The 55731-nt window shown below is 67.1% G+C and carries 56 protein-coding genes and 1 pseudogene (1 of these 57 only partly in view); 27 read left to right on the top strand and 30 right to left on the bottom strand.

Annotation, left to right across the window (positions count from 1 at the left end):
- From WS46_RS00480 to WS46_RS00470, 3 genes are all read right to left on the bottom strand, one after another.
- Positions 1–1109: the 5' portion of a hypothetical protein gene (locus tag WS46_RS00480; RefSeq protein ID WP_059688997.1), read on the bottom strand. Its footprint begins 40 nt before the window's first position; only the first 1109 of its 1149 coding nucleotides appear in the window; the start codon lies at positions 1107–1109; its stop codon lies beyond the left edge, outside the window.
- A 56-nt stretch (positions 1110–1165) separates the two neighbouring features.
- Positions 1166–1435: a MoaD/ThiS family protein gene (locus tag WS46_RS00475; protein WP_006749905.1), complete on the bottom strand. Its 270-nt coding sequence runs from the start codon at positions 1433–1435 to the stop codon at positions 1166–1168.
- A gap of 124 nt (positions 1436–1559) precedes the next feature.
- Positions 1560–1958, bottom strand: a complete 399-nt coding sequence (locus WS46_RS00470) for a nuclear transport factor 2 family protein (RefSeq protein ID WP_059688996.1) — start codon at positions 1956–1958, stop codon at positions 1560–1562.
- 78 nt (positions 1959–2036) lie between these two features.
- Here WS46_RS00470 and WS46_RS00465 point away from each other — a divergent pair, with 78 nt between their 5' ends.
- Positions 2037–2978 (top strand): LysR substrate-binding domain-containing protein, encoded by a 942-nt coding sequence (locus WS46_RS00465; protein ID WP_059688995.1) that lies wholly within the window; start codon positions 2037–2039, stop codon positions 2976–2978.
- 28 nt (positions 2979–3006) lie between these two features.
- Here WS46_RS00465 and WS46_RS00460 read toward each other — a convergent pair whose 3' ends face one another.
- Complete coding sequence (locus WS46_RS00460) at positions 3007–3696, bottom strand: aspartyl/asparaginyl beta-hydroxylase domain-containing protein (protein WP_059688994.1); 690 nt, start codon at positions 3694–3696, stop codon at positions 3007–3009.
- 203 nt (positions 3697–3899) lie between these two features.
- Here WS46_RS00460 and WS46_RS00455 point away from each other — a divergent pair, with 203 nt between their 5' ends.
- Together WS46_RS00455 and WS46_RS00450 are read left to right on the top strand one after the other, a co-directional pair.
- Entirely contained in the window at positions 3900–4244 is a 345-nt protein-coding gene (locus WS46_RS00455; protein ID WP_059688993.1) for a DUF4148 domain-containing protein, read from the top strand.
- 71 nt (positions 4245–4315) lie between these two features.
- The gene (locus tag WS46_RS00450; RefSeq protein ID WP_059689009.1) at positions 4316–4591 is read left to right on the top strand and encodes a DUF4148 domain-containing protein; all 276 of its coding nucleotides are present in this window, start codon (positions 4316–4318) and stop codon (positions 4589–4591) included.
- A gap of 271 nt (positions 4592–4862) precedes the next feature.
- On the opposite strand, the gene WS46_RS00445 is transcribed toward WS46_RS00450, so the two are convergent.
- The 3 genes from WS46_RS00445 to WS46_RS00435 all read right to left on the bottom strand — a co-directional run bounded on the left by WS46_RS00445 (position 4863) and on the right by WS46_RS00435 (position 7568).
- A complete protein-coding gene (locus tag WS46_RS00445) occupies positions 4863–5390 on the bottom strand; it encodes a cytochrome b (protein WP_059534072.1) in 528 nt (175 codons plus the stop codon).
- Between the two features lie 70 nt (positions 5391–5460).
- A complete protein-coding gene (locus tag WS46_RS00440; RefSeq protein ID WP_059688992.1) occupies positions 5461–6912 on the bottom strand; it encodes an ATP-binding protein in 1452 nt (483 codons plus the stop codon).
- A complete protein-coding gene (locus tag WS46_RS00435) occupies positions 6909–7568 on the bottom strand; it encodes a response regulator (RefSeq protein ID WP_059688991.1) in 660 nt (219 codons plus the stop codon). The genes WS46_RS00440 and WS46_RS00435 overlap by 4 nt, the downstream gene beginning before the upstream one ends.
- A 286-nt stretch (positions 7569–7854) precedes the next feature.
- On the opposite strand from WS46_RS00435, the gene WS46_RS00430 reads away from it, so the two are divergent.
- The 3 genes from WS46_RS00430 to WS46_RS00420 all read left to right on the top strand — a co-directional run bounded on the left by WS46_RS00430 (position 7855) and on the right by WS46_RS00420 (position 10522).
- Positions 7855–8205: a hypothetical protein gene (locus tag WS46_RS00430; RefSeq protein WP_059688990.1), complete on the top strand. Its 351-nt coding sequence runs from the start codon at positions 7855–7857 to the stop codon at positions 8203–8205.
- A gap of 62 nt (positions 8206–8267) precedes the next feature.
- A complete protein-coding gene (gene hpnI / locus WS46_RS00425; RefSeq protein ID WP_059688989.1) occupies positions 8268–9437 on the top strand; it encodes a bacteriohopanetetrol glucosamine biosynthesis glycosyltransferase HpnI in 1170 nt (389 codons plus the stop codon).
- Positions 9434–10522, top strand: coding sequence for a lysylphosphatidylglycerol synthase domain-containing protein (locus WS46_RS00420; RefSeq protein ID WP_059688988.1), 1089 nt, complete (start codon positions 9434–9436; stop codon positions 10520–10522). The genes hpnI and WS46_RS00420 overlap by 4 nt, the downstream gene beginning before the upstream one ends.
- Before the next feature lie 79 nt (positions 10523–10601).
- Here the strand turns inward: WS46_RS00420 and denD are convergent, their stop codons facing one another.
- The 8 genes from denD to WS46_RS00380 form a co-directional block, all read right to left on the bottom strand.
- Positions 10602–11573, bottom strand: a complete 972-nt coding sequence (gene denD, locus WS46_RS00415; RefSeq protein WP_059688987.1) for a D-erythronate dehydrogenase — start codon at positions 11571–11573, stop codon at positions 10602–10604.
- Between the two features lie 28 nt (positions 11574–11601).
- Entirely contained in the window at positions 11602–12378 is a 777-nt protein-coding gene (otnI, locus tag WS46_RS00410; protein ID WP_059688986.1) for a 2-oxo-tetronate isomerase, read from the bottom strand.
- Positions 12379–12438: 60 nt separating this feature from the next.
- Positions 12439–13764 carry an MFS transporter gene (locus WS46_RS00405; protein ID WP_059689008.1) on the bottom strand — a complete coding sequence of 442 codons (1326 nt, stop codon included), beginning with the start codon at positions 13762–13764 and terminating at the stop codon, positions 12439–12441.
- Positions 13765–13903: 139 nt separating this feature from the next.
- On the bottom strand, positions 13904–14542 hold the full coding sequence (locus WS46_RS00400) for an aldolase (protein ID WP_059689007.1): 639 nt from the start codon (positions 14540–14542) through the stop codon (positions 13904–13906).
- Entirely contained in the window at positions 14542–15828 is a 1287-nt protein-coding gene (gene otnK / locus WS46_RS00395; RefSeq protein ID WP_059688985.1) for a 3-oxo-tetronate kinase, read from the bottom strand. Before otnK ends, WS46_RS00400 begins: the two co-directional genes overlap by 1 nt.
- A 19-nt stretch (positions 15829–15847) precedes the next feature.
- The gene (ltnD, locus tag WS46_RS00390) at positions 15848–16738 is read right to left on the bottom strand and encodes an L-threonate dehydrogenase (protein WP_059688984.1); all 891 of its coding nucleotides are present in this window, start codon (positions 16736–16738) and stop codon (positions 15848–15850) included.
- An 83-nt stretch (positions 16739–16821) separates the two neighbouring features.
- Positions 16822–17526: a FadR/GntR family transcriptional regulator gene (locus WS46_RS00385; protein ID WP_059534092.1), complete on the bottom strand. Its 705-nt coding sequence runs from the start codon at positions 17524–17526 to the stop codon at positions 16822–16824.
- Positions 17527–17738: 212 nt separating this feature from the next.
- Positions 17739–18812, bottom strand: a complete 1074-nt coding sequence (locus WS46_RS00380) for a GlxA family transcriptional regulator (RefSeq protein WP_059534345.1) — start codon at positions 18810–18812, stop codon at positions 17739–17741.
- Between the two features lie 261 nt (positions 18813–19073).
- On the opposite strand from WS46_RS00380, the gene WS46_RS00375 reads away from it, so the two are divergent.
- From WS46_RS00375 to WS46_RS36265, 7 genes and pseudogenes are all read left to right on the top strand, one after another.
- Entirely contained in the window at positions 19074–20459 is a 1386-nt protein-coding gene (locus WS46_RS00375) for an L-serine ammonia-lyase (RefSeq protein WP_059688983.1), read from the top strand.
- A gap of 15 nt (positions 20460–20474) precedes the next feature.
- Positions 20475–21719, top strand: coding sequence for a sarcosine oxidase subunit beta family protein (locus tag WS46_RS00370; protein ID WP_034180813.1), 1245 nt, complete (start codon positions 20475–20477; stop codon positions 21717–21719).
- A 28-nt stretch (positions 21720–21747) separates the two neighbouring features.
- Positions 21748–22047: a sarcosine oxidase subunit delta gene (locus tag WS46_RS00365; RefSeq protein WP_059534095.1), complete on the top strand. Its 300-nt coding sequence runs from the start codon at positions 21748–21750 to the stop codon at positions 22045–22047.
- The gene (locus WS46_RS00360) at positions 22044–25055 is read left to right on the top strand and encodes a sarcosine oxidase subunit alpha family protein (RefSeq protein WP_059688982.1); all 3012 of its coding nucleotides are present in this window, start codon (positions 22044–22046) and stop codon (positions 25053–25055) included. Before WS46_RS00365 ends, WS46_RS00360 begins: the two co-directional genes overlap by 4 nt.
- On the top strand, positions 25045–25674 hold the full coding sequence (locus WS46_RS00355) for a sarcosine oxidase subunit gamma (protein WP_059534099.1): 630 nt from the start codon (positions 25045–25047) through the stop codon (positions 25672–25674). Before WS46_RS00360 ends, WS46_RS00355 begins: the two co-directional genes overlap by 11 nt.
- Positions 25671–26111 (top strand): dihydroneopterin aldolase, encoded by a 441-nt coding sequence (locus WS46_RS00350; RefSeq protein WP_059452158.1) that lies wholly within the window; start codon positions 25671–25673, stop codon positions 26109–26111. Before WS46_RS00355 ends, WS46_RS00350 begins: the two co-directional genes overlap by 4 nt.
- A 48-nt stretch (positions 26112–26159) precedes the next feature.
- A pseudogene (locus tag WS46_RS36265) lies at positions 26160–26264 on the top strand (LysR family transcriptional regulator); the annotation flags it as partial.
- A 67-nt stretch (positions 26265–26331) separates the two neighbouring features.
- Here WS46_RS36265 and WS46_RS00345 read toward each other — a convergent pair.
- The 5 genes from WS46_RS00345 to WS46_RS00325 form a co-directional block, all read right to left on the bottom strand.
- A complete protein-coding gene (locus WS46_RS00345) occupies positions 26332–27000 on the bottom strand; it encodes a lytic transglycosylase domain-containing protein (protein WP_059688981.1) in 669 nt (222 codons plus the stop codon).
- Positions 27001–27219: 219 nt separating this feature from the next.
- The gene (locus WS46_RS00340; RefSeq protein WP_059688980.1) at positions 27220–27987 is read right to left on the bottom strand and encodes an ABC transporter permease; all 768 of its coding nucleotides are present in this window, start codon (positions 27985–27987) and stop codon (positions 27220–27222) included.
- Positions 27984–28925: an ABC transporter ATP-binding protein gene (locus WS46_RS00335; RefSeq protein WP_059688979.1), complete on the bottom strand. Its 942-nt coding sequence runs from the start codon at positions 28923–28925 to the stop codon at positions 27984–27986. The genes WS46_RS00340 and WS46_RS00335 overlap by 4 nt, the downstream gene beginning before the upstream one ends.
- A complete protein-coding gene (locus tag WS46_RS00330) occupies positions 28922–30100 on the bottom strand; it encodes an ABC transporter permease (RefSeq protein WP_059688978.1) in 1179 nt (392 codons plus the stop codon). The genes WS46_RS00335 and WS46_RS00330 overlap by 4 nt, the downstream gene beginning before the upstream one ends.
- Positions 30097–31020 carry an ABC transporter substrate-binding protein gene (locus WS46_RS00325; protein WP_059534109.1) on the bottom strand — a complete coding sequence of 308 codons (924 nt, stop codon included), beginning with the start codon at positions 31018–31020 and terminating at the stop codon, positions 30097–30099. Before WS46_RS00325 ends, WS46_RS00330 begins: the two co-directional genes overlap by 4 nt.
- A gap of 167 nt (positions 31021–31187) precedes the next feature.
- Between WS46_RS00325 and WS46_RS00320 the strand changes: the two genes are divergently transcribed.
- Positions 31188–32117, top strand: a complete 930-nt coding sequence (locus WS46_RS00320; RefSeq protein ID WP_059688977.1) for a 2-hydroxyacid dehydrogenase — start codon at positions 31188–31190, stop codon at positions 32115–32117.
- A 289-nt stretch (positions 32118–32406) separates the two neighbouring features.
- On the opposite strand, the gene WS46_RS00315 is transcribed toward WS46_RS00320, so the two are convergent.
- On the bottom strand, positions 32407–34353 hold the full coding sequence (locus WS46_RS00315) for a Xaa-Pro dipeptidyl-peptidase (RefSeq protein ID WP_059688976.1): 1947 nt from the start codon (positions 34351–34353) through the stop codon (positions 32407–32409).
- Positions 34354–34654: 301 nt separating this feature from the next.
- Here WS46_RS00315 and WS46_RS34935 point away from each other — a divergent pair, with 301 nt between their 5' ends.
- Positions 34655–34957: a hypothetical protein gene (locus tag WS46_RS34935; RefSeq protein ID WP_156443051.1), complete on the top strand. Its 303-nt coding sequence runs from the start codon at positions 34655–34657 to the stop codon at positions 34955–34957.
- A gap of 12 nt (positions 34958–34969) precedes the next feature.
- On the opposite strand, the gene WS46_RS00310 is transcribed toward WS46_RS34935, so the two are convergent.
- The gene (locus tag WS46_RS00310; protein WP_044844401.1) at positions 34970–35308 is read right to left on the bottom strand and encodes a helix-turn-helix transcriptional regulator; all 339 of its coding nucleotides are present in this window, start codon (positions 35306–35308) and stop codon (positions 34970–34972) included.
- Positions 35309–35386: 78 nt separating this feature from the next.
- Here WS46_RS00310 and WS46_RS00305 point away from each other — a divergent pair, with 78 nt between their 5' ends.
- Both WS46_RS00305 and WS46_RS00300 read left to right on the top strand, forming a co-directional pair.
- The gene (locus tag WS46_RS00305) at positions 35387–36292 is read left to right on the top strand and encodes a hypothetical protein (protein ID WP_059688975.1); all 906 of its coding nucleotides are present in this window, start codon (positions 35387–35389) and stop codon (positions 36290–36292) included.
- Between the two features lie 281 nt (positions 36293–36573).
- The gene (locus tag WS46_RS00300; RefSeq protein WP_059688974.1) at positions 36574–36804 is read left to right on the top strand and encodes a hypothetical protein; all 231 of its coding nucleotides are present in this window, start codon (positions 36574–36576) and stop codon (positions 36802–36804) included.
- Between the two features lie 58 nt (positions 36805–36862).
- Here WS46_RS00300 and WS46_RS00295 read toward each other — a convergent pair whose 3' ends face one another.
- From WS46_RS00295 to WS46_RS00280, 4 genes are all read right to left on the bottom strand, one after another.
- Complete coding sequence (locus tag WS46_RS00295) at positions 36863–37711, bottom strand: alpha/beta hydrolase family protein (protein ID WP_179949106.1); 849 nt, start codon at positions 37709–37711, stop codon at positions 36863–36865.
- Between the two features lie 146 nt (positions 37712–37857).
- Positions 37858–38589: an alpha/beta fold hydrolase gene (locus WS46_RS00290; protein WP_059688973.1), complete on the bottom strand. Its 732-nt coding sequence runs from the start codon at positions 38587–38589 to the stop codon at positions 37858–37860.
- Positions 38586–39392 (bottom strand): DinB family protein, encoded by an 807-nt coding sequence (locus WS46_RS00285; protein ID WP_059688972.1) that lies wholly within the window; start codon positions 39390–39392, stop codon positions 38586–38588. Before WS46_RS00285 ends, WS46_RS00290 begins: the two co-directional genes overlap by 4 nt.
- 92 nt (positions 39393–39484) lie before the next feature.
- Positions 39485–40255 (bottom strand): alpha/beta hydrolase, encoded by a 771-nt coding sequence (locus WS46_RS00280; protein ID WP_059689006.1) that lies wholly within the window; start codon positions 40253–40255, stop codon positions 39485–39487.
- A gap of 182 nt (positions 40256–40437) precedes the next feature.
- Between WS46_RS00280 and WS46_RS00275 the strand changes: the two genes are divergently transcribed.
- Positions 40438–41034, top strand: coding sequence for a TetR/AcrR family transcriptional regulator (locus tag WS46_RS00275; protein WP_059688971.1), 597 nt, complete (start codon positions 40438–40440; stop codon positions 41032–41034).
- 67 nt (positions 41035–41101) lie between these two features.
- Here the strand turns inward: WS46_RS00275 and WS46_RS00270 are convergent, their stop codons facing one another.
- Positions 41102–41533, bottom strand: coding sequence for a YciI family protein (locus WS46_RS00270; RefSeq protein ID WP_059534128.1), 432 nt, complete (start codon positions 41531–41533; stop codon positions 41102–41104).
- Positions 41534–41739: 206 nt separating this feature from the next.
- On the opposite strand from WS46_RS00270, the gene WS46_RS00265 reads away from it, so the two are divergent.
- Positions 41740–41970, top strand: coding sequence for a hypothetical protein (locus WS46_RS00265; protein WP_059534130.1), 231 nt, complete (start codon positions 41740–41742; stop codon positions 41968–41970).
- A gap of 43 nt (positions 41971–42013) precedes the next feature.
- On the opposite strand, the gene WS46_RS00260 is transcribed toward WS46_RS00265, so the two are convergent.
- The 3 genes from WS46_RS00260 to WS46_RS00250 form a co-directional block, all read right to left on the bottom strand.
- Positions 42014–42715: an MBL fold metallo-hydrolase gene (locus WS46_RS00260; protein WP_059688970.1), complete on the bottom strand. Its 702-nt coding sequence runs from the start codon at positions 42713–42715 to the stop codon at positions 42014–42016.
- Positions 42716–42865: 150 nt separating this feature from the next.
- Positions 42866–43636 carry an ABC transporter permease gene (locus WS46_RS00255; RefSeq protein ID WP_059534134.1) on the bottom strand — a complete coding sequence of 257 codons (771 nt, stop codon included), beginning with the start codon at positions 43634–43636 and terminating at the stop codon, positions 42866–42868.
- Between the two features lie 5 nt (positions 43637–43641).
- Complete coding sequence (locus WS46_RS00250) at positions 43642–44586, bottom strand: ABC transporter ATP-binding protein (RefSeq protein ID WP_059688969.1); 945 nt, start codon at positions 44584–44586, stop codon at positions 43642–43644.
- A 429-nt stretch (positions 44587–45015) separates the two neighbouring features.
- Here WS46_RS00250 and WS46_RS00245 point away from each other — a divergent pair, with 429 nt between their 5' ends.
- From WS46_RS00245 to WS46_RS00210, 8 genes are all read left to right on the top strand, one after another.
- Positions 45016–45312, top strand: coding sequence for a cupin domain-containing protein (locus WS46_RS00245; protein ID WP_059688968.1), 297 nt, complete (start codon positions 45016–45018; stop codon positions 45310–45312).
- 627 nt (positions 45313–45939) lie between these two features.
- Positions 45940–47553, top strand: coding sequence for a DUF2957 domain-containing protein (locus tag WS46_RS00240; protein ID WP_059534139.1), 1614 nt, complete (start codon positions 45940–45942; stop codon positions 47551–47553).
- 74 nt (positions 47554–47627) lie between these two features.
- Complete coding sequence (locus WS46_RS00235) at positions 47628–48881, top strand: DUF2957 domain-containing protein (protein WP_059688967.1); 1254 nt, start codon at positions 47628–47630, stop codon at positions 48879–48881.
- Positions 48882–48954: 73 nt separating this feature from the next.
- Complete coding sequence (locus tag WS46_RS00230; protein WP_059534144.1) at positions 48955–49779, top strand: OmpW family protein; 825 nt, start codon at positions 48955–48957, stop codon at positions 49777–49779.
- Positions 49780–49902: 123 nt separating this feature from the next.
- Positions 49903–50406: a hypothetical protein gene (locus WS46_RS00225; RefSeq protein ID WP_059534146.1), complete on the top strand. Its 504-nt coding sequence runs from the start codon at positions 49903–49905 to the stop codon at positions 50404–50406.
- A 222-nt stretch (positions 50407–50628) separates the two neighbouring features.
- Entirely contained in the window at positions 50629–51708 is a 1080-nt protein-coding gene (locus tag WS46_RS00220; RefSeq protein ID WP_059688966.1) for a hypothetical protein, read from the top strand.
- A gap of 165 nt (positions 51709–51873) precedes the next feature.
- Positions 51874–52125 carry a PAAR domain-containing protein gene (locus tag WS46_RS00215; RefSeq protein WP_059688965.1) on the top strand — a complete coding sequence of 84 codons (252 nt, stop codon included), beginning with the start codon at positions 51874–51876 and terminating at the stop codon, positions 52123–52125.
- Between the two features lie 188 nt (positions 52126–52313).
- A partial coding sequence (locus WS46_RS00210) for a DUF6531 domain-containing protein (RefSeq protein ID WP_059688964.1) occupies positions 52314–55731 on the top strand: 3418 nt, incomplete at its 3' end.

Genomic DNA, 55731 nt, shown 5'->3' with positions numbered 1-55731 from the left:
GAGACCTGCCGCCAGTTGTCACCGCCGTCGCCGGACGTCCATAACCCGCCCGTCGTCGACGCCATCGCGAGATGCGTGCCGGAGTCGTCCACCGCGAGCCCGTGCCGATACACGAGGTCGTAGGCCGGCGCGGGCGGCAGCCCGTTCGACAGCGTCTCGAAGCTGCGGCCGCCGTCGCGCGTGCGCGTGACGACGAACCGGCCGTTCACCGGAATCCGGCACGCATCCTTCACGGCCGGCACGAACCACGCGGTGTCGGGATCTGCCGGATGCACGGCGACCGCGAAGCCGAAGCTCGACGGCTGCGCCTCGATCCGCCGCCAGTGCGCGGCGCCGTCGGTCGAGCGGAAGATCGCGCAGTGATGCTGGGTCCACAGCACATCGGGCGCGGCTGCGCACTGGACGACGCGGTGCGGATCCTGCACGTTGGGTTCGCCGCGCCGCTCGGGCGGCATGTAGTCGGCTTCCATGCCGTCGGCGCTGACGCGCCAGGTCGCGCCGCCGTCGAAGGTCTGCCAGACGCCGCCGCACGAAATCCCGATCGTCACGTGCCGGCTGTCGCGCGGATCGATCATCACCGAATGGATGCCGGCGGCATCGTAGCCGCCGCCGAACCACTCGGCGCGCTCCGGGCGGTCCCATAGCGCGCGGTTGAGCACCCACGAATCGCCGCCGTCGTCGGAGCGGAACAGTCCGCCCGGTATCGTGCCGGCCCACAGCACGCCCGGCTCGTCGGCGCCGCCGGCTTCGAGCGACCAGATCTGCTGAAGCGTCCACGGCGGGCGCGGCGGGGCAGGCGCTTCGTCGTCCGAAGCGCCGGCGCCCGCGTGGGCGCCGGCATCGGCGCGAGGCGTGTCGGCGGGCTGCGGCGGATAGACGGGCACCGCACATTCCTCCCATGCGGAGGCACCGGCACGCCGCCGATGCAGCTTGACGCCGAAGTGGCCGAGATTGAGCGCCGCATACAGCGTGCCGTCGCGCGGGTCGGCCAGCGCCATGCTGACGGGTTCGCCGATGAAGTGCGGCTCGCCGAGCGACCAGCCGCCGTTGCCGTCGGCGTGCAGCACGAACAGGCCCTTGCGGGTCGCGACGAGCAGTCGATCATTCATGTCGGGTGTCTCCAGTTGGTCCGACCGGGCACTTGCTTCGATGGAGATGCGTCCCTTTATCCGCCGGACAGCGCCTGCACGACATAGACGCGGCTGGCATCGCCGAGCGCATCGGACAGGTGTTGCCGGTCGCGTACCGGCTGGCCGTCGATGAACACCGACAGGTGCTTTCGCAGCGCACCCTGGTCGTCGACGATATAGCCGCGCAGCCGCGGCTGCTCGCCGAAGACGGTTTCAAGCGCTTCGCCGAGCGTCCGTGCGTCGATGTCGCGCTCGGGCGTGTCGATATGGCGCTGGATCGACGCCGCGAAGAAGAGGTGGGCCATGGTAGTGGCTGGCAGGAGCCGCGCAGGGGGACGGTCTGTAGTGTAGGCGATCGATCGGGCCAGCAGCGGCATTTGCGGTACGGCCGGCGGCGCGGCGACCTTGCTGCGCCGCGCAACGATCCGGCTATGCGTACTTGTCGCCGACGGTACTTCGCACCGGATGCGTGTCGTAGATGATGACCATGCGCTCGATGCGCGCGTCGTCGTCGAATTCGAAGACGTCGACGCATTCGAACCGCACCTCGGCGCCGTCCTTCAGTCCCCAGTCGTAGACGAAATAGCCGGTGGCCCGACGTGCGCCCGTCGTGCTGACGCAGATGTCGATCGGCGTGATCCGGCTTTGTCCGGATGCCGCCGCGACTTTTTCGAAAAAGGGCTGCGGCGCCATCCAGCCGAGAAACGGCGAGAATATCCGCGCATCCGGCGCGAACAGCGCGCAGATCTCGGCGACGTCGCCGCGTTCGAGCGCTTTCAGGTAGGTATCGACCTGCCGCGTATATAGTGCGTCGGACGACGAGACCATGGTATTTCTCCGTTGATTGATGACGAGCCGTCCGCGACAGCCGTCGCGAGCCGGTTCAACCACGATAGCGATGCAGCGATGACCGAACAAACGAATAATCCGCAACCCGGGTATGCCGCCCGCGCATATCCGCTGGCGGATCTCACGCGTGCGCTGCCGCCGTTGACGGCGTTCCAGGCGTTCGTCGCCGCCGCCGAACTAGGCAGTTTCAACCGGGCGGCCGAGCATCTGTGCCGGACCCAGGGTGCGGTAAGCCGTCAGGTGCAGCAACTGGAAGCGCACTACCGGTGTGCGTTGTTCGTTCGTCATCCGTCGGGATTGACGTTGACCGCGGAAGGCGGCGCGTTGCTGACGGTGGCCATCGACGTGCTCGCGCAACTGGCGCGACACGCGCATGCCCATGCGCATGCCGCGTCGACCCTGACGTTGCGCCTGCCATCCACGTTCGCGATCCGGTGGCTGCTGCCGCGGCTGTCGGCGCTCAATCACGCGTTGCCGCGAACCGAATTGCGCATTCACACGTCGGCGGACGACACGCCGGATTTCACCGACGCCGATTTCGATGCCATCGTCGTGCGCGGTACCGGAAACTGGGCGGGAATGGTGGCGGTGCCGCTGTTCGACGAGTGCCTCACGCCGATGTGTACGCGCGGGATCGGTGCGTCGTTGAAGTCGATCGCCGATCTCGCGCATGCGACGCTGCTGCATCCCGCACGCAATCGCGACGAATGGCGATGCTGGCTCGACGCCGCCGGCGCAACGCGGATCGACCCGGACACCGGGCTCGTATTCGATACGCTCGAACTGACGTTGACGGCCGCGGCTGACGCGCACGGCGTCGCGATCGGCGATCCGCGCATGGCGGCGGATCGGCTGGCAGCCGGCGCGCTGGTCACGCCGTTCCCGGAGGTGGTGCGCAACGGCCTCGGTTACTACCTCGTCTATCCGACGCAGCGCGCCACGCAACCCGCGATTCAAGCGCTCGCGGAGGTCCTGACGCGTCTCGCGCGCGAGGATTGACCGCGACGGGCGGGCGCGGTGCGGATGGCTAGACCGGGATCGATCGCCCCCGCATCCGGATTCCGAGCCGCACGACGCCGATCACCGCATTCGACAGCCACGTCAGCAAGCGCGGCATGCCGCGCCGTCGGATATCGAGCAGCAGCACGATTCGCACTGCGTCGCTGTCGTTCCACACCTCGTGCTCGAACGTGTCGTCCCACAGCAGGAAGCGGCCTTCTTCGAGCCGGTATTCATGGCCGTCGATCTTCAGCACCGCCGCCGGCGTGCCGTCGGCGCGCTTCGGCATCGACAGCACGAGATAGCCGCGCAGGATGCCGCGGAACGGTCCGCGATGCGGCGGGATGTGTTTGCCGGGCGCGAGGAACGACAGCGACGCGGACAACACGTCCGGCGACGCCGCGACGATCGATTCGACGGTCGGGCAACGCGACAGGTTGCGCGGAAACGGCTGGCCGTACGCCTGCATGATGAACATCCGCCAGTCGCGTGCATCGTTGGCGGAGATGTCGTGCTGCTCGCGCATGATCTCGTGGAAGCGCGGGATGCGCGGCAGGTCGCGCGCGACGGCCAGCGCTTCCGCGCGAATGGCCGGCCACGCGCGGACGAATCGCTCGGCGTCGGGGAACATGGCCGGGTCGAGCACGGCACCGCTGTCGATATGACGGTCGAACAGCGTGCGAAGCAGGCCGGCTGCATAGTCGTAAGCGACGGACATGATCGAGGCGCGATCCACAAGGTGTCGTCAGTCTGCCCCACGCGCGGTGGGGCCTGCGTTACGTCAGGTTACGCCGGCTGACGAAAGAATGACAGTTCGATGAATGTCCTGCGCAAGCGGTTCGCCATTCCGGGAATAAACGGGCACCCCGCGTCGTCATACGGGTGTAGCACGTCGTTTCGTTGACTTCCGAAGGAGTGAGCATGAATACGCATTGGCTGGTGGCCGCCACGGTGGCGGCGATGTCCGTCGCGAGTGTCGCGACGCCTGCGTCGGCACAGGCGCTGACGCGCGCGCAGGTCAGGCAGCAATTGATCGACGCCGAAAACAACGGGCTGCGCTTCGTGACCGACACGTCGTATCCGGACGTGAGTCCGCTATTCCGGCAGCAGGCCGAACAGATGCCTCGGCATCAGGCCGAAACCGCGGTCGGCAGCGATCCGGCCGCGACTTCCGATGCGGGAAGGCCGACGATACTGCCGTCGCGTCCGCGCTCGGCCACGTGCGTGGGCCCCGAGAGCTTCTGCACGCCGTATTTCGGAAGCTGAAGAAGCAGGCCACCGCGGCCGGCCCGGCATCCACGAAGGTTGATCGGCACGCAACATTGAAGGAGTTCATGATGAAAACTTGTATCGCACTACTGATGATGATCGGCGTGGTATCCGGTCAGTCTGCATTCGCGCAATCGAATGCGCCGCTCACGCGTGCACAGGTTCGCGAGGAACTGATTCGTCTGGAAGCGGCGGGCTACGATCCGTCGAAGGGGGACGACGGAGAATATCCGGCAGACATTCAGGCCGCGCTGGCGAAGGTCGCCGAGCAGGATCGGGCGAGGATGGCGGCTTTGCCCGCCGCGCCCGCGCCGGCCGCCGTCATGCCGGCGCAGACCGACTGACTAGGTGCCGACATGTACGTATGTGTCTTCGGGCCGACGTGCTCGCGGTACGGCAATACGCACGCCGTTCGCGGCGCGCGGCCTGGCCGAACCGCACGGACGGCGAGGCCGTCGATCGCGCGCCGCTTCGCGCGGCGCCGCGATCAGCGCGTTGCCCGATTCCGATGGGCGCGCAGGTGGATTGCTGGGTGAGCCGCGATGCAGGCGAGCGCGCGATCCGTCATTGCCGGATCGCTGCCTGCGATGGTGCGCCACGGCGCAGGTGGCGAGATTACCAAGGCATCATCCGTTGCATGACACCGTCGCGCAGGACGAAACGATGCGCGACCGCGGCCGCAACGTGAAGGCAGATGCCGCCGAACAGCACCCACGCAAGGATGCCGTGCACGTCGCCCATCGCGTGCCCGAATCCCGAGCCGGCCGCCGACAGCGCCGGCAGCGGGACGACGCCGAACAGCGTCACGGCCCATGCGCGCGACGACGCATTGATCCAGCCGAGCAACGGCACCGCGATCAGCAGTGCATAGAGCCCGAAGTGCGTTGCGCCGGACACCGCGCGCATCGCGGGCGACAGTTCGTCGGCGGGCGGGCGATGCGTCACGCGCCAGAGCACGCGGCAAGCCATTGCGGCAAGCAGCGCGGTGCCCACGATCAGGTGCGCGGCGATCAGGCCGACCGGTTGCGTGTCGCGATGCACGTCGGGCATCGTCCAGCCGATCGCATATTGCGCGACGACCAGCGCCACGATCAGCCAGTGAAGAAGGCGTGCGACTGCGTCGTATCGTGCGGTTGTAGACATGAAAGCTCCTGGCAAGCGGATGAGGACCGTATCTTCCGGCGGATTTTACGGCCGAATCCTTAACGAAACGTTAAGCGTGCGGTCGCGCACCGGCTTCGTCCGATAACGCCTGCGTGCGATCGATCCGGGCGGATTCGGCCGACGGCATCGAGATCGTGACGCCGAGGCCGTGGCCGCCGATGCCGGGCCCGAATTGCACGGTGCCGCCGAAGTATTGCGCGATGCGCTGGACGATCGACAGCCCGAGCCCGCTGCCGGGCAACTGCGTGCCCACGCCGCGATAGAAACGATCGCCGAGTCGCTCGTGCTCGCCGGGGGCGACGCCGGGCCCGTCGTCGCGCACGACGATGCGCTGCGCGGCGCCGTCGTCGTGTACGTCGATCTCGATGCGGCCCCCCTGCCGGCCGTACTTGACCGCGTTGTCGAGCAGATTGTCGAGCAGGATGCCGAGCAGGATCGGATCGGCCTGAATCGCTCGCCCCGGCGTGCCGCTGGCGACGATGGCGATGCAGTGATCCGACGCCTTCGCGAGATGCCGTTCGATGGCCGCGTCGACCAGTTCGCGGACGACGACGGCGCGTACCGGAATGCGTTCGTATTCGTCGAGCCGCGCGAGCAGCAGCAACTGTTCGGCGAGACGCGCGCTGCGATCGACGCCTTGCACCACGCGCTGCATGGCGAGCTGCTTGCGCGTCGGATCGTCGGTCGCGAGCGCTACCTGTGCCTGAACCTTGATCGCGGCCAGCGGCGTCTTGAGTTCGTGCGCCGCGTCGGACGTGAATGCCCGCTCGCGCACGATGGACTGCCGCAGTCTGGCGAGCAGGCGGTCGATTGCGTCGACCAGCGTGCGGACTTCTTCCGGAACGGTCGTGACGCCGAGCGGTTCGAGCGAGCGCGCATCGCGCGCGCCGATCAGCGTCGACAGCGTTTTCAGCGGCGCGAGACTGCGCGCGATCAGGAACCAGAGCAGCAACGCCAGCACCGGGAGCGCGACGATCAGCGGCCAGACGATGCCGCGCGCGATGCCCGTCGCGAGATCGCTGCGTGTGTTGGCCGGCTCCATCACCCGTATCCATCGGCCCGACGCGTCGTCGCGCAGCGTGTGCGTGCGCCATTGCACGCCGCGCACGACGATCGTTTCGGGGGTGTCGCTTCGGCCGGCTTCAACGGGCCGGCCGGGGGCGTCGACCGGCAGGCTCGACGCGACGACGTTGCCCCGCGCGTCGCGGACTTCGAACAGTACGTCGCGCGGCAGACGATCGCCGTCGTTGTCTCGGGCGGCGGCCGACGTTCCGTGAGCCAGTTCGATGCGCGCGTCGGGCGGGAAGCGGGCGAGGCGGTCGAGGTCGGCCGGCGCGAGATCGACGAGCAGCGACGCATATTCGACGAGACGGGCGTCTTCCCATTCGCCGATCTCGCGTGTCGCGTGCCGGAAGCTGCCGAACACGGCGACGATCCAGACGACGGTCACGCAGCCGAGCGCCATCGCCGAAACGCGGCGCCGTATCGAGCGCGAGATCATGGTTTGTCGACGACGTAACCGATGCCTCGCACCGTCCGGATCAGTTCCGCGCCGAGCTTCTTGCGCAGGTTCGAGATGTGGACCTCGATCGCATTGCTTTCGATGCCTTCCTGCCATCCGTACAGGCCGTCCTCGAGACGCGCCCGCGACTGGGGCATGCCCGCATGACTGACGAGCTGAACGAGGATGGTCCATTCGCGTGACGTCAGCGCGATGCGCGCCGCATCGCGTGTCACCGTTTGGGTGGTCAGGTCGATCGTGATGTCGCGCCACACGATCTCGTCGCCGGTGCGACCCTGGGAGCGGCGCACGAGCGCGCGACAGCGGGCGAGCACCTCGGACAGCTCGAACGGTTTCGCGAGATAGTCGTCGGCGCCGTCGTCGAGGCCGCGGACCCGATCGGCCACGGTGCCGCGCGCGGTCAGGACGAGCACCGGCGTGGTATCGCCCGCGTCCCGCATCGCACGCAGCAGTTCCGTTCCCGATTTGCCGGGCAAGCCGAGATCGAGGGCGACGAGGGCGAAGCGCGTCGTTGCGAGCGCAGCGGCGGCGGCATGACCGTCGCGCAGCCAGTCGACCTGATAACCGGCCTGACTCAGGCTGATTTCGAGGCCGCTGCCGATGAGGTCGTCGTCTTCGACAAGGAGGAGTCGCATGGTCGATTCGTGTGCAGATACATGCAATTGTACGGGCCGGACTGTGCGCGTCGTGCAACGGATTGTAATTGCGCTCCCTCAAATATCGCCCGATTCTGAAGATCGCTTAAGGTTCGGCGCCGGCATTCCGGCTACGATCGGCCACAACATTTCTCGGGTCGAACTCCGCTTCCCCTGATCCCCGAACCGGGTTCCGCGCGTCCCGCACGCGCTTGCCCGTCCACCCGCGACCGTGTCGATCGAAGCAGGATCGATGCGGGTCGTCCGCACGGGAGGTTCTTTCCTGATGGCACCCTCGACGATCGAGCGATGGCGCGCCTACCTGTTGATCGCCGCGTTCGCCGGCATGTTCGTTCAGTGTTTCGTGCTGGTTTCGTTGTTTGCGCTGCGCGTACCCGAAGCGTTTTTCACGACGATGACATTCCGCATCTGGGCCGTCGTCGCGGTCGCGACCGCGATCCTGTCGGCCCGTAAGGTGGCCGACGCGGCGTTCAGGGCCGCGGATGTGTGCGGCTATGTGCGCGTGTCCGGAATCGATCGCCGCACGGTAGCCGTGTCATCTGATTGCGCGTACCGTCGGCTGGTCGTCCTGCATATCCGGCTCAACGGGAATCGATACGGCGGCGTGTACGGGTGAGCACGCGTTCGCGCGTGCCGGCCCTGGGCGTCGCCGTCATTGGGCCACCACTGGGGAGAAGCATGGTCTTGCTGCATGTGCTGTACGCGCTGGCCGGCGCGATGTCGATCGCCTGCGGGCTGGGCGTGTTGCTCGGCATTGCCTACACTGTCACGGCCAGCGTGCTGGTCGGCCGGTTCTTTTCGCGCGCGCGGGCGGTGCCGCGCGACTATCCGGGCGTCACCGTCGCGAAACCGCTGCACGGCGACGAATGGAACCTCGTACAGCATCTCGAAAGCTTCTTCGTCCAGGATTATCCGGGGCCGGTACAACATCTGTTCGGCGTGCACGATGCGGGCGACGCGGCGCTCGCGGCCGTCGAGACGCTGCGCGCGCGCCATCCGGACGCGAACATCAAGGTCGTCGCCGATGCGCGGTTATACGGGCCGAATCGCAAGATCGCGAATCTCGTCAACATGCTCGAACACGCGGAACATTCGGTGCTGTGTCTCGCCGACAGCGATGTGCTGGTCGAGCGCGATTATCTGCGTGCCGTCGTCGGCGCGCTACAGCAGCCGGAAGTCGGCATCGTGACGAGCGTGTATCGCGGCGTCGCGTCGCCGGGCTTCTGGCCCGGTGTCGCCGTCGCGATGACGAACTACCATTTCCTGCCGGGCGTCATTACCGGGCTTTTCATCGGGCGTGCCCGTCCGTGCTTTGGCCAGACGATTGCGATCACGCGCGCGACGCTCGAACGCATCGGCGGGCTCACGCGTTTCGCGCACCATCTGGCCGAGGATCACGCGCTCGGCGAAGCGGTGCGGCAGGTCGGCGCGCAGGTCGTCGTCCCGCCGTTCGTCGTCGGACATGCCTGTGTCGAAGAGACCTTCGCCAGGCTATATGCGCACGAATTGCGCTGGAGCTGCACGATCCGCGCGGCGGACCGGCTCGGTCACGCCGGGTCGGTGCTGATGCATCCGCTGCCGCTTGCATTGCTGGCCGTGCTGTTTTCCGGCGGCACGCTCGCCGCCTGGTGGCTGATGGTCGCGGCACTCGTCGCGCGGGCGCTGCTGATGTTCCGGACGAGCCGCGCCACCGGCGCGGGTCTGCGCGGCGCGCTCTGGCTGCCGTTCGTCGATTTGCTGCAGTTCGCGGTGTTCGTGTCGAGCTTCTTCTCGTCGCACGTCGTGTGGCGCGGCACGCGCTTTCGCGTCGACCGCGAGGGCTTGTTGTCGCCGGCGGGGAAATCATGATGCACGACGCGCATTCCGATGTCGAAGGCGCGGACCGGCCGCGCGTGCGTCGCGACGCACGGCTGCGGCATGCGGGGCGCGCGGCGGCGCTGGCCGGGCTGGTGCTCGCGGTGTGGCTGATCTGGCGCGAGCATCCGCTGGAGATCCTGCATCGGTTGCGGATTGCCGGCGCCGGGTTGCTGGTCGCCGCGCTGGCCCACATCCTGCCGATGCTCGCGAATGCGTGGGACTGGCGGATGCTGATTCGTGGCCCGCGCCGGCCGTCGTTCGCGACGATGCTCAAGCTCGTGTGGATCCGCGAATCGATCAACGGGCTGTTGCCGGTCGCGCGGATCGGCGGCGAGATCGTGTCGTTCAGCCTGCTGCGGCAGGCGGGCGTGCGCCCGGCGACTGCCGTGGCGAGCCTCGTCGCGGACATGCAACTGACGCTGATCAGCCAGCTCGTGTTCGCGCTGGTCGCGATCGGCTACGTGCTCGAACACGTGTCGTCCGATGCCGCGCAGGTGGCCGCGCGCCTCGCCATCGGCATGGCGGCGCTCGTGCCGGTGCTGCTGCTGTTCGCGCTGGTTCAGCACGCGCGGCCGTTCGAGCGCGCGATGCGCGTGGTCAACCGCGTCACGAGCGGCAAGGTGGTGGCGCTGGTCGGCGAATCGGCACGCACCGATCAGTCGATCCGGATGATCTGGAGAAAGACGGGTGTCGTCGTCCGCTATCTGGCGATTTGGCAGACGCTGCAATTTGTCGGCTATTCGCTGGAAATCTGGCTCGCGCTGCATTTCCTCGGCGCCGATCCGACGTTCGCGCAGGCGCTCGCGATCGAAGCGCTGATCCAGCTCCTGAGCAGCATCGCGTTCCTGATGCCGGGCGGGCTGGGCGTGCAGGAGGGCGGGTTCGTGCTGATCGGCGGGCTGCTCGGGTTCGACGCGCCGACCTGTCTGGCACTCGCCGGCGCGCGGCGCGTGCGCGACTTGCTGTTCTATCTGCCGGGCTTGCTCGCATGGCAGCATGCGGCCGGCGCGGCGCGCTCGCCGTACGAGGCGAAGCGCGCATCGATGCCCGTCGGGGAGTCCGCCGGGCCGCGTTGATGCGGCCCGACGGTGCCGGCCACCCGGGCGCGCAGCGGTTCGCCGACGCGGCCGCATGCCTCGCCGGCCGGCGCGGCGATCAACCTCGTTCGTCGGCAATGTAGCTGCGGATCACGTCCGCGAACGACGTGTCGCCCTTCAGGCCGAGCGCTTCGGCGCGCGTCGTGTCCCAGCGGCCCGGCCAGCTGCCGACGATCTTCTCGACGCGTTCGTCCGGCGCATGGCGGATCAGCTTCACGACGTCGTCGCCCGCGACTTCGCGCAGCGCCGCGATCATTTCGTCGACCGACACCGACAGGCCGGGCAGGTTGATCACGCGCTTGTTGCCGAGCTTCTCGCTGTCGATCTCGCAACCCGCGACGAGCGCGTCGATCGCGCCGCGCGGCGACAGCAGCCACAGCCGCGTCGAACCGGGCACCGGGCACACGCTTTCCTCGCCGTTCAGCGGTTCGCGGATGATGCCGCTCGCGAACGACGACGCCGCCGCGTTCGGGCGACCCGGCCGCACGCTGATGGTCGGCAGCCGCAACACGCGTCCGTCGACGAAGCCGCGCCGTGCGTAGTCGCACAGCAGCAGTTCGGCGATCGCCTTCTCCGCGCCGTACGACGATTGCGGATTCAGCGCGGTGTCGTCCTGCACGACTTCGGGCAACACGCCGCCGTAGACGGCCACCGAACTCGTGAACACGACGCGCGGACGATGGCCGCGCGCGCGGCACACTTCGAGCAGCATGCGCGACGCGTCGAGGTTGATCCGCATGCCGAGATCGAAATCGGCTTCGGCCTGCCCGCTGACGATCGCCGCGAGATGGAAGATCGCGCACGTCTGCGCGTCGATCGCGCTTTCGAGCACCGTGCGATCGGCGATGTCGCCGACGATCGACGTCACGCGCGCGTCGCCGAAATCGCAGCCCTTCACGACGTCGAGCAGCACCAGCTCGTCGATCTTGCCGGTCCGGCCGTCGGGCCCGGTCAGTTCGCCGCGCTCGAGCAGCTTGCGCGCGAGACGCTGGCCGAGAAAGCCGGCGCCGCCGGTGATCAGTACTTTCATGTTGTGAGCCCTCTTCGGAATGCGTGGATTACAGATAAGGCTTGAGCCAGCCGAGCCCTTCGGACGTGCCGGCCTTCGGGCGATACTCGCAGCCGATCCAGCCGTCGTAGCCGAGCGCGTCGATCAGCTCGAACAGATACGGGTAGTTGAGTTCGCCGATGTCAGGCTCGTGACGCTCGGGCACGCCGGCGATCTGGATGTGGCCGATGCCCGCGAAATCGCGCTTGAGCTTCATCGCGAGGTCGCCTTCGACGATCTGGCAGTGATAGCAGTCGAATTGCACCTTCAGATTCGGCGCGCCGACTTCCGCGCGGATGTCGTGCGCATCGTCCTGGCGGCTCAGGAAATAGCCGGGCATGTCACGCTGGTTGATCGGCTCGATCAGGATCGTGATGCCATGTGAGGCCGCCGCCTGCGCCGCATGCCGCAGATTCGCCACGTAGGTATCGCGATGGCGCGCGCGGTCGGCGCCCGGCGCGACCATCCCGGCCATCACGTGCAGCTTCTTGTTGCCGAGCACGCGCGCATAGTCGAGCGCCTGGTCGATGCCGCGCCGGAACTCGTCCTCGCGGCCCGGCAGCGACGCGATCCCGCGCTCGCCGGCGGCCCAGTCGCCCGGCGGCGCGTTGAAGAGCGCCTGCTCGAGATTGTGCGCGTCGAGGCGCGCGCGAATGTCCTCGGCGGCGAAGTCGTACGGGAACAGGTACTCGACGGCCTTGAAGCCGTCGTACGAGGCAGCGGCGAAGCGTTCGAGGAACGCGTGCTCGGTGTACATCATCGAGAGGTTGGCGGCGAAGCGGGGCATGGCAGCGGGTCCTGTGAATGAATGGGGCAGGGCGCACGGCGCCCCGCGTCGAATGACGGATCAGCGGTTCACGAGTTTCGCGGGCGTCAGCCACACGGCGATCGCGCCGATCACGAGCATGGCGGCCAGCACGTACATGCCGGACGCCGTGCTGTGCGTGACGTCCTTCAGGTAGCCGATCACGTACGGGCTCGCGAATCCGGCGAGGTTGCCGACCGAGTTGATGATCGCGATCCCGGCGGCCGCGGCGGAGCCGGCGAGGAACGCGGTCGGCAGCGACCAGAACAGCGGTGCGCAGGTCAGCACGCCGCCCGCCGCGAGCGACAGGAACACGATCGACACCGCCGTATTGTGCGAGTACGACGCGGCGACCGCAAACCCGACCGCGCCCATCAGCGCCGGCACGATCAGGTGCCAGCGGCGTTCGCGACGCTTGTCCGCGCTGTGGCCGAACAGGTTCATCACGACGATCGCGACGACGAACGGAATCGCCGACAGCAGGCCGATCTGCAACGTATCGGTGATGCCGGTCGACTTGACGAGCGTCGGCATCCAGAACGTGAGACCGTACTGGCCGGTGACGAACGCGAAGTAGATCAGCGACATCCACCACATGCGCGGATCGGAGAACACGGCCTTCAGCGAATGGCCGTGCTGTTGCTGTTCCTGCGGCTGCGCGGCGATTTCATCCTCGAGGATCTGCTTCTCGCGCTCGTCGAGCCACTTCGCGCTGCGAATGCTGTTGTCGAGATACAGGATCGTCGCGATGCCCACGAGCACGGCCGGCACGGCCTCGATCATGAACATCCATTGCCAGCCGTGGAAGCCCGAGCCGCCGTGGAAGCGCTCCATGATCCAGCCCGACAGCGGGTTGCCGAAGATGCCCGACACCGGAATCGCCGACATGAACACCGCGATGATCTTCGCGCGGCGATGCGACGGGAACCAGTACGTGAGGTACAGGATCACGCCCGGATAGAAGCCGGCTTCCGCGAGACCGAGCAGGAAGCGCAGCACGTAGAACTGCGTCGGCGTCTTCACGAACGCGAACAGCGCGGACAACAGGCCCCACGTGATCATGATCCGCGCGATCCAGATGCGCGCGCCGATGCGGTGCATCAGCATGTTGCTCGGCAGTTCGAACAGGAAGTAGCCGAGGAAGAAGATGCCGGCGCCGAGGCCGAACACGGTTTCGCTGAACGCGAGGTCCTGCGACATCTGCAGCTTCGCGAAGCCGACGTTGACGCGATCGAGATACGCGACCACGTAGCAGAGCATCAGGAACGGCACGATGCGCCAGAACACTTTCTTGTAGGTGCGGTCGAGTTCGGCCGATTGGGCGGGCGCGGCGGGCGAGCGGCCTGCGGCCGCGTCGAGAGCAGTCATCGTCGTCTCCTGGGATGTCATGTGCCGGCGGCGCGCACGCCGTCGGATTGTGTCGTGTGTGCTGATGGAAGGGCCCGCGCACACGGCGGGCATGGGAATCGGTACGTAGTCCTGCGAGATCCGGGCGAGATGCGTTGCGTTACCAGCGTGCGCCGAACGTCTGGCGCAGCTCGTCGAGCGCGGCGTCGGACAGCGGCTCGGGCTTCGGGTTCGTCATCAGCCAAAGCCGCGCGGTTTCCTCGAGTTCCTCCAGCGCGTACGACGCGTGCGACACCGACTGCCCCCACATCACCGGGCCGAGGCGGTCGAGCAGCACGCCGCGAACCTGATCGGCGAGTGCCGCGACTTCGGCCGCGACGGCCGGGTCGCCGGGGCGGCGATAGCGGATCAGCGGAATGTGGCCGACCTTCATCACGTAGTACGGCGTGATCGGCGGCAGCACGTCGGTGTCGCGCCATACGCCCGCGAGCGTCAGCGCGACGAGGTGCGTCGAATGCGTATGGACGATGCCGTGCGCCTGCGCATTGCGCGCGTAGATTCCGCGATGCAGCGCGAGCGTCTTCGACGGCTTGCCGCCCGAGCGCGGCTGGCCGTCCAGGCCGACCTTCGCGATGTCGTTCGGGTCGAGGCGGCCGAGGCAGGCATCGGTCGGCGTGATCAGCCAGCCGTCGTCCAGACGCGCGCTGATGTTGCCGGCGCTGCCGACTGCATGGCCGCGCGCATACAGGCTCGCGCCGACGACGCAGATCTCCTCGCGCAGTTTCGCTTCGTGGCTCATCATGCGGCTCCGTCGAGCGCGCGCAGCGCCTTGTCGAAAAAGTCCACCGTGCCGAAGTTGCCGGATTTCAGCGCGAGGCCGAGCGGCTGCGCGTCGATGGTGGCCGTTGCCGGCACGCCCGGATCGATCTGCGCACCGATCTGCAGCGACTTCACGTCGAGCGCCTGCACGACCGCGCCGGACGTCTCGCCACCGGCGACGACGAACTTGCGCACGCCGAGCTCGCGCAAGCCCCTGGCGATCGCCGCGAGCGTGCTCTCGACGAGATGGCCGGCCGCCGCTACGCCAAGCGCCTGCTGGACGGCCTTCACTTCGTCGGGTGTCGCGGTCGCGTAGATCAGCACGGGTTGCGGCAGGTGCGAGCGTGCGAACGCGAGTGCGGCGTCGACGACGGGCTCGCCGCGCGAGGCCGCGAGCGGATCGATCCGGAAGCTCGGCCGGCTTTCGCGCCACGCGGCGACCTGGGCGTTGGTTGCCTTCGACGCGCTGCCGGCGAGCACCGCCGACAACCCGTCGATGCGCGGCAGCGAGGCCGCGTTGTCGCGCTCGGGCAGCTGATCCGCGCGACGGAAATTCGCGGGCAGGCCGAGGGCGACGCCCGAACCGCCGGTGACGAGCGGCAGGCCCGCGCACGCTTCGCCGAGCACGTAGAGGTCGCGATCCGACAGCGCGTCGGCGATCGCGAAGCGCGCGCCTTCCGCGCGCAGCTGCTCGATCCGCGTGCGCACGGCGGCCGCGCCCAGCGCGATCGTGTCGTAGCGGATCAGGCCGACCTGCGACTTCGTTTGCCGCTGCAGCACGCGCACGAGGTTCGCGTCCTTCATCGGCGTGAGCGGGTGGTTCTCCATGCCCGATTCGTTCAGCAGCACGTCGCCGACGAACAGGTGGCCGCGGAAGATCGTGCGGCCGTTTTCCGGGAACGCCGGGCACGCGATCGCGAAGCCGCCGCCGGCCGCATCGAGCAGCGCATCGGCGACGGGCCCGATGTTGCCCGCGTCGGTCGAGTCGAACGTCGAGCAGTACTTGAAGAAGAATTGCCGGCAGCCCTGCGCGCGCAGCCATTCGTGGACGGCGAGCGATTGCGCGACGGCGTCGGCGGCGGGAATCGTGCGCGACTTCAGCGCGACGACGATCGCGTCGGCGTCGACTGCGGCGTCGCCGGCGGGCACGCCGATCGTCTGCACGGTACGCATGCCGCTCTTGACGAGCATGTTCGCGAGATCGGTCGCGCCGGTGAAATCGTCGGCGATGCAGCCGAGCAGGGGACGGGAAGCGGAAGCGGTCATGGCAGGAACGTCGTTCGAATCAGCGGGCGGGCGGCAGCGTGATGCCGGGGAAAGTCTTGATCACGGCGGAATCGTCCTCGCCGCCGTGGCCGGCGCTCGACGCGCTCATGAACATCTGGTGCGCGGTGGCCGACAGCGGCAGCGGGAACTTGCTGCGTCGCGCGGTATCGAGCACGAGGCCGAGATCCTTCACGAAGATGTCGACGGCCGACAGCGGCGTGTAGTCGCCGTTCAGGATGTGCGGCACGCGGTTCTCGAACATCCACGAGTTGCCGGCGCTGTGCGTGATCACGTCGTAGAGCGCGTCGGCATCGACGCCTTCGCGCAGGCCCAGGGCCATCGCCTCGGCGGCCGCCGCGATATGCACGCCGGCCAGCAGCTGGTTGATGATCTTCACCTTCGAGCCGATGCCGTGCGCGTCGCCGAGGCGGTACACCTTGCCGGCGATCGCGTCGAGCACGTCGTCGCAGCCGGCATACGCGGCGGCGGGGCCCGACGTCATCATCGTCATCTCGCCGGAGGCCGCGCGCGCGGCGCCGCCGGATACCGGCGCGTCGAGCATCTGCAGGCCCGCGGCCTCGATGCGCGCGCCGAGCGCGGCCGCGAAGTCGGGCGCGACGGTCGCGCTCGCGATCACGACGCCGCCCGGCTTCATCGCCGCGACCGCGCCGTGCTCGCCGAACAGCACCGTTTCGGTCTGCGCGGCATTGACGACGAGCGTGACGACGACATCGCATCGCGCGCCGAGTTCGGCCGGGCTCGCGCAGGCCACGCCGCCTTCGGCCGCGAACGCCTGCAGCACGGTGTCGCGCACGTCGCATGCGTGCACGCGGAACCCCGCGCGCAGCAGCGAGCGGGCGACGCCGAGGCCCATCGCGCCCAGGCCGATGACTCCAACATTTCGTGACATGGTCAACCTTGATCGATTCGGGAAAGGTTCGGGACAACGACGGCACCGGTTCGGCCCGGGCCGCCGCATTCAGCAATCGTTCATCAGCAGATGCCGGCTTCCGCGAGACGGCGGGCGGCGTTGTACATGTGCGTGCGCGCCGCGTTGCGCGCCGCCATCGGGTCGCGCGCGCGGATCGCGTCGGCGATCGCCGCGTGTTCCTCGCGCACCTGCCGCGAGAAATCCTCGCGCGTCGCTTCGTTGCGCCGCGTGACCTTCACGCCGGCCTCGAGGTACTGGTTCAGAAACTGCAGCGTCTTCAGGAAATACGGGTTGCCGGTGACGGCCGCGATCGTGCGGTGGAACGCGACGTCTTCCGCGACGCCGTCGCGCCCTTCGGCCGCCGCGTCGTCGATCTTGCGCAATGCGTCGTCGATGTCGGCCATGTCGTCGGCCGTGTGGTGCAGCGCGGCTTCGGCCGCGACTTCAGCCTCGATCGCGCGGCGCACCGCGAGCAGGTGCGGCAGCGAGCTCGCCTCGACGGCTTCCGCGTAGTCGATCCGCAGCGGCCGGATCGCGCCGTGCTGGTTCACGTATACGCCGCTGCCCTGGCGCGGCTCGACCACACCTTCGTTCTTCAGCCGCGAGATCGCCTCGCGGATCACGGTGCGGCTCACGCCGAATTCCTGCGCGAGCACGGCTTCCGTCGGCAGCTTGCCGGTGGCCGAGAAACTGCCGACTTCAATCTGCTTCAGCAGCTGCTGCGCGACGTGGTCGCTCATCGCACGGGCGGGAATCTTCTCGAACATGACGCTCTGGTTTGTAAGGTGATGTGGTCATCATACAAATTTGAAGGTGCGTCAGCATCCGGGATAACCCTCGGTCAACGGCCTGCAACGTCGGTCAAGTTGATTGGAACCGGTTCCAAGTGGCGGGAAAATGCCGCGATCGTGCGACGTCCAGGCGCGGGCAGGAGAAGGAAAGGGCGGGAAAGGGCGCGCGCGGGCGGCGCGCGCGATCGTCAGTCGGCGATGTCTTCGACGGGATCGGAATCGGCGGTCACCGGCACGCCGGCTTCTGCGCCGTCCCCGCCGCGCTCGCGATAGGTCGCCGGCGGCACGCCGAACTGCTTGCGGAACTCGCGGCCGAGGTGCGACGCATCGGCGAACCCGCAACTCGACGCGATATCGGCGACGGTGCGGTCGGAGCTGGTCAGCAGCCACGCGGCCGTGCGCAGCCGCACCTGCTTCGCGAACGCCTGCGGGCTCTTGCCCGTCTCGGCCTTGAACAGCCGCTCGAGCTGGCGCGTCGACATGTCGAGCTTGCACGCGAGTTCCTCGAGCGGCAGCGCGCGGCCGACATGTTGTTCCATCAGGAGAATCGCGCGCTTGACCTTCGGGTGCGTGGCCGGCTCGAGGCCCGGCGGATGCGGCTGCGGCGCATTGCCCTTCTGCATCTCGCCGACGAGCAGGATGCGCAGCGCCTTCTGCACGGTCGCATGATCGAAATGGCGCAGCAGGATCGCGGCGGCGACGTCGATCGACGCGCGGCCGCCCGAGCAGGTGATCCGGCGCCGGTCGATCACGAACAGGCGATCGGCGATCAGCATGTCGGGATCGGCGTTCGGGAAGCGCTCGATGAAATCCCAGTAGTGGAACCAGCTCACGCACGTGCGGTAGCCGTCGAGCACGTTCGCGCGCATCAGCGTGAACACGCCCGTGCAGATCCCGACGACCGTCGCGCCGCCCGTCGCCGCGCGGCGGATGAAGTCGAGCGTTTCGGGGCCGGCTTGCGGCCCCGAATGCAGCAGCCCGCCGACCACGACCACGTAGTCGAACGGTTCGGCGCTCTCGAAGGTTTCCCACGGCGTGATCTGGATCCCGCAACTCGCGCGCACCGGCGCCAGCGTTTCGCCGATCACGCTCCACGCGCAGCGCACCGGCTTGCTGTAGTCGCCGTCGTCGGCCGACAGCCGCAGCATGTCGACGAAACCCGAAAAGGCCGTGAGCGTGAAGTTCGGCAGCAGCACGATGCCGAAACGGATGCGCTGCGGCGCGGGTTCGGCGAGGGGGGAAGCGGGTACGTCGGGTGTCATCGCGGTCAATCTCGTCACGCCGGGAAGGCGGGTCTCACTCGTTGCAGTCTGTTCGCGGGCACGGTTGCCGGCTGGCGCGCGCGCCGGCCGACTTGTGGTTTTTCGTCGTCAATCATCGTCAAAACGCACTTTCCGACCGTCCTGCGCGGGGCTTGGCGGCGGTATCCCACGCCGATGCCGTTTTTGTTCTATCGGCCAATTTTACGCTTTGATGTACTGATGCCAACGACATTTCACGTACGCCCACCCAGAGGAAGTCAGATGAACGTCAGCGCGTTCGACCTGTTCAAGATCGGTATCGGCCCGTCCAGCTCGCATACGGTCGGCCCGATGATCGCCGCGTGCCGCTTCGCGTCGCACATCGAGGACGCGAACCTGCTCGGCTTCGTGCGCCGCGTGCGGGTCGAACTATACGGCTCGCTCGGTGCAACGGGCAAGGGCCACGGCACCGACAAGGCGGTGCTGCTCGGCCTCGAGGGTCATTTGCCCGACACGATCGATCCGGACCTGATCGAGCCCCGGCTCGCGGCGATCCGCGCGGAGAAGTCGCTGGCGCTGCTCGGCAAGCAGACGATTCGCTTCGACGAGAAGGAGAACATCGGTTTCTATCGCAAGCTGATGAGCGGCACCAGCATCGTCCATCCGAACGGGATGCGCTTCCAGGCGTTCGATGAGCACGGTCAATTGCTCGTCGAGAAGGAGTATTACTCGATCGGCGGCGGCTTCGTCGTGAACCGCGACGGCGATCGCGTAAACGGCGTGCGTGCTGCGGCCGACGTGCCGTATCCGTTCCGCACCGGCGACGACCTGATGCGCCAGTGCCGCGAACACGGGCTGTCGATCGCCGAGCTGATGCTGCGCAACGAATGCACGCTGCGTCCGGAAGGCGAGGTGCGCGGCGGGCTGCTCGCGATCTGGCGCACGATGGCCGCGTGCGTCGAGCGCGGCTGCAAGGTCGAGGGCGAACTGCCGGGCCCGATGCGCGTGAAGCGCCGCGCGGCCGAACTGAACGGGCGCCTGCGGGCGCGTTCGGAGGAGTCGCTGCGCGATCCGCTGTCGATGCTCGACTGGGTCAACCTGTATGCAATGGCCGTCAACGAGGAGAACGCGGCGGGCGGCCGGGTCGTCACCGCGCCCACCAACGGCGCGGCCGGCGTGATCCCCGCGGTGCTGCACTACTACGTGAAGTTCGTGCCGGGCTCGAACGAAGCCGGCATCGTCGAATTCCTGCTGACGGCCGCGGCGATCGGGATCATCTACAAGGAAACGGCGTCGATCTCGGGCGCGGAAGTCGGCTGCCAGGGCGAAGTGGGCGTCGCGTGCTCGATGGCCGCGGCCGCGCTCGCCGCGGTGATGGGCGGCACGCCCGACCAGGTCGAGAACGCGGCCGAGATCGGAATGGAGCACAACCTCGGCATGACCTGCGATCCGGTTGGCGGGCTCGTGCAGATTCCGTGCATCGAACGCAACGCGATGGGCGCGATCAAGGCGCTGAATGCATCGCGGATGGCGCTCAAGGGTAACGGCCAGCACTACGTATCGCTCGATTCGGTGATCAAGACGATGCGCGAGACGGGTGCCGACATGAAGACGAAATACAAGGAAACGTCGCGCGGCGGTCTTGCCGTGAACGTCATCGAATGCTAACGAAGGATCACTAACATGAGCCGCTACTCGATATTCAGCCTGTTCCGCAACGGCCTCTCGTATCACGAGAACTGGGAAAAGCAGTGGAAGAGCCCGGAACCGAAGAAGGAATACGACGTCGTGATCGTCGGCGGCGGCGGCCACGGCCTCGCGACCGCGTATTACCTCGCGAAGGAACACGGCATCACGAACGTCGCGATCCTCGAGAAGGGCTGGATCGGCGGCGGCAACACCGCGCGCAACACGACGATCGTGCGCTCGAACTACCTGTGGGACGAATCGGCCGCGCTGTACGAGAAGGCGATGAAGCTGTGGGAAGGGCTGTCGCAGGACCTCAACTACAACGTGATGTTCAGCCAGCGCGGCGTGATGAACCTCGCGCATACGCTGCAGGACGTGCGTGACACCGAGCGTCGCGTGAACGCGAACCGCCTGAACGGCGTCGACGCCGAGTTCCTGACGCCCGCGCAGATCAAGGAAATCGAGCCGACGATCAACCTGAACAGCCGCTATCCGGTGCTCGGCGCATCGATCCAGCGCCGTGCGGGCGTCGCGCGTCACGACGCGGTGGCCTGGGGCTTCGCCCGCGGCGCCGACCGCGCCGGCGTCGACATCATCCAGAACTGCCAGGTGACGGGCATTCGTCGCGAAGGCGGCGCGGTGGTCGGCGTCGATACGGTGAAGGGCTTCATCAAGGCGAAGAAGGTCGCGGTGGTCGCAGCCGGCAACACGACGACGCTCGCCGACATGGCCGGCGTGCGCCTGCCGATCGAGAGCCACCCGCTGCAGGCGCTGGTGTCGGAGCCGATCAAGCCGGTGGTCAACTCGGTGATCATGTCGAACGCGGTGCACGCGTACATCAGCCAGTCCGACAAGGGCGACCTCGTGATCGGCGCGGGTATCGACCAATACACCGGCTTCGGCCAGCGCGGCAGCTTCCACATCATCGAAAGCACGCTGCAGGCGATCATCGAGATGTTCCCGGTGTTCTCGCGCGTGCGGATGAACCGCCAGTGGGGCGGCATCGTCGACGTGTCGCCGGACGCCTGCCCGATCATCACCAAGACCGACGTGAAGGGCCTCTACTTCAACTGCGGCTGGGGCACCGGCGGCTTCAAGGCGACGCCGGGCTCGGGCTGGGTGTTCGCGCACACGATCGCCCGCGACGAACCGCATCCGCTGAACGCGCCGTTCGCGCTCGACCGCTTCTACACGGGCCACCTGATCGACGAGCACGGCGCCGCCGCCGTCGCGCACTGACCCCCGCACTGAACGAGGAGAAAGAAACATGTTGCTGATCGAATGTCCGTGGTGCGGGCCGCGCGCCGAATCCGAGTTCACGTGCGGCGGTGAAGCCGACATCGTGCGCCCGGTTGCGAACGAGAACATGACCGACCGCGAATGGGGCGAATACGTGTTCATGCGCGAGAACAAGCGCGGTATCCACCGCGAGCAGTGGCTGCACACGCAGGGCTGCCGCCGCTGGTTCAAGGTCACGCGCGACACGGTGACCTACGATATCAAGGGCTACGAAAAGTTCGGTGGCGCAGCCGCCGGCAACGCACACGAAGAGGGCACGAGCAAATGAGCCAGAAAGACCGCCTCGGCACCGGTGGCCGCATCAATCGCGCGATTCCGCTGACGTTCACGTTCAACGGCCGCACGTATCAGGGCTTCCAGGGCGACACGCTCGCGTCCGCGCTGCTCGCGAACGGCGTGCACTTCGTCGCGCGCAGCTTCAAGTACCACCGTCCGCGCGGGATCGTGACGGCGGACGTCGCGGAACCGAATGCCGTCGTGCAGCTCGAGACCGGCCCGTACACGGTGCCGAACGCGCGCGCGACCGAGATCGAGCTGTACCAGGGCCTCGTCGCGACGAGCGTGAACGCGGAGCCGTCGCTCGAGAACGACAAGTACGCGATCAACCAGAAGTTCTCGCGCTTCATGCCGGCCGGCTTCTACTACAAGACCTTCATGTGGCCGCGCAACATGTGGCCGAAGTACGAGGAGAAGATCCGCGAGGCCGCCGGCCTCGGCAAGGCGCCCGAGGTGCTCGACGCCGATCGCTACGACAAATGCTACGCGCACTGCGACGTGCTCGTGGTCGGCGGTGGCCCGTCGGGCCTCGCCGCCGCGCATGCGGCCGCGACGGCCGGCGCACGCGTGATCCTCGTCGACGACCAGCGCGAACTCGGCGGCAGCCTGCTGTCGTGCCGCGCGGAAATCGACGCGAAGCCGGCATTGCAGTGGGTCGAGAAGATCGAGGCCGAACTGCGCAAGCTGCCCGACGTGACGATCCTGTCGCGCAGCACCGCGTTCGGTTATCAGGACCACAACCTCGTGACGGTCACGCAGCGCCTGACCGATCACCAGCCGGTGTCGATGCGCAAGGGCACGCGCGAGCTGCTGTGGAAGGTCCGCGCGAAGCGCGTGATCCTCGCGACCGGCGCGCACGAGCGTCCGATCGTGTTCGGCAACAACGACCTGCCGGGCGTGATGCTCGCCGGCGCGGTGTCCACCTACGTGCATCGCTACGGCGTGCTGCCGGGCCGCAACGTGGTCGTGTTCACGAACAACGATCGTGCATACCAGGCCGCGCTCGACCTGAAGGCGTGCGGCGCCAAGGTGACGGTCGTCGATTCGCGTGCGTCGTCGAGCGGCGCGCTGCCCGCGGCCGCGAAGCGGCAGGGCGTGACGGTGATGAGCGGTGCGGTCGTGACGGCTGCTTCGGGTAAGTGGCGCGTATCGTCGGTCGACGTCGCGTCCTACACGAACGGCCAGACCGGCGGCAAGCTGCAGTCGCTGCCGTGCGACCTCGTCGCGATGTCGGGCGGCTTCAGCCCGGTGCTGCACCTATTCGCGCAGTCGGGCGGCAAGGCGTGCTGGAACGACGAGAAGGCCTGCTTCCTGCCGGGCAAGCCCGTGCAGGCGGAAGCGAGCATCGGCGCGGCCGCTGGCGAGTTCGGTCTCGCCCGTGCGCTGCGGCTCGCGGTCGACGCGGGCGCCGAAGCGGCGAAGGCAGCGGGCTTCACGGCCGCGCAGCGCCCCATCGCGCCGCAGGTCGCGGAAACCGTCGAAGGCGCGCTGCAGCCGTTGTGGCTCGTCGGCAGCCGCGAGGCCGCCGCACGCGGGCCGAAGCAGTTCGTCGACTTCCAGAACGACGTGGCGGCCGCCGACATCCTGCTGGCCGCGCGCGAAGGCTTCGAGTCGGTCGAGCACGTGAAGCGCTACACCGCGATGGGCTTCGGCACCGACCAGGGCAAGCTCGGCAACATCAACGGGATGGCGATCCTCGCGCAGGCGCTCGGCAAGACGATTCCGGAAACGGGCACGACGACGTTCCGCCCGAACTACACGCCCGTGTCGTTCGGTACGTTCGCGGGCCGCGAGACGGGCGACTTCCTCGACCCGATCCGCAAGACGGCCGTGCATGAATGGCACGTCGAGCACGGCGCGATGTTCGAAGACGTCGGCAACTGGAAGCGGCCGTGGTATTTCCCGAAGAACGGCGAAGACCTGCATGCGGCCGTGAAGCGCGAATGCCTGGCGGTGCGCAACAGCGTCGGCATCCTCGACGCGTCGACGCTCGGCAAGATCGACATCCAGGGTCCGGACGCGGTGAAGCTGCTGAACTGGATGTACACGAACCCGTGGAACAAGCTCGAGATCGGCAAATGCCGCTACGGGCTGATGCTCGACGAAAACGGGATGGTGTTCGACGACGGCGTGACGGTGCGCCTCGCCGACCAGCATTTCATGATGACGACGACCACCGGCGGCGCGGCGCGCGTGCTCACGTGGCTCGAGCGCTGGCTGCAGACCGAATGGCCCGACATGAAGGTGCGGCTCGCGTCCGTCACCGATCACTGGGCGACGTTCGCGGTGGTCGGCCCGAAGAGCCGCAAGGTCGTGCAGAAGGTGTGCCAGGACATCGACTTCGGCAACGACGCGTTCCCGTTCATGAGCTACCGGAACGGCACCGTCGCGGGCGCGAAGGCGCGCGTGATGCGGATCAGCTTCTCCGGCGAACTCGCCTATGAAGTGAACGTGCCGGCCAATGCGGGCCGCGCGGTGTGGGAAGCGCTGATGGCGGCCGGTGCCGAGTTCGACATCACGCCGTACGGCACCGAGACGATGCACGTGCTGCGCGCGGAGAAGGGCTACATCATCGTCGGCCAGGATACCGACGGCTCGATCACGCCGTACGACCTCGGGATGGGCGGGCTCGTCGCGAAGTCGAAGGACTTCCTCGGCAAGCGTTCGCTGTCGCGCTCCGATACGCAGAAGGAAGGCCGCAAGCAGTTCGTCGGCCTGCTGACCGAGGACGAACAGTTCGTGCTGCCGGAAGGCGCGCAGATCATCGCGAAGGACACGCAGGTGTCGGCGGTCGATCCGACGCCGATGATCGGCCACGTGACGTCGAGTTATTACAGCCCGATCCTGAAGCGCTCGATCGCGCTGGCGGTGGTGAAGGGCGGCCTGAACAAGATGGGCGAGAGCGTCGTGATTCCGCTGGCCAACGGCAAGCGCGTCACCGCGAAGATCTCGAGCCCGGTTTTCTACGATACCGAAGGGGTGCGCCAGCATGTGGAATGAAACCAGAAACCAGTCGCAAGTGGCGGGCGCGGGCGTGACGCTTGAATCGCCGTTCGTCGGCGCGGCCGATGTGCTGAAGCCGCACCAGGCGCGCGCGTCGAAGAAGTTCATGCTGCGCGAGCGGGCGTTCCTCGATCTCGTGAACGTGCGCGGCGAACTGAGCGACCCGGCATTCGTCAGCGCGTTCGAGCGCGTGGTCGGCTGCCGGCCGCCGTCGGCACCGAACACGGTGGCGCGCGGTGCCGAGTACGACGTGCTGTGGCTCGGTCCCGACGAGTGGCTCGTGCGTTCGAACGGGCCCGTGCAGGCGGGCGTGCTCGAGGCGCAACTCGCGGAGGCCGTGCAGGGTTCGTATGCGGCGGCCGTCGACGTCGGCAGCGGCTACACGGTGGTCGAGGTCAGCGGCGAACGCGTGCGCGACGTGATCGCGCGCGGCTGCCCGCTCGATCTGCATCCGCGCGTGCTCAAGCCGGGTCAGTGCGCGCAGTCGCATTACTTCAAGTCGCCGATCACGCTGATCCCGACCGGCGACGATACGTTCGAGATCGTCCTGCGTCGCAGCTTCGCCGACTATTTCGTGCGCATCATGCTCGACGCCGCGGCGCCGCTCGTATCATGAAGCCGTTCGACGAACCGTTCGTGGCGATCGACGCGCCGCGCCTGCGCGGGCGTGGCTGGAGCGTGTTCGTCGACGAACTGAAGGTGCCCGCGCGGATCGGCATCCACGCGCACGAGCACGAGGCGCCGCAGCCGATCGTGATCGATGCGCGGCTCGGGTATCGCTGCGAGCCGAGCGAGCAGGGCGAGTGGATCGACTACGACGGCTACTGCGCACGCGTCGCGTCGTTCCTGTCGCACAAGCCGCATACGCGGCTGCTCGAAACGCTCGTCGCCGATCTCGCGGTGATGTCGTTCCGCGAATGGCCCGCGCTGGAATCGCTGACGCTGTCGATGTACAAGCCGAAGATCCGGCCGGGGACGAAGCGCGTCGGCGTGTCGCTCGACTGGACGCGTGGGGATTACCTGCGGTGGACGGGAGCGGCGGGGCAGCTGTGACGGGCTGAGCAGCCCATATCGTTTCAAGGCGGCGCGTCATGACGAAGTCACGACGCGCCGTTTCCCGTCCATGCGATGACCGAAACGCGTTTGCTGCCCGCGAAAACGCAGCATTTCATCGAGTTTCTGCGTGCGCATTTCGCGCGCGAGTGATGGCCGGTCGGTGTGTAACGTCGCGCGTCCTGCCGCTTCAGGATCGCACGTGCGGTGTGCAGTGCGCTTACTTCGCGTTGCGGCTCGCGGCGGGCGCCGCGGTCGACGGATCGCTGACCGGCACCATGCGCGCGTTCGTATCGTTCGCGCTCTTCGCGCCGTCTTCGGGTTCGAGCACGAAGCGGAACGTGTCGACCCGCTGCATCACCTTCGCCGCATACGCATTCGATCCGCCGTAGCTTTTCAGCCCGGCCTGCACGTTGCCGCCGGCCGCCCGCACATAGCCCGACAGGATCTTCGAGCCGGCTTCGACGTTCGCATTCGGTTCGGTCAGGTCTTTCACGTTGCGCAGCATGCCGCGGTGCGCAGAAGGCACCACCTGCATCAGCCCGGTCGCGCCATGCTGGCCGCGCGCCTTTTCCTGGAAGCGCGATTCGATCGAGATGATGGCGTAAACGAGTGCCGGAGGCAGCGAATATTTCGTCGCGGTCATGCTCACGATATCGGCGAGCTTCGCGGCGCGCTCTTTCGCGACACCGAATTTCTTCGTCAGGTAGGACGTGATGCGGCGGTTTGCTTCGTTGGGCTGATCGTTCGCGAGCGGGGCGGAGGCCTCGGCCGGCGCGGATGCGGCCGCTTCGGGCGCGGAGGCAGGCAATGCGGGCGCCTGCTGCGCCGAGGCCTGGTGCGCGATGCCGAGCGAAAGCACGATCAGCCAGAGAAACCGTCGTCGCATGGTGGAGTGCGGGGAAATGAGAGGCGCATAGTATATCGGCCAATCGTCGGACGTGTGCGAGCGCGGGCTTGAATGAAAGCGTGATGTAGGCTTTTGTCGGCGCGTGCTCCGGACAGACTCGATCGTTGCGCCAACACGTATCGGAGTCCGGATGAAGCGCGGCCGGATTTTCTCTCGCGTCCCTCATTTCATGCACGGGATAGCGATCGCGGATGCGTGCTACGCCCGCCGCGCGCTCGCCACCCGTGCAAGCGCGCCGATCGCATCGCTGACCAGCACCGCGAGCAGCCCGACGATCACGCCGCCTTGCAGCACGAACGCCGTGTTCGACGTCTGCAGGCCCGCGATGATCACGTCGCCGAGCCCGCGCGCGGCGACCGTCGACCCGATCGTCGCGGTGCCGAGATTAATCACGACCGCGAGCCGGATTCCGTTCACGATCACCGGAAACGCGAGCGGCAGCTCGACCGACACCAGCTGTTGCCAACCGCTCATCCCCATCCCGCGCGCGGCGTCGACGACATCGCGCGGCACGTCTTCGAGCCCCGCGATCGTGCTCTCGAAAATCGGCAGGAGCCCATACAGAACGAGCGCGATCAGCACGGGTTTCAACCCGAAGCCGACGGCCGGCACCGCGAGCGCGAGCACCGCGACGGGCGGAAAGGTCTGGCCGATGTCGACGACGCTGCGCGCAACCGGCAGGAAATCCGCGCCGGACGGCCGCGTCACCGCGATGCCGGCCGCGACCGCGACCACCGTGCCGATCAGGCTCGACAGCGCGACGGTGCCGAGATGCGCGAGCGTGAGGTCGAGCAGGCTCGCGCGATCGTAGATGACTGGCGCGCCGTTGTCCGCGAACGGCGCGAACACGCCCTGCAGCCACGCGGGGCGCAACAGCAGCACGAGCAGCAGCGCGAACGCGGCCGCGCGCGCGACATGCGCGGGCAGCCGCTGCGGCAGGGGCGAACGCGCGAGCCGCGTCGTCATGCGGGTTTTCTCGCGTGTGTGCGGATCGCGTCGAACGTGATGCGGCGCGGCGCATCGCGCCCATTGCCGTCATCGACCGGCAATGCGTCCGCTCCGCGCCACAGCAGCTCGGACACGGCGTCGCGCAACGTGCGCGTCGCGGCGATCGGTTCGCCCTCGGCGTGACCGGGCTCGGCGACCGCGTCGATCGGCGTCAGCGCGAGCAGGCGCAGCGGCCGGTCGACGCCGGCGACGAGCTGCTCGACGACACCCGCGGCCGGCTTGCCGAGAATCTCGGCCGGCGACGCGACCTGCAGCAGCCGTCCGCCGTCCATCACCGCGATCGTGTCGCCGAGTTTCAGCGCTTCCTCGATATCGTGCGTGACGATCACGACCGTGATGCCGAGGCGGCGCTGCAGCGCGTACAGATCGTCCTGCGCCTTGTTGCGGATGATCGGGTCGAGCGCGCCGAACGGCTCGTCCATCAGCAGCATCGCGGGCTCGGCCGCGAGCGCGCGCGCGACGCCGACGCGCTGCTGCTGGCCACCTGACAGTTCATGCGGCAGCTTGTCCGCGAATTCGGCCGGTGCGAGATGAAACAGGTCGAGCAGTTCGCGCACGCGCGCGTCGATGCGCTCGGCCGGCCAGCCGAGCAGGCGCGGCACGGTCGCGATGTTGCGCGCGACGCTCCAGTGCGGAAACAGGCCGTGCCCCTGGATCACGTAGCCGATGCGCCGCCGCAACTGCTCGGGCGGCACGCTCGCGATGTCGACGCCGTCGATGCGGATCGTGCCGGCGGTCGGCGCGATCAACCGGTTGATCATCCGCAGCAGCGTCGACTTGCCGCTGCCCGATGCACCGACGAGCGCGGTGATCGTGCCTTGCTTCATCGTCATCGATACGTCGTCGACGGCGACGACGTCGCCGAAGCGTTTGCCGATGCGTTCGATCTCGATCATGCGGTACGTCCCTTCGCGAGCGTGGTCGCGGCTTCGAACACGACGGCGGCCGCCAGCGCGAGCGCGATCGTCGGGATCGCGCCGAGCAGCACGAGATCGGCGGCCGATTGCCCGATCCCCTGGAAGATGAAGGTGCCGAAGCCGCCGCCGCCGATCAGCGCGGCGACCGCGGTCAGCCCGATGTTCTGCACGAGCACGATGCGCACGCCGCTCAGGATCACCGGCAATGCGAGCACGAGGTCGACGCGCAGCAGCCGCTGCGCGCGCGTCATGCCCATCGCGCGAGCCGCTTCGGTCACGTGCGGCGGCACCTGCTCGAGTCCGACCACGACGCTCGACGCGATCGGCAGCAGCGAGTACAGAAACAGCGCGAGCACGGCCGGCGCGACGCCGATCCCGCGGACGCCGAGCGCGGCCGCGAGCGGCACGTGCGCGGCGAGCAGGCCGAGGGGCGCCATCATCAGCCCGTACATCGCGATGCTCGGAATCGTCTGCACGATATTGAGCACCGGCATCACGACGGTGCGCACCGGTGCGGCCCGCGCGCACGCGATGCCGAGCGGCAGGCCCGCGACGAGCGCGGCCGCGACCGACCCGCCCGCGAGCGACACGTGCCGGATTGCCTCGCGCCAGAAGTCGTCGCTGCGCACCGCGTATTCGCGCATCACGGACAGGCCGTCCCACCAGCCGCTCGCGAGCGGCAGCGATATCGCTGCAATCGCGACGACGAGTGCGACGAGGCGGTGCCACGGGCCGAATGTGAGCCGCGCGAGTGCGTCGGCCACCAGCACGGCCCACGCGAACAGCAGCAGCCAGACGCCTGCCGCGGGCGACACGCGTGCGAGCACGTCGTCGGGGGCGACGACGTGCGTCGCCGCGGCGCCGACTGCGTAAGCCAGCGTCGCGAGCCACGTGCAGCCGGCCGCGAGCCGCCATGCAGGACGGCTCGCCGTCATCGCCCACAACGCGCCGACGACCCACAACGCGGCGAGCGCGGCCCCCTGCACGGCGGGCAGCGCGGCGAACGCCGACAGCCCCGTGCCGGCCGCGATGCGGTTCGGCCGAAGCACCATGAACGGCATGCCGAATACCGCCACGATCGTCAGGACACCGATCAGGATGCCGACCTTGTCGAGCGTGACGCGCCGCGCGGACGGCACCGCGCGACCCGTCACTTGACGAAGCCTTTCGACTTCAGGTAGCTCTTTGCCACGCCGGCGGCCGGTTCGCCGTTGATCTGGATGCGCGCGTTCAGCGTCTGCAGCGTCTTCAGGTCTAGGCTTGCGAACACCGGCTTCAGGTATTCGGCGATTTGCGGATGCGCTTTGAGCACGACTTCGCGAATCACCGGTGTCGGCGCGTAGACGGGCTGCACGTGCTTGTCGTCGTCGAGCACGACGAGGCCGCTCGACGCGATCCCGCCATCCGTGCCGTACACCATCGCCGCGTTCACGCCGTCGGTCTGGTTCGCGGCGGCCTTGATCGTCGCGGCCGTGTCGCCGCCCGACAGCACGACGAGCTGCTCCGGTTTCAGCTTGAAGCCGTACGCCTTCTCGAACGACGGCAGCGCGGACGCGCTGTTCACGAATTCGGCCGACGCCGCGAGCTTCAGCTTGCCGCCGCCCGCGATCCACTTGCCGAAATCGGAGAAAGTCTTCAGGTGTTGCGCTTGCGCGACCGGCGCGAGCACGGCGACGCCCCACGTGTTGTTCGCGGGCGCCGGTTCGAGCCAGACGAGATGGTTCGCCGCATAGTCGAGCTTCTTCGCGGTGTCGTAGCCCTGGCTCGCGTTCTTCCACAGGGGATCGTCGGCCTTGTTGAAGAAGAACGCCGCGTTGCCCGTGTATTCGGGGTAGATATCGATCTCGCCGCTCGTGAGCGCCTTGCGCACGATCGGGGTCGTGCCGAGCGCGATCTTTTCGGTGACGGGGATGCCGTGGGCCTTCAGCACCTGTGCGATGACGTTGCCGAGCAGGTTGCCTTCGGTGTCGATTTTCGACGACACCACGACGGGCGTGTCGGCGTGCGCGCCGGGTGCCACGACAGCGGCGGCGAACGCGAGGCCCAGGATTCGGGCGGGCAGGGCGAGCTTCATCGGGGCCAATCTCCAGAACGGGGACGTTACGCCGAAAGTTACTTGACTGAGTCGGCTTTGGCAAACCATGTGAGGCGGCACGTCCACAGCGCGCGTGGGGGTAACCCGCACGCGTCACGCGCCGTTGTTACACTAGAACGCATTCCCGCCTGTGGACAATTGCTGACATGAAGCCTGAGCTGCTGGTCCTTATCGCGCTGCGCGACGACGCGCAGCGCCAGATCGCCGCGTCATACGACGTCCATCATGCACCGACCGCCGACGAACGCGCGCGCGCGATCGCCGAACACGGCAGCACGATCCGTGCGGTGTTGACCAACGGCAGCACGGGCCTCACTGCCGCCGAAATCGATCGTCTGCCGCAGCTCACGTTCGTCAGCGCGCTCGGCGCGGGCTACGAGCACATCGATGTCGCGCATGCGAAGGCGCGCGGCATCACCGTGGTGACGGGCGCGGGCACCAACGACGATTGCGTCGCCGATCATGCGTTTGCGCTGCTGCTGGCGGCGGTGCGCAACGTCGTGCAACTCGATGCGAACACCCGCGCCGGCGTATGGCGCGATGCGCTGCAGATGCCGCCGAACGTGTCGGGCAAGAAGCTCGGCATCGTCGGGCTCGGCAAGATCGGCGAGAAATGCGCGCGGCGCGCGGCCGGCTTCGACATCGAGATCGGTTATCACAACCGTTCCGCGAAGGAGGTTCCGCATCGCTATTTCGACCGTGTCGATGCGCTCGCGCAATGGGCCGATTTCCTGATCGTCGCGACGCCGGGCGGCGCGGGCACGCGTCATCTGATCGATCGCACGGTGCTCGACGCGCTCGGCCCCGGCGGCTTTCTCGTGAACGTGTCGCGCGGCAGCGTTGTCGATACCGCTGCTTTGGCGGATGCGCTGCGCGAGCGGCGCATCGCGGGCGCCGGTCTCGACGTGTACGAAGGCGAGCCGGAGCCGCCGCGCGCGCTCACGGCGCTCGACAATATCGTGCTGACGCCGCACATGGGCGGCTGGTCGCCGGAGGCGCTCGATCGTTCGGTTCAGCAGTTTCTGGACAACGCCGCCCGGCATTTCGCGGGGGAGCCGGTGCTGACGCCGGTGTGAGCGGGGCGGCGCCGGGTGCGGAAGGCGAAAGGGGTGAAAGGCGCACCGGCACGAAGTTGAACCGGCCCCGCCAACAAGAGAAAAAATTGCGTCGCGGCCGCGAATTCAGTGCTGTGAAATGCGCGTCAGCATGGCTGACGCGATCGCGTTGCCGATGAAGAACGGCGCCGTGCGACGGTGAAGCAAAGTCGCACGGCGCCTTCGGTGCGTTCCGCTCGGCGTCACACGCATGCGATCGGGAGCGATCGCATGCGCATGGCGGTCAGTCGTGCCGATCGACCGCGCCGGCTCAGGACGAAACCAGCGGCACCGTCACGGACGTGCCGGCCGGATCGAGCGCGAGCCCCGTGCCCGGTGTCGGCCGCAGCGTCGCCTCGTTGTCGCTCGACAGCACGACGAGGCCGAGCTTGTGACCCGCTTCGAGCTTGTAGTCGCGCGGCATGAACGTCAGCTTCAGGTCATACGGCATCCCAGGCAGTACGGGCTGCGAGAACCAGTCCGACACGCGATTGCGCGGATCGGTCCATGCCCGCGTGACGATCGTTGCAGAGCCATCCGGGGAGCGGTCGACCAGCAATGCCGTCACGTTCGCGACGCCGGTGAAGGTCAGCCGCACGCGTGCGGTCGCGGTGCCCGACAGGCGCGTCGCGGCCGCGAACGGCGCCGTCTCGAAGCGGCTGCGATGCTCGCCGGTCGCGGCGTTCGCCAGCGTGAGCGCGGGGATCGACGCATCGTCGGTGAAGCGCGCGAGCGGACCGCCGCTCGGCAGCCGCAACAGCGTGCCGGTGCCCGCGCCGTCGCCGCCCGCGAAGTACGCGACCGGCGTGGCGTGCCGCGCGGCCCAGTCGGCTTCCTTCAGCAGGGTGCCGTCGGCCTGCTCGACCACCGCGCGCGAATCGCGTTCGACGCCGTTGTCGACGCCGATCAGGTAGCGCGTGAACCAGCGGTTCACTTCGGCGGTCCATGCATCGGCCATCGCCGGCACGCGGGTCGGGTCGGTGTGCTTCAGGCGGTGCAGCCACAGCTGCGTCGGCACGCCCTGACGCCGCATCGCCAGATACCACGACGTCGACTGGTCGACGCGCACGTTGTCGTCGGTCAGCCCCTGCGCGACGAGGGCCGGCGCGACCGCCTGTGCGGTCGGAATGTCGCGTGCGGCCCAGAACGCCGAATAGTCGCCCGTCTTGCGGTCTTCCTGCTGCAATGCCTCGTCGATCAGGTGCGTGCAGCGCTCCGGATGCGCGTTGGTCAGCAGCGCCTTGATGTAGACGTCGACGTCCTCGCCCTGATAGCCCTCCGGCGCGCGCACGAGCCCGCCCGAGCGGTAATAGCCGTACATGTTCGACAGGCCGGCGATCGGCACGATCGCGTCGAGCCCGCGCGTGCGCAGGCTCGCGACCATCTTCGGCAGCGTGCCGTCGTACGACACGCCGTACATGCCGACGTGACCCGTCGACCAGTTCGCGACGACCGGCTTGCCGCTCGCATCCTTCGCGGCGGCATCGCGGCCGAGCCAGCGGATCACCGACGCCATCGCGACGGATTCGTCGCGCGTGAGGATCGTCGGGCAGCCGTCGGAACCGGCGGTGCCGAGCGAATCCGCATAGACGATCGTGAAGCCGCGCGGAATGAAGTAGCCCTCGATCCACGAACGGCCGGCCGCGGCCGCCTCGAGCTGCTGCAGCATGCGCGTTTGCGGCGCCGCGGCCATGATGCGCGCGGAGGCGCCGGTGGCTGCCGCGGCCGCAGTGGTGGCCGGATGCGGGGTGCCGTCGAGTTCGACGTCGACGTCGTGGTTCGGGCTGTCGGCGAGCCCTGCATAGTACGGGCTTGCGAGCACGATGACCGGCGTGCGTGCGCCGTTGGCGGTTTCCGACGGACGCACGATGCGCACGTGAATGCGGTCGCGCGTGCCGTCGCCGTCGGAGTCGACCGGCGTGTCGACCCACGCGTTTTCCTCGATCGTGCCGCCGGATAGCGACGGCTGCACCTGACCGTTGGCGATCACCGGCTTGTAGCGCCCGCCGCTGGCGGGATTCGCGTACGGGACGCCGGACGGCGACACGCGTCCTTGCGCATTGTCGCCCTGCTGATCCTGGTTTTGCCCTTGACCTTGCGCGAGCGCGGACACGCCCGCCACGCTGCCGCCGTCATCTCCGCCGCACGCGGCGAGCGTCGCGGCTGCAACGAGCGCGGGTAGCCATGCGCGGCGCGATCCTCTGAAATGAAATTGCATTGCCGACCTCGTTCTTTTGATTGTGTGGATACGACCGTTCCGCGATACGCCCCCTGCGGGCCGGGCCGATTACTGCATGCGACGACAAGAAAACCGCACCATCGGACAACGCCGTGCGATATGTGCCGGCTGGAAAGCAGCGGCTTCATACGGCACGTCATGCAGGACTGCAAAGTAAATGTGCGCATGCCGCGCGTCCTTCCAGGTGAGACGGAACGACATCATTCGATGAGACGGGGATGTTGCGAGCTGCGGTGCTGCGCTGCGGAAAAACACGACGCGACGCGCGTGCGGCGACGGAATGAAACGGATCGGCGGTTTCGGCCGCGCCGCGCATCGTGATGGCTTGCCGGTTCGCGTTTGCTTTCCGGAAGCTTGCGCAAAAGTTATCTCAGTGAAAACGGCGTGTCAAACTTTTTTAACTGTGAGTAAAAAATATTTGAAGCGCCGTCGATGCGGCGCGTGGGGTGTGCTGGCGGTGCGTGTGTTCGGCGATGCGCCGGCCGCCGCTTCGCGCTGCATCGGCCGATGCAAAACGGGCGATGACGAATCGTCTTCGCCATCGCCCGCTCGCTGGTGCTTTCAGCCTTCGTTCCATTCATGAACGCCGGTGAGGTCACCCGTCGTCGGCCTTCGCCTGCAGATCCTTCAACCCTTGAATCACGACCAGCAGCGCGCGCCCGTGCTCGTCGGAGCCATCCCAGGCGTCGACGATCGCGTCGCGCAGCAGGTCGTTGTACCGGCGGCGCGCCGGGCCGGTATCGACGCCATAGAAACTGCATAGCTTGTTGAATGGCGCGCTGCGTCGCAGCCGATGCCCGTTCGATAGCCGAAGGCGCGACACGGTCGGCTGGCTGACGCCGGAAAGCCGCGCAATTTCGCTGGACGAGCGCGTGTCCGCCATCAGACGGCGTAACAGGTCTTGTACAGGAAAATCGTGGTCCGGGGCTTCCATGCGATGCATTATACCTATACAGTTACGGTTGTTGAATGGGCTTGCTGTCACCAGCGAGGCTGTATCCCGAGAAAGTTGATGACACTGAAACACCTCCCTCCCACGTTCTGCTGGACGAAGATCGGTACCGAGTCCGGCGAGGAACTGCCGACCGTCGTGCTCCGCAAGGAATGGGAGCGCCGGCTCGGGGGCGGGCGTTTTCTGTGGGGGATCAACCAGCCGCTCGGCAGCAGCGCGCAAGTCGCCGCGCATCGCACGGGCTCGCTGCTCGCGCTGTTTTCGCCGGTCGCGTCGCGCGCGCGGCCGGGCGAGCGCAGGCGCGAGGACGCGCTGCTGTGGAATGCATGGGTCGACGCCAGCGGCCAGGTGCGGCCGCTGCCGCCGCACACGTTCATCGCGAGCCGCTCGACGCTGCCGTCGGGCCGGCGGCGCGAACAGCACTACGCACTCGTCTGCGCATCGTCCACCGCACTGACGGTCGGCACGCAACTGCGCGTATTTCCCGATCACCTGCGCAGCGTGAGCACGGGCAAGCCGCTCGGCGTCGCGCAGGGCGCGGCCGTGGTCGACTGCATCGGGCGCGCGAAGGAACAAACCGGCAAGAGCTATCCGCTCGCGCTGTCGGTCGAACTCGAAGCGCCGTATTTCGTGCGGCTCGCGCAGCCGTGCGTGTTGAAGGCGCGCGATCTCGCCGAGGTGAACAAGGCGACGCGCGCCGGCGATTTCGATCGCTTCGTCGAGCTGGTCGCGCGCTTGCGCGGCCGTTCGCCGACGGATGCCGTGCGCGGCGTCACGCGCGACCTGTTCGACGTGCCGCCGATCGAAACGGCGGCCGCCTACGTCGCGCCCTCGCATGGCGCGCGACTGCGCAGCCGGCCCACGGCGGAGCATCCGCGCGAGCTCACCGGCGATCTGTTCGATCTGTCACCCGGCGAAGCGGCCGCGTTCGGTGGTCTCGCGCATCCGCGCATCGGGCGCGCATGACGTTCTCGCTGCGCATGTGCGGCGCGTGACGCGAAGCAGGATCGCTGAATGTGCGTGCAACGATACGCATGCGCGTGGTCGCCATCCCGGCGTGCGCAAGAATTTGTTGCAATCTCGCCGTAGCGGATCGGCAAGCGTCGCGCGACAATCGCCACGAAGCGCGCCGCGCGGTCGCGCGCGTGTCGACAGGCTGCTCGTCGTCGTTCACGCCGCCGACATGCGCACCACGTACGGTGGTGCGTCGGCTTGCTTCACGCTGCAATCCTGAGGGAGAAGTGTCGATGTCGACCCACATCTGTTCGCGGGAAGCCCAGGCGGCTCAACGTTTCGTCGAAGCGACGCGCAACGTCGATCAGGCGTTTCGCGCCGTGCGCGGCGAAAGCGACGACGACGTTTCGTCGGCCGAATATGCGCGTGCGATGTCGCGCCTCGATCGCGCGCTCGACGAACTGGCGCGTGCGCAGGAGTGCTTCGATCGCGTGGTGAGTGCCGACTCGGCGCACGGCGACTGAACTCGATTCGCGGCTTCCACTTTCACTTCTGCTTATGCCGAGTCACGCCGACCGGATGCTACGCGTAGCCGCCGTGCTGGAACGAGGTCGCGAAGAACTGCATCTGGTAGCGGATCGCGTGCGCCCAGTAGTCCCATGTATGTCCGCCCGGACGCTCCGCATAGTCGTGCGGCACGCCAAGCGCGACGAGTCGTTGATGCAGCGTGCGGTTCGAGCCGACGAACGAGTCGTCGCGGCCGCAGTCGATCGTCAGGTCCAGATGCGCGCGGACGAACGCGCGCGCGTTTTCGACGATCGCGTTGCGGTTCCAGAATGACGGATGGCGGCCGGGGTCGCCGAATACGTGGTCGATGCCCGGTTCGTCCTCGCAGCAGCGCGGATCGACCGCGCCGCTGATGCTGCCGACCGCGCCGAAGGTGTCGGCCCGGTCGAGCGCGATGCGCAGCGCGCCGAAGCCGCCCATGCTGAGCCCGGTGATGGCGCGCGCGCCCTTGGTCGCGATCGTTCTGAAGTGCATGTCGACATACGACACGACTTCGTCGCCGACGAAGGTTTCGTAGCGGCTGCCCGAGTCGAACGGGCTGTCGATGTACCAGCTTTCGTGGCCGCCGTCGGGCATCACGAGGATCACGCGGTAGCGATCGGCCAACGCGGCGATGTGCGTGTTCGCGGTCCAGTCGGTGTGGTCGCCGCCGGAACCGTGCAACAGGTAGACGACCGGAAAGCGCTCGACGCCGCGTTCCGGGCCGTGGCGCAGGCGTGCGTAGTCGTCGGGCAGCACGACGGTCGCCTTCAGCGTCTGGTTCATCGCGGCACTCGGAATCGCGACGACCCGCGCCTGATAAGCGAGGGCCGGGCCCGCGGCAGCGAGCAGCAGCAGTAGCCAGAACGCGCGGATCAGGTTCATGGAGCCTCGCATGTGTCGTTTCCGTTCGGCAGTCGGGCATCGGGAAAACCCTGTTTGGCGACTCTAGCAACCGTGCCTTTCAGCCAAATTTCGGCGAATCCTACGAGTTGTCAGGTGGCGGGCGCGCAGTCCGGCGGCCGCGCGCGTCAGCCGAGACAGCGCGTCAGCGCCTCCCGGAACGCGGCGGGCCGCTCGGCCGGTATCAGGTGCCCGCAGCCGGCGATCGTTTCGAAGCCGGCACAGCGCGCGAGCGCCCAGTCCGGCACGTGCCAGCCCGCACGCGAGCGTTCACCCGCGACGAGCCACACCGGATGGCGCTCGAATACGTCGGCGAGCGCCTGCAGATATTCGGGTTCGCCCGTCGTCGCGACGACCGAGCGTCCCATCGCGCGCAGCGTCGACGCCGGCTGATGTGCGAGCCAGCGGCGTGCATCGACGAGCTGGCGTGGCGACGGATCGTCGATCGAGCCGCGCAACCAACCGAACGGATCGCCGCGCAGGCCGTCGAGCATCGCGTCGGCTTGCGCGGCCGACATGCGACTGACCGACGCCGACCAGAACGCATCGTCGAGCGTGAAGTTGCCTTCGACGTTGACGATCCGGCGCACGCGCGCTGGATGCGCATGGGCGAACAGCATCGCGATCGCGCCGCCGACGGAGTGACCGACGATATCGACCGGCTGCGTGCCGAAGTGCGTGTCGATGGCATGCCGCAGATGCTCGACCTGTGCGGCGAGCGTGATCGCGTCGAACGGCGCGTCGCGATGGATGCCGTAGCCGAGCAGGTCGGGGGCGAGATGCGGGCCGGGCCATTCGGGCACGTCGAACGTGCCGATGAAACCGTGGACGAAGACGACGGGCGGGGTGGGCGGGCTCATTGGGCGGTTGACGACGGAAGAGGCGGCAATTCGAGTTCGGCGAGCAGTTCGTCGAGTTCGAGCACGTGGGTGCGATCGTGGTCGAGCAGTTCGCGCACGAGTTCGTCGAGCGACATCCGGCGGATGCCGTCGCGCAGCCCGCAGCGCTGGAGTTCGGACGGTTGTAGCGCGGCGGCCGTCGCGCACAGCGCGGCGCGCCCGGTGCGGAATGCGGCAAGCGCGTCGTCGAGCGGCTGTGCGAGGTAGTCGCGCTGCGCGGCGAGTGCCGTCCCGTCGACGGAGGCGATCACCGGCAGTTCGTGCGCACGCACGACTTCGATGCGTTCGGCGAACACCGCGTCGAGGTCGCGCAGGTGGCATGCATGCTCGACGAGCGAGAAGCCCGTGCCGGCGGGGCGGCGCGTGATCAGCGCGGCGGGAACGTGCGCGGTGTACGCGGCGATCCGCGCAGGCATCGCGGCCAGCGTGGCGACGACGTCGGCGAACGGCAACACCAGCGGAAACGCGCTGAATACCGCGCCGTAGCTGAACAACGCGCCGCCGATCCGGCCGCGCGCCTGCACGACGTCGTGCCCGTGGCGGCGCATCACGTCGGCGACCATCGCGCCGCAGAACTGTCGGGCGGTCGTATCGGCTTCGATTTCGGGGAATTTGTGCGCGATTTCGTGCTGGATCGCGCCGATCGCGGCGACGCCGACACGCGACAGCGCCGCGAATTCGACATAGCGTCCGGGTTGCGTAATCAGCGCTTCGAGCTGCGCGCCGAGGGGTGTCGCGCGAAAACGGTCGAATCGAGAATGCATGATGGAAATCGCTTTTCGGTCCAGTAACGTATCAAAACGATACGTTACTGGACCGATAGCGTCAACCGGGGCGCTTCGGGCAATGCGCTGCATTACTCCTTGCCGGCGCTCTTGGCTGCCTGTTCGATCAGCTTCGCGACTTCAGCCGGATGCGAGATGTAGGCGACGTGGCTCGACTTGAGTTCGATCGTCTTGCTGCCGGCGCGTTGCGTCATGAAGCGTTCGAGCTCGGGGTTGATCGCGCGGTCCGCGGTGGCGACCACCGCCCAGCTCGGTTTGGTCCGCCATGCGGCGTGCGTGATCGGCACACCGAACGACTGCGCCGCCGGCGTCACTTGCGAGATCGCCATGAATTTCGCTTCGGCGGCCGGCACGTCGGCCGCGAAGTCGGCATGGAACGACGCTTCGTCGAAATACAGGTGGCCGTCTTCGGTCGCCTTGATCGCTTTTGTCGCAGGCGGCGTCTTCCTCGTCAGCTCGAGCGGGCTTTCGCCGGTGTCAGGCTGGAATGCCGCCACGTAGACGAGGCCCGCGACCTTGTCGTCGTTGCCGGCTTCGGTGATCACCGCACCGCCGTAGCTGTGGCCGACGAGGATGCTCGGGCCGTCCTGCGCGTCGACGACGCGCCGGGTTGCCTTCACGTCGTCGTCGAACGACGTTTCCGGCTGCTGCACGACGGAAACCTTGTAGCCATCACGCGTCAGGATGTTCGAGACGGCTTGCCAGCCCGAGCCGTCGGCGAAGTAGCCATGAACCAGCACGACGTTCTTGACGGGGGCGGCGACGGCCGCGTGCGAGCCGAGTGCGGCGGCGATCAAGGCGAATGCCGCGGCGATCCGGCGGACTTGGGAAAAGCGCTTCATTTTCATTCTCCAGAAGGAAGACAGGGTGGGGAACCGTCGAATATCGACAGGCGTCTTGTTCTGTCGATGAATGCATCCTACTAGTAGGTAGGGTAATCTTCAAGGAAAAATCGCGGCTGGAAAAGAGTATCTCAGGGAGGTAAACTATCCGTGTTTTTCATCCGACTAGATGGTAGATAGATATGACGGTATCTGGGGACAGCACGGCGGGCCGCATTCTCGAAGCCGGGCGGCAACTGATCATGCGGCGCGGCTACAGCGGGTTCAGTTATGCCGACATCGCCGACGCGATTGACATCCGGAAGGCGAGCATTCACCACCACTTTCCGACGAAGGCGGATCTGGCGGTCGCCGTACTGCAGCAGTCGCAGGCGAAATTCGATGCCGACATGGCATTACTCGACGCGAGCGGTGCCGACGCGCTGGTGCAGATGCGCGCATACATCGGCTATTGGGAACGCTGCATCGCGGACGACAGCGCGCCGTTCTGCGTCGCCGGCATGCTCGGCGCGGAGTTGCCGGCGCTGCCCGAGGAAGTCGCGCGAGCGGTGAGGGCGCATTTCGACGACCTTGCCGCATGGCTGGTGCGCGTGCTCGACACGGGGGTGAAAGATGGCGTGGTGCTGCCGGGCGTGTCGGTGCAGACCGAGGCCGCGACGTTCGTGTCGCTGGTCTATGGCGCGATGCTTGCCGCGCGGGCGTACGGCAATGCCGGGATGTTCAGGGACGTGACCGGTGGGGCGGTCGAGCGGCTCGCGGTGCCGCGCAACCGCGCGTGAGCCGCGCTCGCGCGGCGGGCAGGGGCGGCGCCCGGCGCTCATGCGGAGCCGCCTGACGCCGCACGGCTTACGTGCGCTTGCCTGCCTCGGCTTGCGCGCTCAGCGTCGCTTTCAGCGCCTGCAGTTCGGCCGTGAATGCCGGGCTGAAGTCCTCGGCTTCCAACAGCGGGCGGATTTCGATGTCGGAGTCACCGGGCATCGGATTCGGGCAGCGCTTCACCCATTCGATCGCTTCTTCCATCGATTTCACACGCCACAGCCAGAAGCCGGCGACGAGTTCCTTCGTTTCGGCGAACGGGCCGTCGATGACGGTGCGGTTCTTGCCGGCAAAGTGGACGCGCTTGCCGCGCATGCTCGGGTGCAACCCGTCGGCGGCCAGCAGGATGCCGGCCTTCGCCAGCTCCTCGTTGAAGCGGCTCATCGCGGCGATCATTTCAGGGTCGGGCATCCGGCCGGATTCGGAATCGGCGGTGGCTTTGACGATTACCAGGACGCGCATTGCGGTTCCTCCTCGGTTCGCAACGTGAGGTCTGCGGGACGGCCATGTCGGAAGGCCGGCCCGTGCTTGCAATGGTACGACGGGCGACGCAACGCAAAATCGACATCGGCGTGAAAAAAAGCCGTTGCACCGCTGACGGGCATGCTGGCCGACCCCCTCGTCAAAACTGGTATGCTGATCCTCACGACGTTCACGCGGAGGGTGCCATGGCTGCTAAAGAAGTCTCGAAGAAGAAATACCTGAAGATTCTGAACAAGCGTTTGCGTGCCGAGCCGGCAGCGCCGGACGGCGCGTCGTTCGTGTTTTTCCCGCTGGGTGCGAAAGCGAAGCATGCGACGGGCATCGTGTCCGGCGATGCGCGCAGCAAGCGCGAACTCGCAGTGATGGCCGCGGTCCAGCGCAAGGCGGCCGAAGAGTTCGTCGTCACCGGCGCCTGACCGGCCCCGTTTCCACCACGGTTTGTGCCGCCGCCTGCGTACGCTACGCGGTGGCGGTTTCGCAATACGCGATCACACCGGCGATCACGCGCGCAATGTCGTGCGTGATCGACGGGCCGTGCATCGGCAGGATGATGTCGAGATCGAGCGCCTGGATGCGGCGCAGCGCGCTCGCCAGGTGCGCGAGCGACGGCAGGTAGTCCGAGCGCGTGATCGCGTCGAGGATCGCCGGCAGCGGGTCGTCGGTCTCCTCCCTGCCGAAGCGCATCAGGATGTCCGACGACAGCAGTGCCTTGTACGCCGGCAGATACACGACGAGCGCGTCCCACTGATGCACGTGCTTCGTGAAGACCGGCACGACGTCGATGCCCGACAGCGTCGTCGGCTCGCCGTCCTTCAACGGAATCGCGCGCACGCCGAACACGTCGGCGAGCCCCCATGTACACATCGGATGTCCGTACGCGACGAGCGCCGGGTTGGCCGCGAGGAAGTCGGGCAGCGCGCCCATTTCGTCGGCCTCGAAGTGCGGGACGATCACGTTGCTGACCATCGACGGCGCGATGCCGACGGTGTCGAGCGCCGCGCTCAGTTGCGTGAAGTTGGAGCGCGTGCCCGTTTCGACGCACAGCACGTCGCCGTGCGACGATCGTACGAAGAACTGGCTGAAGCTCAGGTTCAGCGTGTCGACGTAGGACGTGGCGCGAAACAGGCCGTCGCGGACGGCGTCGATTCGGGAGGCGCTCATCGGGGATCCTCGCGCAGGGAAGGGGGCGGGCGCCGCGCCGCCCGCGCACCGCGCGTTGCGGTGCGGCAGACGGCGGCAGTCGATCTTCCGATCCAGTCTAGCAGCGCCGCTCCGGATCCGCGAACCGGGGCAACCCCGTGGCGCGCCGCGTCAGTTCTTCAGCTTGTAGCCGGTGCGGAACATCCACGCGACGATCGCGAGCAGGATCGCGAGGAACAGCGAGGTGGCCGCGAGGCTGATCCCCACATGCACGTCGGCCAGCCCGTAGAACGACCAGCGGAAGCCGCTGATCAGATAGACGATCGGGTTGAACAGCGTGACGATGCGCCATGCGGGCGGCAGCATGTCGACCGAATAGAAGCTGCCGCCGAGGAACGTGAGCGGCGTGATGATCAGGAGCGGCACGAGCTGCAGCTTCTCGAAGCTGTCGGCCCAGATGCCGATCACGAAGCCGAACAGGCTGAAGGTGATCGACGTCAGCACGAGGAACAGCACCATCCAGAACGGATGCAGGATGTGCAGCGGCACGAACAGGCCGGCCGTCGCGAGGATGATCAACCCGAGCAGCAACGACTTCGACGCGGCCGCACCCACGTACGCGATCACGATCTCCCAGTACGACACGGGCGCGGACAATATCTCGTAGATCGTGCCCGTGAAGCGCGGGAAGTAGATGCCGAACGACGCGTTCGAGATGCTTTGCGACAGCAGCGACAGCATCACGAGGCCCGGCACGATGAACGACCCGTAGCCGATCCCGTTCACGTCGCTGATGCGCGAGCCGATCGCAGAGCCGAACACGACGAAGTACAGCGACGTCGAGATCACCGGCGCGATGATGCTCTGCATCAGCGTGCGGCGCGTGCGGGCCATTTCGGCGCGGTAGATCGCGCGGATGCCGTGGAAATTCCAGTTCGCCATGTGCGTTAGGCCCCTTGTGTGCCGTTGCGGCGGTTGTCGATCAGGCTGACGAAAATGTCTTCGAGCGAGCTCTGCGTCGTATGCAGGTCGCGAAAGCCGATGCCGGCCGAGCCGAGCGCGTTGATCAGCTTCGCGATGCTCGCGTCGTCGCGCTGCGAGTCGTACGTGTAGACGAGCGCGGCGCCGTCGTCCGCGCGTTCGAGCCCGAACGCGGCGAGTTCGCCCGGCACGGTCGCGAGCGGATGCTCGAGCTGCACCGTCAGTTGTTTCTTGCCGAGCTTGCGCATCAGCTCGCGCTTCTCTTCGACGAGCACGAGCTCGCCGCCGAGGATGATGCCGATCCGGTCGGCCATTTCCTCGGCTTCCTCGATGTAGTGCGTGGTCAGCAGGATCGTCACGCCGCTTTCGCGCAGCGAGTCGACCAGCTTCCACATGTCGCGGCGCAACTCGACGTCGACGCCGGCCGTCGGTTCGTCGAGGAACAGGATGCGCGGCTCGTGCGACAGCGCCTTCGCGATCATCACGCGGCGCTTCATGCCGCCCGAGAGCGTCATCAGCTTGTTGTCGCGCTTTTCCCACAGCGACAGCGCCTTCAGCGTCTTCTCGATGTGCGCGGGATCGGGCGCCTTGCCGAACAGGCCGCGGCTGAACGACACGGTCGCCCAGACGGTTTCGAACGCGTCGGTCGTCAGCTCCTGCGGCACGAGGCCGATCATCTCGCGGGCGGCGCGGTATTGATCGCGGATGTCGTGCCCGCCGACCGTCACGCGGCCTTCGGTCGGCGTGACGATGCCGCAGATCGAGCCGATCAGCGTGGTCTTGCCCGCGCCGTTCGGCCCGAGCAGCGCGAAGATCTCGCCGGGGCGGATGTCGAGGGTCACGTGCTTCAGCGCCTGGAAGCCGGACGCGTAAGTCTTGGAGAGGTCGGAGACGGAAAGGATCGGTTGCATGCTCACGGATGGCACGGCCGGTCGGTTCGACGCTGCGCGCCGCGCGTGCCCGGCGCCGCCGCTGCGAAGCGGCCGGTGTCGGGCGCGGCATGGCGAACGGGCGTCATGTCGAACGGCGTTGTGGTGCGGGATCGCAGGACCGCCATATTAGCAATCGGAAGATGGAAATGCATTTCGACGCAAAGGACGTGCGATGCGGGTGCCGGATTTGCGGCAAATGTGTGTGAGTCATTCAATAAAGCGATGCTTTATTTGAATCGGGCGAACAATGCGTGCGGTTTTCGGGCAATCGGCCAATGATCGCGCTTGCGCGCGGCAGCGTGGCGCGCAGCAGGCCGACTGTGCCGCCCGAACGCCGTCGCGCCGTACCGGGACGGCGTGCGCCGCGCTCGCGATAATGCGTTCCTTTCACGTCCCGGAGCGAAGCGTATGTCTCTGATCGATTTCAAGTCCGTCGCGGCCGCGCAGGCCGTTGCATGGAAATCCACGATCGTTGGCGAAGTCGGGCCCGCCCGGATCAAGGTGCTGCGCATGGACGCGCAGCCGTACGAAGCGGAAGTGCACGACTACAACGAAGGGCTGCTGGTGCTCGACGGCAGGCTGATGCTCGAGGTCGACGCGAAGACGGTCGTCGTCGAGGCCGGGCAGATGTACCTCGCGGTCGCCGGCTTGCGCCACGCGGTGCTGCCGGGCAGTCACGGCACGCTCGCGATCATCGACATGTGAGGTTGCGCCACGGCATGCGTGCGGTCGCCGGAGGCCCGCACGCCGGGCCTTGCACGAGGTCGACCGCCGACATTCAAACGCGCGTTATACAGCCTCGGTATTTGTCTGAGCAAATAAATTGAAGGCTGTTTGAAAAACTGTCAAATACCATGCTCGCACTAGGATCGCGCGGTTCGGCACGTTTGGAACTCTGCATCCATTTACTTGTGCGTAGCGTCCGCTCATAGTCTCGACAAACGACGCATCACGATAACGAATCAAGCGTACGTACGGAGACCAATACATGAGACGCCTATCCGAGGGCCTTGTCGCATCGCCGTTTTCCTGCTTTTCGCCGGATGCGGGCACGACGCGCATCGCGTGCTGCCTGCGTCATCGCATTGCGTTGTCGCTGTAGCGACGCACCACATTCCATTTCGATTTCCCCGATGGCGCCGTGCCGCATGACGGCGGCGCCGGATAGCGCTTGCCTGCCGCGTCGGTCCTGATCGCATTCGCGTGACCGGCGACGCGGCGCGCATTGCGTGCATCGTCATGCGCCGCGCGTCGTCGCGACGGCGCGATACCAACCGGCGGGCCACGCAGCCCGTTCGGGCGAGACCTGTCTTACCTCACAAGGAGGGGTTGATGCTTTGCATTCCTGATTGGCGGAAGGCGATCCTGTCGTGCGCCGTGCTGGCGCTGCCGTTCGTTGCCGGCTGCGGCGGCGGCGACGATCCGGGCCCGATCAACGTGCCGCAGTGCTCGGGCAGCGCATGCGGGCCGAGCGGCGCGGAAACGACACCGCCCGTCGTGACGAAGCTGTGCCCGGATTCGCTCGACTACACGACGACCTACACGGGGGGCGCCGGCAGCGGCGAATACGTGAAGGTGAAGTTCGACACGACGAAGCTCACCTACCAGATGCAGTTCATCGAATCGTCGGTGCCGACGTCGGCGGGGCAGGTCAACGACACGCGCGCGGGCCTGACGATCAGTGGCGCATTCCACCATCCGACCAATCTGCCGACCGCCGAGCAGAACCGCTGCGCGTTCGTGCTCGACAGCGGCGCGACGAGCGACGGCGCGTATGCGGTGACGATCAATCGCGCGGATCCGCCGATGCTGTTCGTCGGCAACGGGGTGGTCGGCGGCGGCATTCCGGGCGCGACGATCGCGTTCGCCGGTCTCGAGCCGTTCCCCGGCGTCGTGCTCGGCACCGTGCCGTCGCGCACCTTCGATTTCTATCCGTTCATCGGCTTCACCGACACCGAAACCGACTTCTCGAAGGTCGCCGGGAATTACAACGAACTCGGCATCCACCTGTCGCCGGTCGGCGGCAGCGCGCAGAGCAGCACGGGGGCGGTCGGCTGGCAACCCGACGTCGTCAACTGGAACCAGACGTTCAATGCCGACGGCTCGTGCACCATCACGGCAGGCAGCGACTACTCGTGCCAGACCACCGGAACGCCGTGGGCGTTGCGCAAGAACGCGGACGGTTCGTCCGACAACGTGTTCGTGAGCCATCCGCTGGCGAACGCGGGCGGCAGCCTCATCTATCCGTTCGCGGGGCAGGGCTCGGCAATCGTCATCGTCGCGCCGAGTCAGGCGAAGGGCATCATGATCGTCGGCAAGCTGAACGGCGTGCTGGTGCCGGTCGTGATTCGCGTGGGCTACACGCATATCGACGCGAGCAACCTGCTGGCGTCGGTCGCCGATGCCGAGGTGGGGATCTCGATGCTGTCGCGGACCACGGCCGTCGCGGCCAATTCGTTGAAGGGCGGTTTCATCGGCGCAACGAGTGCGTCGGCGTGCGGCGTCGTGGCGCCCAGCACCGCGACGTTCGCGATCGCGACGGCGGGGCCGAGCTTCAACAACAACATCCCGCATCCGGATCTGCCCGGCACCTTCGACGGCACCTTCTTCCTGGCACAGGCCGGCAGTTGCAACGACGGTACCGCCGTATCGACGATGGCCGCGAACTACACGTCGACGCTGTTCCAGGGCGCCACCGCGGCGTTCATCGACCCGCAGACGTCGTCGGTCACGTCGCAGTTCGCGCTCGACTACACGCAGGCCACGCCCGGCAAGATCAAGGTCACGGCCTCGCAGGACTTCAACGCGAAAGGGGCGAACGGCAACGTGGCGATCTTCAGCAAGGGCGACACCGGCTGGCTCGTGACGGCCGGGAACATCTACGCGATGGTCGTCAACAACAACAAGGTCAATCCGTTCTTCACGGTCGGCGCGTTCGTCCAGTAACGGCGGCACACCGAACACGGAACACCGGCGGCGCACGCGTCGCCGCCGGCGAATCGAAATTCAAGAGGATTCCTATGAATGTGAAGCATTGGATGGCCGCGGCGTCGCTCGCGCCCGTGCTGGTCGCGTGCGGCGGCGACGGCGACCCGCCGCCCGCGCCGGTGGTCCGGCTGTGCCCGCAGACGATCGACTACAACACGGTGTTCATCGGCGGATCCGGCTCGGGCGAGCTCGTGAAGGTGCAGCTCGACACGACGAAGATGACGTACCGGATGACCTACCTCGCATCGCCGGTGCCGACGACCACCGGCACGGTGCAGCCGACGCGCGACACGGCGCCGGCCAACGTTGTCGACGGCACGCTGGCCGACGAAACCGGCTTGCCGACCATGAAGCTGAACCAGTGCACGTTCCGGATGCAGAACGCGAGCCTCGACCCGAGCCGGCCGGCGCGCCTGTTCCTCGGTGAAGGCGTGCTGGGCGGCGCGATTCCGGGCGCGACGATCCAGTTCGACGGCGTGATCGGCGTGGGCAAGATTCCGAAGACGACGTTCCCGTACTACCCGTTCATCAGCTTTTCGTCGCTCGAAACCGATCTGACGAAGATCGCCGGCACGTACAACCAGCTCGGCTACCACCAGGTGCCGTCGCAGAACTTCCAGCCGGTGGCGCTCGACCAGCAGGTGACGATCAACGCGGACGGCAGCTACGTCGAGACCGACAACTTCGGCAAGAAGAACGGCGGGCAGCCGCTCGCATCGAGCGCAACCGTGAACCAGCCGTTCACGCTGCGCACGGATGCGCCGGCGTTCCAGTCGCTGAACTACCAGCCGCAGATTCCGCCGACGCTCGCCGCGCTCGATCCGGCGAAGGCCGGCAAGGGCATGCTGATCGTCGGCAAGCTGCGTAACCAGCTCGTGCCGGTCTTCATCCGCACGGGTGCCGCGAACGCGGACCTCACGCAGGGGCCGCCGAGCGCGGACGACGAGTCGGGCATCTCGTTCCTGAGCCCGCAGGCGGCCATCGCCCAAGGCTCGCAGAACGGCGAGTACACGGGTGTCGACAGCGCGTTCAACTACCGCGCGACCGCGCTCGTCGGTGCGCAGGCGACGTTGCTCGATCCGTTCAACGCGTCTCAGGCCGCGCTCACGCGCGCGCTGAACCTCGACTACACGCAGAAGGTGCCGGGCGTCGTGACGACCGTGCACGCGGACGCGGCGTCGGGGCCGGCGACCGGCAAATTCGTGTTCACGGGCGGCGTGTTCGGGTTCCTCGACATGGCCGATACGAGCAATCCGTACTTCACGGTCGGCGCGTTCGTGCAGTGATCACACGCGGATGGAGACACGGCGGCGTCGCGCATGGCTGCGCGGCGCTCCGAAAGAACGAGGGGGAGACTTCATGAAGAAGCTGATTGTCGCGGGTGTCGTCGCAGGCGTGTCGACGCTCGCATCGGCCCAGCAGGCGGGCGACAACGTCGCGACGCTGGGCTGGCTGCACATCATGCCGCAGGATTCGACCAACGGGCTGACGACGAATCTCGCGAGCATGCCGATCAACGGGCCGCTGCGGCTGCCCGGGTCGTTCACGTCGCCGGGCACCAGCCTGACGGTCAACAACGCCGATACGGTCGGCCTCACGCTCACGCACTTCTTCACCGACCATATCGCGGTGACGTCGGTGCTCGGCGTGCCGCCCGAGTTCACGCTGACCGGGCACGGTGTGATCCGGCCACCGGGCCCGGCCGGTTCGCTCGGCAGCGTCAACATGGACAATCCGTCGAATCAGCCGGCCGTGAAGAATGCGCGGCAATGGAGCCCGACGATCATTCTGCAGTACTACTTCAATGCACCGACCGCGAAGTTCCGCCCGTTCGTCGGGATCGGCGTGGCCTACAGCTGGTTCAGCAACATCGAACTGAACGGCAACTTCGCGAAGGACATCAACGAGAACCTCGGCAGCGTGCTCGCGGCCGGCGCCGGCAAGCCGGGGCCGACGTCGGTGGAGGGCAAGGCATCGTCGTCGTTCACGCCGGTCTACAACGTCGGCGCGAGCTATGCGATCGACAAGCACTGGGGGCTGACGGCGACGCTGACCTACATGCCGCTGAAGACTTACTCGTCGCTCGTGATCAAGGCCGCCGACGGTTCGACGCTCGCGACCACGCGCACGCGGCTGAAGGCCGATCCGCTGATCACGTTCGTCGGGATCTCCTACAAGTTCTGAGCCGTCCGGCGTGCATTGCGCACGCCGGCGGCTTCCTGCGACCGAGCGGCCGGACCGATCCGGCCGGTGTGTCGCGTTCCTGGCGGCATGCCGCCATTTGTGAAGAGAGAGGGGGCAGTTCAAATGAGCATTCGCAAAATCGTATCGCTTGTTGCTGCAGTGGCATTCACCGCGGTTTCGGCCGCGCCTGCTTTCGCCGTGACCGTCTCGCGTGCCGACGGGCAGGCCATGAACCCGAACGGAGAGCCGTTCTCCGCGACGGGCCTCACGGTCCTGGCCAAGGGCTCGATCAATGCGACCTGCAACGCGACGTTCAACGGCACGATCTCCTCGACGGGCATCGTCAACATCACGTCGACGACGTTTACCGGCGCCGCGACGTGCGGCCTGATCAGCGGCAGCGCGACCAGCGCATCGCCGTGGACGGGCCAGGCCGACAGCACGACGCAACTGTCGATCAACAACGCGAAGGTGACCGTTTCGCTGCTCGGCGCCTGCGGGCCGAGCAAGGTCGTGACGACGTGGAGCGATCCGAACTCGTCGCTGACGTTCAACAACGCGGTGTTGACGCCGGACTGCACGGTCAGCGGCACGGTCGCCACGTCGCCGAAGTTCCACGTGCAGTAAGCGTCGCGCGATCGAGACCGGGCGCCCGCCAGGAACGAGGGCCGTGCAACGATGCGCGGCGGGTGTTCCGGTTTCGCGATGCATTCGTGTCGTCGCGCGTATCGGCGTGACGACCGGCTGGCCGCCTGCTTCGCGATCCGATGCGGGCGGCCATGCAGGGGCCGGTGCGATGCACCGTGCCGCCTGCTTCGAACGACATAAAACAATCATTCCGGACCACCCATGCTCACCGATCCAGCGAAGTATGGCGATGCCCGCGCTGCGACGCCCGACCGGCTGCGCACGGCCGCGTGGCTGCAATACCTGATCGAACACTTGAACGAAGCGGCGTGCGTGGCGACGGACGACGTCGGCGCGACGGCCGCCACGCCGACGCACGCGGCACGCGTGCGTGCCGGCGCGAACCTGTCGCATGAAGCGATCGCCGTCCTGCACGAACTCGCGCCGTGGATTGCAACGGACGGCGGCGGTTGCGCGTGCGATGCGACCGATGCGTGCATGCACGTTCCCGACGCGCGGCAGCTCGCGCACGCGGAACGGTGCTGCCCCGGATCGCGTGCGGTATTCGATGCGGCGCATGGTTTCATCGATGCGTGGGCCTTCGACGATCCGAACGACGGCTGGGCCGCGCTCGAGCGGATTGCCGGCGGCGTCGGACCCGGCAGCGACGAAGTCGACGGGCACGAAATGCGGGAGCGACTCGCGAACGGCGAGGCGCCGCCTGCGAAGAACCTGAGAGAACGACATGCGGCCGTCGCGGCGGCCTGCGTGGCGCCGTCGGCCGGGCCAGGGGCCGTCATCGACGCGATCGTGCTGCGCGTCTGCGGGCCGCGCGACGACGCAGCGCGCATCGACGAGATGGCCGCACTCGCGATGTTCTGCGCGGAGCTTGCCGCCGGCAAGGGGATGTCCTTCACCGCGTACGGTGGTCGGCACAATCTGGTTGCGCGCGCGATTCGTGAACGACGCACCGATCTCGCGTCGGTCGATGGACTGCTCGCGGCGGTGTCCGTGTGCCGGCTCGACCGGCTCGTTGGCGCAGGCAGTTTCTGGGCGTATTACCTGCTGGCGGGCATCGTGATCGCGGCGCCGGGCATGGTGCGCGAGTTCGCGCGCCGTTTTCATGGCGACGCGTGGCAGGCGTGGCTCGACGAAGCGCTCGCGTGGCCGGCGGTCGGCCGTTTCGGGATGAAGGAGGATGTTGCGTTCGAGCGTCTGAGCGGCGCGATGAGCCTGACGTCGCGATCGAATCCGATCGTGCGCGCGAAACGCGTGCGGCCGAGGGGGGCGAAGCAAGCGTGATCGACATTGTCTGCATCAGCATGCTGGCGTTCCTATAAATACGAATACCCTCGCGACTGATTGATTCAATCGACTGAAAAATGCAGAAAATAATCTCAAAAATTGCGTGTCGGTTTGAAGTTCGGTAGAAGAGAAATATTTCATTTCTCTTACGAGGTGGTTGTCATGCGAGATGCACTGGGCGGCGACATGGTTCGTCTTGGTGACGTGACCGACGACGGTGGCAAGGTTGTCGAAGCAACCGACGAATTGAAGCACCGTGGGATTGCCGTATCGCTGGACGGCCACGGCGTGACCTGCCCGAAATGCGGTGGCGTTTTCCCGCTACTGGCGAGCGGTCCGCGCACGCATCGGGGCCGGCGCGTGGGTTATCTCGGCGACAAGACCGGTTGCGGCGCCACCGCGATCGGCGCGTGAACGGCGGGAGATTGTCACTGGCAACACTCAATCAAGTCCGCACGCCGGCGATTTCCGATGCGGCGCTGCCGACCTATGGCGTTGACGCTTTGCCAGTGTTTACCGGTGTGCCTGCAGGCACCGATCTGAGCCGCCGTCGCCGCGTCTGACGCCCGATTTCGAATACGCAGAACAACACCAAGAACAACATGGCCAATCCATCGCACCCCCTTCCTTCCGTCGACGCGGCGATCGTGCCGCTCGACCGCGTTCACTTCGCGGATCTCGAGGCCGGAGCGTCCGGCTTCGATAACTGGCTGCGGTCGGTCAGCGGCGGATACGTAACGCTTGGCCGCATCAAGGAAGTGTCGGGCGCCCTGCCGGTGCTGGGCAATATCATCGCCGCTGTCGACGTATGTGGCGACATTTCGAAGCTGATCCGAAATCGCAGCATCAAACCCCGCTCGAAGGCCGAGGAAATCGAGCAAATGCTGGACTGGGCGAATCTGGCGATCAACCTGATCGGCGTGATGCCGGTGCCGCCCGGCACGGCCGCCGCGCGCATGTCATTGCGTCCGACGTTGGGGCTGGTGCGCCAGAAGGTCCGGCAGGGCGCGAAGGATCTCGCCACGGCATCGGTGACGATCATCGCGGGACATTTCACGGCCACGTTGATGGGGGATCTCGAGCCGTTCGTCGTGGAGGCGAAGAACCGGCTGACTGAACTCCTGAACGAAGCGGGCAAGGAGGCCGAGAAGCGCCTGACGCAGTTGGCGAACGGGCTCGAAGCGTTGGCGTCGGGACGCTTGACCGACCCGAACGAGAATCTGGCCTCGGCACGGCGGAAGGTGGCGCGCGTATCGGTCGACGCGCTGCTGCATGAGCCGGCCGAAACGCTGGGTGACCTGTTTGGCGCGGTGTGGGACGTGTACAAGGCCGGCGCGAAAGCCGAAGCGAACGTGCTCGTATCGCTGACGCCGGCGCAAGCCAGGGCGGCGATCCACGAGCTGGCCGCCGATATCCGTGCGAGTATTCCGGACGTCAAGCGGCGGATTCACGGTTTGGCCGGCGAAGACGTGGGCACGGTGATGTACCTGCTCAATGTCCTGATCCGCGCGCTTCAGGTGAAGCGTCATGCCTTCGCGACGGTCGACAGCCGCAAGTCGAATCAGGCGAAACGCAAGGAAGGCGGACAACAGGTCACCAACGTCTCCGAGCAGGCAAACGCCCGCAAGCCCGGTCCGGGCTGCCGGTGCGAGCCCGGCCAGCCCCCTGCGCGGGTTGGCGGCGCGATCGGGCTCGCGCTTGGAGACGAATCGTTCACGCACACCGATTTCGTGCTGCCCGGTATCGTTCCGATCGAATGGATACGAACCTATCGCTCGAACTTCGGTGCCCATGATGAGCAGGGGCCGTTCGGTCCGCGCTGGACATCGCCCTATCACGCGGCGTTCGAGGCGCAAGGCGACGCGTTCGTCTATCACGATGCGTCGGGGCGCAGCCTCGTCTATCCGCCCCTGAGACCGGGTCAGCCGCATCGCGACCCGGTCGAGTCGTGCACGATCACGCGCGAATCGGGCGACCGGCTCCGCGTCGTGCGCGGCGAAACGTTGATCGAGACCTACGAGCGATACGGCACCCGGTTCGTCCTCGCCAGGATCGAGGACCGTTCGGGCAATGTGGTGGCGCTGACCTGGGCGAATGGTCTTCTCGCAACGATCGATGCGGGCGAGACCACCGCGACCGTGACGCACGACGCGACCGGCCGCATCACGCGCGTCGCGTTGATCGACGATGCGGGTGCGGTAATCCGCACGCTTGCACGCTATCGCTACGACGAAGCCGGCGATCTGGTCGAAGCAGCCGATGAGAACGACGCGTCGTGGAGCTACACCTATTCGCACCACCTTGTTACGCGTTACACGGACCGAACCGGACGCGGGACGAACCTCGAATGGGACGGCACGCACCTGGACGCGAAGGCGGTGCGCGAGTGGGCGGACGACGGCACATTCGATACGCGGCTGACGTGGCACGACCGTTTGCGCCTGACCTTCGTAACGGATGCGCTCGGTCATACGACGCAGCAGTACTACGACATCGACGGCTACGTGTACCGGATCGTGTATCCGGACCAGACCGAGGAATGGTTCTTTCGCGATGCCGCCAGGCACGTGACGCGTCACGTGTTCCCGGACGGCACCGAGGAATCGTTCACGTGGGACGACGCAGGACATTTGACGTCGCATACGCAGCAGGACGGGCGGACCGCATATTACGTCTACGACCGTAGTGGCGACATGATCGGCTTGCAGGACTCGGAAGGTCATCGCTGGCAGCGGTACTACGACAGCAAGGGGCGCGTGACCGAGGCGACCGATCCGCTCGGACGGGTGACGAAGTACGAGTACGGCCGCGCGGGCCTGCCGATCGCGATCACCGACCCGAAGGGCGGGACACGGCGGATTGCGTGGCGCGACGACGGGCAGATCGACAGCTACACGGACTGCTCGGGCAAGACCTCGACGTGGAAATACGACGAGCGAGGACGGATCGTCCAGCAGCAGAGTCCGGCGGGCGAGGCGACGCGGTATGGCTACGAGGCTGGCCAGCTTGCGTGGGTCAGGCATCCGGACGGCAGTCGCGAGACGTTCGAGCGCGACGCCGAGGGGCGGCTGCTGACGCATACCGATGCACTGAACCGGCAAACGCGCTACAGCTACACGCAAGCCGGCCTGCTGGCCAGGCGGATCCATGCCAACGGCGATGCGGTGGAGTACGGCTGGGATCGGCAGGGACGGATCACGCTGCTGCGCAACGAGAACGGACGCGAGTACCGGTTCGGCTATGACAGCGTGGGGCGCCTTGTCAGCGAGACGGACTTCGACGAACGCGTTACGCAGTACTTCCGCCATTCAGGTAGCGGCGTCGTGACGAATCGCCTGTCTGGCGACGTCATGGAGGCGTTCGAATACGACCCGATGGGACGGCTTGCCCAACGTCAGGGCTGGCCGGCGCAGTTCACCGATCGGGGGCAGGTGTTCCTGAAGCCGCAGGGCGAGGTGAAGGTCGAGCGCGAGTCGTTCCAGTACGACGGGCTGGGCAGGCTGTTGCAGGCGAAGAACGGTCAGTCGACCGTACGACGCTTCTACGACCCGCTCGGCAACCTTGAGCGCGAAACCTTGAGCCTTGCGGTCGAGCGCGAAAGCTACGAGTTTGTGTGGCGGCACGAGTACGACGAGGTGGGGGCACGGATTGCGACCACGCGTCCGGATGGCCGCCGGCTCGACTGGCTGACGTATGGATCGGGGCACGTGCACGGCCTCGTGCTCGACGGCAGGAGCGTCGCGAACGTCGAGCGGGACGACGCGCACCGCGAGACGCTGCGCGAACTCGGCAACGGGCTGAAGCAGGCGACGCAGTACGACGAGGCGGGCCGGCTTGCGCGGCAGACGCTGCAGGGCGCGGGCGGCAAGGTGGCGGAGCGCCGCTACCAGTACGACGCGGCGAGTCAACTGACCCAGATTGCGGACATGCGGCGTGGCGAGATCCAGTATGCGTACGATCCGATTGGCCGGCTCACGCGCGCGCAGTCGTCGCTGGGCGTGGAGACGTTTGCGTTCGATC

This window comes from Burkholderia sp. RF4-BP95 (genome assembly GCF_001521985.1).
In the GTDB taxonomy this organism is placed as follows: Bacteria; Pseudomonadota; Gammaproteobacteria; order Burkholderiales; family Burkholderiaceae; genus Burkholderia; species Burkholderia diffusa.
This window is presented reverse-complemented; position numbering and strand designations above follow the sequence as displayed.

What these genes read in the sequence shown, in the direction of transcription:
- WS46_RS00325 (WP_059534109.1), bottom strand. Translation starts at nt 31,020, where the DNA reads ATGAAGCTCGCCCTGCCCGCCCGAATCCTGGGCCTCGCGTTCGCCGCC.
- WS46_RS00465 (WP_059688995.1), top strand. Translation starts at nt 2,037, where the DNA reads ATGACCGAACAAACGAATAATCCGCAACCCGGGTATGCCGCCCGCGCA.
- WS46_RS00315 (WP_059688976.1), bottom strand. Translation starts at nt 34,353, where the DNA reads ATGCAATTTCATTTCAGAGGATCGCGCCGCGCATGGCTACCCGCGCTC.
- WS46_RS00440 (WP_059688992.1), bottom strand. Translation starts at nt 6,912, where the DNA reads ATGATCTCGCGCTCGATACGGCGCCGCGTTTCGGCGATGGCGCTCGGC.
- hpnI (WP_059688989.1), top strand. Translation starts at nt 8,268, where the DNA reads ATGGTCTTGCTGCATGTGCTGTACGCGCTGGCCGGCGCGATGTCGATC.
- WS46_RS00365 (WP_059534095.1), top strand. Translation starts at nt 21,748, where the DNA reads ATGTTGCTGATCGAATGTCCGTGGTGCGGGCCGCGCGCCGAATCCGAG.
- WS46_RS00335 (WP_059688979.1), bottom strand. Translation starts at nt 28,925, where the DNA reads ATGATCGAGATCGAACGCATCGGCAAACGCTTCGGCGACGTCGTCGCC.
- WS46_RS00475 (WP_006749905.1), bottom strand. Translation starts at nt 1,435, where the DNA reads ATGGCCCACCTCTTCTTCGCGGCGTCGATCCAGCGCCATATCGACACG.
- WS46_RS00460 (WP_059688994.1), bottom strand. Translation starts at nt 3,696, where the DNA reads ATGTCCGTCGCTTACGACTATGCAGCCGGCCTGCTTCGCACGCTGTTC.
- WS46_RS34935 (WP_156443051.1), top strand. Translation starts at nt 34,655, where the DNA reads ATGAAACGGATCGGCGGTTTCGGCCGCGCCGCGCATCGTGATGGCTTG.
- WS46_RS00420 (WP_059688988.1), top strand. Translation starts at nt 9,434, where the DNA reads ATGATGCACGACGCGCATTCCGATGTCGAAGGCGCGGACCGGCCGCGC.
- WS46_RS00345 (WP_059688981.1), bottom strand. Translation starts at nt 27,000, where the DNA reads ATGCGACGACGGTTTCTCTGGCTGATCGTGCTTTCGCTCGGCATCGCG.
- WS46_RS00285 (WP_059688972.1), bottom strand. Translation starts at nt 39,392, where the DNA reads ATGCATTCTCGATTCGACCGTTTTCGCGCGACACCCCTCGGCGCGCAG.
- WS46_RS00295 (WP_179949106.1), bottom strand. Translation starts at nt 37,711, where the DNA reads ATGAACCTGATCCGCGCGTTCTGGCTACTGCTGCTGCTCGCTGCCGCG.
- denD (WP_059688987.1), bottom strand. Translation starts at nt 11,573, where the DNA reads ATGAAAGTACTGATCACCGGCGGCGCCGGCTTTCTCGGCCAGCGTCTC.
- WS46_RS00300 (WP_059688974.1), top strand. Translation starts at nt 36,574, where the DNA reads ATGTCGACCCACATCTGTTCGCGGGAAGCCCAGGCGGCTCAACGTTTC.
- WS46_RS00340 (WP_059688980.1), bottom strand. Translation starts at nt 27,987, where the DNA reads ATGACGACGCGGCTCGCGCGTTCGCCCCTGCCGCAGCGGCTGCCCGCG.
- WS46_RS00260 (WP_059688970.1), bottom strand. Translation starts at nt 42,715, where the DNA reads ATGAGCGCCTCCCGAATCGACGCCGTCCGCGACGGCCTGTTTCGCGCC.
- otnI (WP_059688986.1), bottom strand. Translation starts at nt 12,378, where the DNA reads ATGCCCCGCTTCGCCGCCAACCTCTCGATGATGTACACCGAGCACGCG.
- WS46_RS00445 (WP_059534072.1), bottom strand. Translation starts at nt 5,390, where the DNA reads ATGTCTACAACCGCACGATACGACGCAGTCGCACGCCTTCTTCACTGG.
- WS46_RS00405 (WP_059689008.1), bottom strand. Translation starts at nt 13,764, where the DNA reads ATGACTGCTCTCGACGCGGCCGCAGGCCGCTCGCCCGCCGCGCCCGCC.
- WS46_RS00450 (WP_059689009.1), top strand. Translation starts at nt 4,316, where the DNA reads ATGAAAACTTGTATCGCACTACTGATGATGATCGGCGTGGTATCCGGT.
- WS46_RS00320 (WP_059688977.1), top strand. Translation starts at nt 31,188, where the DNA reads ATGAAGCCTGAGCTGCTGGTCCTTATCGCGCTGCGCGACGACGCGCAG.
- WS46_RS00305 (WP_059688975.1), top strand. Translation starts at nt 35,387, where the DNA reads ATGACACTGAAACACCTCCCTCCCACGTTCTGCTGGACGAAGATCGGT.
- WS46_RS00250 (WP_059688969.1), bottom strand. Translation starts at nt 44,586, where the DNA reads ATGCAACCGATCCTTTCCGTCTCCGACCTCTCCAAGACTTACGCGTCC.
- WS46_RS00265 (WP_059534130.1), top strand. Translation starts at nt 41,740, where the DNA reads ATGGCTGCTAAAGAAGTCTCGAAGAAGAAATACCTGAAGATTCTGAAC.
- WS46_RS00375 (WP_059688983.1), top strand. Translation starts at nt 19,074, where the DNA reads ATGAACGTCAGCGCGTTCGACCTGTTCAAGATCGGTATCGGCCCGTCC.
- WS46_RS00310 (WP_044844401.1), bottom strand. Translation starts at nt 35,308, where the DNA reads ATGGAAGCCCCGGACCACGATTTTCCTGTACAAGACCTGTTACGCCGT.
- WS46_RS00275 (WP_059688971.1), top strand. Translation starts at nt 40,438, where the DNA reads ATGACGGTATCTGGGGACAGCACGGCGGGCCGCATTCTCGAAGCCGGG.
- WS46_RS00360 (WP_059688982.1), top strand. Translation starts at nt 22,044, where the DNA reads ATGAGCCAGAAAGACCGCCTCGGCACCGGTGGCCGCATCAATCGCGCG.
- WS46_RS00245 (WP_059688968.1), top strand. Translation starts at nt 45,016, where the DNA reads ATGTCTCTGATCGATTTCAAGTCCGTCGCGGCCGCGCAGGCCGTTGCA.
- WS46_RS00290 (WP_059688973.1), bottom strand. Translation starts at nt 38,589, where the DNA reads ATGAGCCCGCCCACCCCGCCCGTCGTCTTCGTCCACGGTTTCATCGGC.
- WS46_RS00380 (WP_059534345.1), bottom strand. Translation starts at nt 18,812, where the DNA reads ATGACACCCGACGTACCCGCTTCCCCCCTCGCCGAACCCGCGCCGCAG.
- WS46_RS00215 (WP_059688965.1), top strand. Translation starts at nt 51,874, where the DNA reads ATGCGAGATGCACTGGGCGGCGACATGGTTCGTCTTGGTGACGTGACC.
- WS46_RS00370 (WP_034180813.1), top strand. Translation starts at nt 20,475, where the DNA reads ATGAGCCGCTACTCGATATTCAGCCTGTTCCGCAACGGCCTCTCGTAT.
- WS46_RS00455 (WP_059688993.1), top strand. Translation starts at nt 3,900, where the DNA reads ATGAATACGCATTGGCTGGTGGCCGCCACGGTGGCGGCGATGTCCGTC.
- WS46_RS00280 (WP_059689006.1), bottom strand. Translation starts at nt 40,255, where the DNA reads ATGAAGCGCTTTTCCCAAGTCCGCCGGATCGCCGCGGCATTCGCCTTG.
- WS46_RS00270 (WP_059534128.1), bottom strand. Translation starts at nt 41,533, where the DNA reads ATGCGCGTCCTGGTAATCGTCAAAGCCACCGCCGATTCCGAATCCGGC.
- WS46_RS00430 (WP_059688990.1), top strand. Translation starts at nt 7,855, where the DNA reads ATGGCACCCTCGACGATCGAGCGATGGCGCGCCTACCTGTTGATCGCC.
- ltnD (WP_059688984.1), bottom strand. Translation starts at nt 16,738, where the DNA reads ATGTCACGAAATGTTGGAGTCATCGGCCTGGGCGCGATGGGCCTCGGC.
- WS46_RS00355 (WP_059534099.1), top strand. Translation starts at nt 25,045, where the DNA reads ATGTGGAATGAAACCAGAAACCAGTCGCAAGTGGCGGGCGCGGGCGTG.
- WS46_RS00220 (WP_059688966.1), top strand. Translation starts at nt 50,629, where the DNA reads ATGCTCACCGATCCAGCGAAGTATGGCGATGCCCGCGCTGCGACGCCC.
- WS46_RS00470 (WP_059688996.1), bottom strand. Translation starts at nt 1,958, where the DNA reads ATGGTCTCGTCGTCCGACGCACTATATACGCGGCAGGTCGATACCTAC.
- WS46_RS00400 (WP_059689007.1), bottom strand. Translation starts at nt 14,542, where the DNA reads ATGAGCCACGAAGCGAAACTGCGCGAGGAGATCTGCGTCGTCGGCGCG.
- WS46_RS00230 (WP_059534144.1), top strand. Translation starts at nt 48,955, where the DNA reads ATGAAGAAGCTGATTGTCGCGGGTGTCGTCGCAGGCGTGTCGACGCTC.
- WS46_RS00240 (WP_059534139.1), top strand. Translation starts at nt 45,940, where the DNA reads ATGCTTTGCATTCCTGATTGGCGGAAGGCGATCCTGTCGTGCGCCGTG.
- otnK (WP_059688985.1), bottom strand. Translation starts at nt 15,828, where the DNA reads ATGACCGCTTCCGCTTCCCGTCCCCTGCTCGGCTGCATCGCCGACGAT.
- WS46_RS00225 (WP_059534146.1), top strand. Translation starts at nt 49,903, where the DNA reads ATGAGCATTCGCAAAATCGTATCGCTTGTTGCTGCAGTGGCATTCACC.
- WS46_RS00435 (WP_059688991.1), bottom strand. Translation starts at nt 7,568, where the DNA reads ATGCGACTCCTCCTTGTCGAAGACGACGACCTCATCGGCAGCGGCCTC.
- WS46_RS00385 (WP_059534092.1), bottom strand. Translation starts at nt 17,526, where the DNA reads ATGTTCGAGAAGATTCCCGCCCGTGCGATGAGCGACCACGTCGCGCAG.
- WS46_RS00235 (WP_059688967.1), top strand. Translation starts at nt 47,628, where the DNA reads ATGAATGTGAAGCATTGGATGGCCGCGGCGTCGCTCGCGCCCGTGCTG.
- WS46_RS00350 (WP_059452158.1), top strand. Translation starts at nt 25,671, where the DNA reads ATGAAGCCGTTCGACGAACCGTTCGTGGCGATCGACGCGCCGCGCCTG.
- WS46_RS00255 (WP_059534134.1), bottom strand. Translation starts at nt 43,636, where the DNA reads ATGGCGAACTGGAATTTCCACGGCATCCGCGCGATCTACCGCGCCGAA.